Origin of the sequence: Actinoallomurus sp. NPDC050550, from assembly GCF_040655075.1 — a bacterium.
Lineage (GTDB): Bacteria > Actinomycetota > Actinomycetes > Streptosporangiales > Streptosporangiaceae > Actinoallomurus.
Genome location: NZ_JBFAJC010000035.1, coordinates 57073 through 113222 on the forward strand (window position 1 = coordinate 57073; position 56150 = coordinate 113222).

General features: G+C 71.2%; 55 protein-coding genes and 2 riboswitches (1 of these 57 running past the window's edge). Of the genes, 28 read left to right on the forward strand and 27 right to left on the reverse strand.

Going from position 1 to position 56150, the window contains the following annotated elements; all coding sequences use genetic code 11:
• Positions 1-230, forward strand: the final stretch of a protein-coding gene (locus AB0I04_RS36330) for a glycoside hydrolase family 28 protein (protein WP_360895188.1). It extends 1369 nt beyond the left edge of the window; only the last 230 of its 1599 coding nucleotides appear in the window; its start codon lies off the left edge, out of view; the stop codon is at positions 228-230.
• Between the two features lie 82 nt (positions 231-312).
• Here the strand turns inward: AB0I04_RS36330 and AB0I04_RS36335 are convergent, their stop codons facing one another.
• The gene (locus AB0I04_RS36335; protein ID WP_360895191.1) at positions 313-681 is read right to left on the reverse strand and encodes a DUF4180 domain-containing protein; all 369 of its coding nucleotides are present in this window, start codon (positions 679-681) and stop codon (positions 313-315) included.
• Positions 674-1135: a helix-turn-helix domain-containing protein gene (locus AB0I04_RS36340; protein WP_360895195.1), complete on the reverse strand. Its 462-nt coding sequence runs from the start codon at positions 1133-1135 to the stop codon at positions 674-676. The genes AB0I04_RS36335 and AB0I04_RS36340 overlap by 8 nt, the downstream gene beginning before the upstream one ends.
• A gap of 158 nt (positions 1136-1293) precedes the next feature.
• Between AB0I04_RS36340 and AB0I04_RS36345 the strand changes: the two genes are divergently transcribed.
• The 3 genes from AB0I04_RS36345 (at position 1294) to AB0I04_RS36355 (ending at position 3116) form a co-directional block, all read left to right on the forward strand.
• Positions 1294-1437: a hypothetical protein gene (locus AB0I04_RS36345; protein ID WP_360895198.1), complete on the forward strand. Its 144-nt coding sequence runs from the start codon at positions 1294-1296 to the stop codon at positions 1435-1437.
• Positions 1434-1970, forward strand: a complete 537-nt coding sequence (locus AB0I04_RS36350; protein ID WP_360895201.1) for a hypothetical protein — start codon at positions 1434-1436, stop codon at positions 1968-1970. Before AB0I04_RS36345 ends, AB0I04_RS36350 begins: the two co-directional genes overlap by 4 nt.
• A 177-nt stretch (positions 1971-2147) precedes the next feature.
• The gene (locus AB0I04_RS36355) at positions 2148-3116 is read left to right on the forward strand and encodes a winged helix-turn-helix domain-containing protein (protein ID WP_360895204.1); all 969 of its coding nucleotides are present in this window, start codon (positions 2148-2150) and stop codon (positions 3114-3116) included.
• A gap of 144 nt (positions 3117-3260) precedes the next feature.
• Here AB0I04_RS36355 and AB0I04_RS36360 read toward each other — a convergent pair whose 3' ends face one another.
• The 9 genes from AB0I04_RS36360 to AB0I04_RS36400 all read right to left on the reverse strand — a co-directional run bounded on the left by AB0I04_RS36360 (position 3261) and on the right by AB0I04_RS36400 (position 12549).
• On the reverse strand, positions 3261-4229 hold the full coding sequence (locus AB0I04_RS36360) for an ABC transporter substrate-binding protein (protein WP_360895207.1): 969 nt from the start codon (positions 4227-4229) through the stop codon (positions 3261-3263).
• Between the two features lie 14 nt (positions 4230-4243).
• Complete coding sequence (locus AB0I04_RS36365) at positions 4244-5263, reverse strand: ABC transporter permease (RefSeq protein WP_360895210.1); 1020 nt, start codon at positions 5261-5263, stop codon at positions 4244-4246.
• Between the two features lie 83 nt (positions 5264-5346).
• A complete protein-coding gene (locus tag AB0I04_RS36370; RefSeq protein ID WP_360895213.1) occupies positions 5347-6102 on the reverse strand; it encodes an ATP-binding cassette domain-containing protein in 756 nt (251 codons plus the stop codon).
• Positions 6103-6121: 19 nt separating this feature from the next.
• Positions 6122-7123, reverse strand: a complete 1002-nt coding sequence (locus AB0I04_RS36375) for a LacI family DNA-binding transcriptional regulator (protein ID WP_360895216.1) — start codon at positions 7121-7123, stop codon at positions 6122-6124.
• 192 nt (positions 7124-7315) lie between these two features.
• A complete protein-coding gene (locus AB0I04_RS36380; RefSeq protein WP_360895219.1) occupies positions 7316-8083 on the reverse strand; it encodes an SGNH/GDSL hydrolase family protein in 768 nt (255 codons plus the stop codon).
• A gap of 45 nt (positions 8084-8128) precedes the next feature.
• The gene (locus AB0I04_RS36385) at positions 8129-8689 is read right to left on the reverse strand and encodes an ATP/GTP-binding protein (protein WP_360895221.1); all 561 of its coding nucleotides are present in this window, start codon (positions 8687-8689) and stop codon (positions 8129-8131) included.
• 22 nt (positions 8690-8711) lie between these two features.
• Positions 8712-9161 carry a DUF742 domain-containing protein gene (locus AB0I04_RS36390; RefSeq protein WP_360895224.1) on the reverse strand — a complete coding sequence of 150 codons (450 nt, stop codon included), beginning with the start codon at positions 9159-9161 and terminating at the stop codon, positions 8712-8714.
• 2 nt (positions 9162-9163) lie between these two features.
• Positions 9164-9535: a roadblock/LC7 domain-containing protein gene (locus tag AB0I04_RS36395; protein WP_360895227.1), complete on the reverse strand. Its 372-nt coding sequence runs from the start codon at positions 9533-9535 to the stop codon at positions 9164-9166.
• Positions 9536-9561: 26 nt separating this feature from the next.
• Complete coding sequence (locus AB0I04_RS36400; RefSeq protein ID WP_360895347.1) at positions 9562-12549, reverse strand: nitrate- and nitrite sensing domain-containing protein; 2988 nt, start codon at positions 12547-12549, stop codon at positions 9562-9564.
• 681 nt (positions 12550-13230) lie between these two features.
• Here AB0I04_RS36400 and AB0I04_RS36405 point away from each other — a divergent pair.
• The 7 genes from AB0I04_RS36405 (at position 13231) to AB0I04_RS36435 (ending at position 21388) form a co-directional block, all read left to right on the forward strand.
• On the forward strand, positions 13231-14217 hold the full coding sequence (locus AB0I04_RS36405) for an ABC transporter substrate-binding protein (RefSeq protein ID WP_360895230.1): 987 nt from the start codon (positions 13231-13233) through the stop codon (positions 14215-14217).
• A gap of 10 nt (positions 14218-14227) precedes the next feature.
• On the forward strand, positions 14228-15037 hold the full coding sequence (locus AB0I04_RS36410; RefSeq protein ID WP_360895233.1) for an ABC transporter permease: 810 nt from the start codon (positions 14228-14230) through the stop codon (positions 15035-15037).
• On the forward strand, positions 15034-15891 hold the full coding sequence (locus AB0I04_RS36415) for an ABC transporter permease (RefSeq protein WP_360895236.1): 858 nt from the start codon (positions 15034-15036) through the stop codon (positions 15889-15891). The genes AB0I04_RS36410 and AB0I04_RS36415 overlap by 4 nt, the downstream gene beginning before the upstream one ends.
• The gene (gene mdlC / locus AB0I04_RS36420) at positions 15888-17519 is read left to right on the forward strand and encodes a benzoylformate decarboxylase (RefSeq protein ID WP_360895239.1); all 1632 of its coding nucleotides are present in this window, start codon (positions 15888-15890) and stop codon (positions 17517-17519) included. The genes AB0I04_RS36415 and mdlC overlap by 4 nt, the downstream gene beginning before the upstream one ends.
• Positions 17516-18265 (forward strand): ABC transporter ATP-binding protein, encoded by a 750-nt coding sequence (locus AB0I04_RS36425; protein WP_360895242.1) that lies wholly within the window; start codon positions 17516-17518, stop codon positions 18263-18265. The genes mdlC and AB0I04_RS36425 overlap by 4 nt, the downstream gene beginning before the upstream one ends.
• A gap of 47 nt (positions 18266-18312) precedes the next feature.
• Positions 18313-20007: a thiamine pyrophosphate-requiring protein gene (locus tag AB0I04_RS36430; protein ID WP_360895245.1), complete on the forward strand. Its 1695-nt coding sequence runs from the start codon at positions 18313-18315 to the stop codon at positions 20005-20007.
• Between the two features lie 97 nt (positions 20008-20104).
• Entirely contained in the window at positions 20105-21388 is a 1284-nt protein-coding gene (locus tag AB0I04_RS36435; protein WP_360895248.1) for a flavin-dependent oxidoreductase, read from the forward strand.
• A gap of 113 nt (positions 21389-21501) precedes the next feature.
• Here the strand turns inward: AB0I04_RS36435 and AB0I04_RS36440 are convergent, their stop codons facing one another.
• The 9 genes from AB0I04_RS36440 to AB0I04_RS36480 form a co-directional block, all read right to left on the reverse strand.
• On the reverse strand, positions 21502-22338 hold the full coding sequence (locus AB0I04_RS36440) for an alpha/beta hydrolase (protein WP_360895251.1): 837 nt from the start codon (positions 22336-22338) through the stop codon (positions 21502-21504).
• A gap of 150 nt (positions 22339-22488) precedes the next feature.
• Positions 22489-24216: a bifunctional 3'-5' exonuclease/DNA polymerase gene (locus AB0I04_RS36445; protein WP_360895254.1), complete on the reverse strand. Its 1728-nt coding sequence runs from the start codon at positions 24214-24216 to the stop codon at positions 22489-22491.
• Between the two features lie 108 nt (positions 24217-24324).
• The gene (locus tag AB0I04_RS36450; RefSeq protein WP_360895258.1) at positions 24325-24918 is read right to left on the reverse strand and encodes a DUF4234 domain-containing protein; all 594 of its coding nucleotides are present in this window, start codon (positions 24916-24918) and stop codon (positions 24325-24327) included.
• A 104-nt stretch (positions 24919-25022) separates the two neighbouring features.
• Positions 25023-26519, reverse strand: a complete 1497-nt coding sequence (locus AB0I04_RS36455; protein WP_360895261.1) for a metallophosphoesterase — start codon at positions 26517-26519, stop codon at positions 25023-25025.
• A gap of 88 nt (positions 26520-26607) precedes the next feature.
• The gene (locus AB0I04_RS36460; protein ID WP_360895263.1) at positions 26608-27147 is read right to left on the reverse strand and encodes a hypothetical protein; all 540 of its coding nucleotides are present in this window, start codon (positions 27145-27147) and stop codon (positions 26608-26610) included.
• Positions 27148-27260: 113 nt separating this feature from the next.
• Positions 27261-27659: a YccF domain-containing protein gene (locus AB0I04_RS36465; RefSeq protein ID WP_360895266.1), complete on the reverse strand. Its 399-nt coding sequence runs from the start codon at positions 27657-27659 to the stop codon at positions 27261-27263.
• A gap of 86 nt (positions 27660-27745) precedes the next feature.
• Positions 27746-28573, reverse strand: coding sequence for a hypothetical protein (locus AB0I04_RS36470; RefSeq protein WP_360895269.1), 828 nt, complete (start codon positions 28571-28573; stop codon positions 27746-27748).
• A 54-nt stretch (positions 28574-28627) separates the two neighbouring features.
• Positions 28628-29515 carry a YegS/Rv2252/BmrU family lipid kinase gene (locus AB0I04_RS36475; RefSeq protein WP_360895272.1) on the reverse strand — a complete coding sequence of 296 codons (888 nt, stop codon included), beginning with the start codon at positions 29513-29515 and terminating at the stop codon, positions 28628-28630.
• A 66-nt stretch (positions 29516-29581) separates the two neighbouring features.
• A complete protein-coding gene (locus AB0I04_RS36480) occupies positions 29582-31150 on the reverse strand; it encodes an FAD-binding oxidoreductase (RefSeq protein ID WP_360895350.1) in 1569 nt (522 codons plus the stop codon).
• A 58-nt stretch (positions 31151-31208) separates the two neighbouring features.
• Between AB0I04_RS36480 and AB0I04_RS36485 the strand changes: the two genes are divergently transcribed.
• Positions 31209-31793: a TetR/AcrR family transcriptional regulator gene (locus tag AB0I04_RS36485; protein ID WP_360895275.1), complete on the forward strand. Its 585-nt coding sequence runs from the start codon at positions 31209-31211 to the stop codon at positions 31791-31793.
• Positions 31790-33346, forward strand: coding sequence for a glycerol-3-phosphate dehydrogenase/oxidase (locus AB0I04_RS36490; protein WP_360895278.1), 1557 nt, complete (start codon positions 31790-31792; stop codon positions 33344-33346). Before AB0I04_RS36485 ends, AB0I04_RS36490 begins: the two co-directional genes overlap by 4 nt.
• A 159-nt stretch (positions 33347-33505) precedes the next feature.
• Here the strand turns inward: AB0I04_RS36490 and AB0I04_RS36495 are convergent, their stop codons facing one another.
• A complete protein-coding gene (locus AB0I04_RS36495; protein WP_360895281.1) occupies positions 33506-34207 on the reverse strand; it encodes a hypothetical protein in 702 nt (233 codons plus the stop codon).
• A 172-nt stretch (positions 34208-34379) separates the two neighbouring features.
• Here AB0I04_RS36495 and AB0I04_RS36500 point away from each other — a divergent pair, with 172 nt between their 5' ends.
• Both AB0I04_RS36500 and AB0I04_RS36505 read left to right on the forward strand, forming a co-directional pair.
• Positions 34380-35027 (forward strand): phosphoribosyltransferase family protein, encoded by a 648-nt coding sequence (locus AB0I04_RS36500; protein WP_360895284.1) that lies wholly within the window; start codon positions 34380-34382, stop codon positions 35025-35027.
• A 17-nt stretch (positions 35028-35044) separates the two neighbouring features.
• On the forward strand, positions 35045-35632 hold the full coding sequence (locus tag AB0I04_RS36505) for an alpha/beta family hydrolase (protein ID WP_360895287.1): 588 nt from the start codon (positions 35045-35047) through the stop codon (positions 35630-35632).
• Between the two features lie 80 nt (positions 35633-35712).
• Here AB0I04_RS36505 and AB0I04_RS36510 read toward each other — a convergent pair whose 3' ends face one another.
• A complete protein-coding gene (locus AB0I04_RS36510; RefSeq protein ID WP_360895290.1) occupies positions 35713-36063 on the reverse strand; it encodes a WhiB family transcriptional regulator in 351 nt (116 codons plus the stop codon).
• Between the two features lie 104 nt (positions 36064-36167).
• On the reverse strand, positions 36168-37079 hold the full coding sequence (locus AB0I04_RS36515; RefSeq protein ID WP_360895293.1) for a sucrase ferredoxin: 912 nt from the start codon (positions 37077-37079) through the stop codon (positions 36168-36170).
• A 310-nt stretch (positions 37080-37389) separates the two neighbouring features.
• Between AB0I04_RS36515 and AB0I04_RS36520 the strand changes: the two genes are divergently transcribed.
• The 4 genes from AB0I04_RS36520 (at position 37390) to AB0I04_RS36535 (ending at position 42297) form a co-directional block, all read left to right on the forward strand.
• Entirely contained in the window at positions 37390-38556 is a 1167-nt protein-coding gene (locus AB0I04_RS36520; protein WP_360895296.1) for an EfeM/EfeO family lipoprotein, read from the forward strand.
• Positions 38553-39788 carry an iron uptake transporter deferrochelatase/peroxidase subunit gene (gene efeB / locus AB0I04_RS36525; protein ID WP_360895299.1) on the forward strand — a complete coding sequence of 412 codons (1236 nt, stop codon included), beginning with the start codon at positions 38553-38555 and terminating at the stop codon, positions 39786-39788. The genes AB0I04_RS36520 and efeB overlap by 4 nt, the downstream gene beginning before the upstream one ends.
• 228 nt (positions 39789-40016) lie before the next feature.
• On the forward strand, positions 40017-41645 hold the full coding sequence (locus tag AB0I04_RS36530; protein ID WP_360895302.1) for an alkaline phosphatase family protein: 1629 nt from the start codon (positions 40017-40019) through the stop codon (positions 41643-41645).
• Between the two features lie 184 nt (positions 41646-41829).
• Entirely contained in the window at positions 41830-42297 is a 468-nt protein-coding gene (locus AB0I04_RS36535) for a hypothetical protein (RefSeq protein WP_360895305.1), read from the forward strand.
• On the opposite strand, the gene AB0I04_RS36540 is transcribed toward AB0I04_RS36535, so the two are convergent.
• From AB0I04_RS36540 to AB0I04_RS36550, 3 genes are all read right to left on the reverse strand, one after another.
• On the reverse strand, positions 42294-43136 hold the full coding sequence (locus AB0I04_RS36540) for a TauD/TfdA family dioxygenase (protein WP_360895308.1): 843 nt from the start codon (positions 43134-43136) through the stop codon (positions 42294-42296). The two genes, AB0I04_RS36535 and AB0I04_RS36540, sit on opposite strands and share 4 nt — an antisense overlap.
• Before the next feature lie 240 nt (positions 43137-43376).
• Positions 43377-44312: a YihY/virulence factor BrkB family protein gene (locus AB0I04_RS36545; protein ID WP_360895311.1), complete on the reverse strand. Its 936-nt coding sequence runs from the start codon at positions 44310-44312 to the stop codon at positions 43377-43379.
• A 190-nt stretch (positions 44313-44502) separates the two neighbouring features.
• Positions 44503-45285: a TIGR03084 family metal-binding protein gene (locus AB0I04_RS36550; protein WP_360895314.1), complete on the reverse strand. Its 783-nt coding sequence runs from the start codon at positions 45283-45285 to the stop codon at positions 44503-44505.
• Between the two features lie 67 nt (positions 45286-45352).
• Here AB0I04_RS36550 and AB0I04_RS36555 point away from each other — a divergent pair, with 67 nt between their 5' ends.
• The 9 genes from AB0I04_RS36555 to AB0I04_RS36595 all read left to right on the forward strand — a co-directional run bounded on the left by AB0I04_RS36555 (position 45353) and on the right by AB0I04_RS36595 (position 54175).
• A complete protein-coding gene (locus tag AB0I04_RS36555; protein ID WP_360895317.1) occupies positions 45353-45511 on the forward strand; it encodes a hypothetical protein in 159 nt (52 codons plus the stop codon).
• A gap of 336 nt (positions 45512-45847) precedes the next feature.
• Complete coding sequence (locus tag AB0I04_RS36560; RefSeq protein ID WP_360895320.1) at positions 45848-47503, forward strand: nitrite/sulfite reductase; 1656 nt, start codon at positions 45848-45850, stop codon at positions 47501-47503.
• The gene (locus AB0I04_RS36565; RefSeq protein WP_360895323.1) at positions 47500-47676 is read left to right on the forward strand and encodes an Insertion element protein; all 177 of its coding nucleotides are present in this window, start codon (positions 47500-47502) and stop codon (positions 47674-47676) included. The genes AB0I04_RS36560 and AB0I04_RS36565 overlap by 4 nt, the downstream gene beginning before the upstream one ends.
• A complete protein-coding gene (locus AB0I04_RS36570; RefSeq protein ID WP_360895326.1) occupies positions 47673-48386 on the forward strand; it encodes a phosphoadenylyl-sulfate reductase in 714 nt (237 codons plus the stop codon). Before AB0I04_RS36565 ends, AB0I04_RS36570 begins: the two co-directional genes overlap by 4 nt.
• Positions 48368-49129 carry a sirohydrochlorin chelatase gene (locus AB0I04_RS36575; protein WP_360895329.1) on the forward strand — a complete coding sequence of 254 codons (762 nt, stop codon included), beginning with the start codon at positions 48368-48370 and terminating at the stop codon, positions 49127-49129. The genes AB0I04_RS36570 and AB0I04_RS36575 overlap by 19 nt, the downstream gene beginning before the upstream one ends.
• Before the next feature lie 568 nt (positions 49130-49697).
• A riboswitch (cyclic di-AMP (ydaO/yuaA leader) is annotated at positions 49698-49841 on the forward strand.
• Between the two features lie 105 nt (positions 49842-49946).
• A riboswitch (cyclic di-AMP (ydaO/yuaA leader) is annotated at positions 49947-50088 on the forward strand.
• Positions 50089-50101: 13 nt separating this feature from the next.
• A complete protein-coding gene (locus AB0I04_RS36580) occupies positions 50102-50866 on the forward strand; it encodes a CHAP domain-containing protein (protein ID WP_360895332.1) in 765 nt (254 codons plus the stop codon).
• A 151-nt stretch (positions 50867-51017) separates the two neighbouring features.
• Positions 51018-51620, forward strand: a complete 603-nt coding sequence (locus tag AB0I04_RS36585) for a hypothetical protein (protein ID WP_360895335.1) — start codon at positions 51018-51020, stop codon at positions 51618-51620.
• A 193-nt stretch (positions 51621-51813) separates the two neighbouring features.
• Complete coding sequence (locus AB0I04_RS36590) at positions 51814-52581, forward strand: TetR/AcrR family transcriptional regulator (protein WP_360895338.1); 768 nt, start codon at positions 51814-51816, stop codon at positions 52579-52581.
• Positions 52568-54175, forward strand: coding sequence for an acyl-CoA dehydrogenase family protein (locus AB0I04_RS36595; protein ID WP_360895341.1), 1608 nt, complete (start codon positions 52568-52570; stop codon positions 54173-54175). The genes AB0I04_RS36590 and AB0I04_RS36595 overlap by 14 nt, the downstream gene beginning before the upstream one ends.
• A 43-nt stretch (positions 54176-54218) precedes the next feature.
• Here the strand turns inward: AB0I04_RS36595 and AB0I04_RS36600 are convergent, their stop codons facing one another.
• Positions 54219-56120 (reverse strand): AAA family ATPase, encoded by a 1902-nt coding sequence (locus tag AB0I04_RS36600; RefSeq protein ID WP_360895353.1) that lies wholly within the window; start codon positions 56118-56120, stop codon positions 54219-54221.
• Positions 56121-56150: the final 30 nt, after the last annotated feature.

Consider the following 56150-nt stretch of genomic DNA (forward strand, 5'->3'; position numbering starts at 1 on the left):
ACGCCGATCAGGTGAGCATCGAGAACGTCGACGTCGGGTATCAGCAGCAGGACACCCGGCCGGCGGTCGTACTACGGGACGTCAAGCGCGCCGACTTCCACCACGACAAGATCGACAAGGCGCCGGACACGCCGACCTTCGTGCTCGACTCCGTTGACGACTTCACCGTGACGACCAGCCGCCCGGTGGCCGATGTCCGCCTCGACCACGTCGACCACAAGGAGCTGTGACCTCGCGTCATACGGCCGGGCGGGGGCCGTCGTCGGCCCGCCCGGCCTGCGTCGTGCCGTACGGACCGGGCGCGGCGAGGGCTCAGGCGACGGCGCGGAGCCGGGCGTCGAGCGCGTCGAGGTCGGGGACGAACCAGATGTGGTCGGCCTGGTTCGACTCGTGGACCAGGGCGCGCAGGGCCGAACTCGCCGCCAGGTGCCGGGAGATGTCGCCGACGATGGCCAGGCGCAGCCGGTAGGTCACGAACTTCTGCATGACCTCGCCGGCGAAGCGGGTGCCCAAGGAGAAGAACTGCTCGTCCAGCCGGCTCGCCGGCACGGCCACCATCTGGGCGCCCAGAAACGCCGCGCCGATGAGGTCCAGCGCGTCCTCCATGGTGGCGATGGGCGGCCCTGCCGGGTCGCATATCAGCACCTGCACTCCGGCCCGCTCCTGAATCACGTCAGCCACCGTCGGCCTCCCCCGCGAACAGGCCGCTCTCGCCGTCGAGCACGGAATCGAGCAGGTGAAGCACGTCGGCGGTGACGGCTGCGCCTCCCAATATCACGATCTTCATACGGTTCCGCTCCTCGTCGTGGACGGTCTGGACGCGCAGTGGGTGCGCGGGGTCAGGGGCGGCGTTCGTCCCGGCCAGGACGAGCGTGCTCAGCCGGTCCGCCGTGGCCCGGTCGACGCCGTCGATCTGCACGATGCTCGACACCTCCACGTGGGGGACACCGGTGGGCCGGTCCGCCGCCGACTGCGGCCGCCCGACCAGCGCGTCGAGGTCGGCGCGGGCGATGCGGTACTGCTTACCGATACGCACGGCCTTGAGCCGTCCGGTGCGGATGTAGCCGCGCACGGTGCGCACATGCAGCCCCAGCCGGTCGGCCACCTGTTCAACCGAGTACATGTCTTCCGTCATCGTTCCCTATCTTAGGGGAACATAGGGAACGATGCGGTATGTCTTCCTCGTGTCACTACCCCCGGGGGAGGCCGATGGCTCGTACGGGGGAGGTGCCGGGAAGGGGGCGGGCGGGATCGTGGATCGCATGGCTCGACCCCGTGACGCAGGAGTGCGCGATGTCCCGACCGAACCGAAAATTGAAGATCAAGCTGGCGCTGGTCGCCGCGCTCACGGCTCTGATCGCCGGAGCGATGCTGGCCACTGGATCGGGCGAGCCCGGGCACGCCGCGACGGACCGGACGGTCGGGAGCGTGCGATGACCGCCGTCGAGGTGCCGGTCGACGCCGAGCCGCGGACCAGAGGCAGGGTGCCGCGGTGGGCCGACTGGGCCGCGCAGGCGACCATGTGGTGCGCGCTTCCGTCGGGGATCTGGCGGATCCTGTTCGGGCTCGGCCTTCCGGCGGGATTCACGGGCTCCATGGACCCGCGGCACGGCCCTTGGTACATGCTGCCGTACGTCCTCGCGTTGACCGCCGTGTCCGAGACGGTGGCGTTCCTCAGCATGGGCCTCGTCCGTCCATGGGGCGAGGTCTGGCCGCGGTGGGTGCCGTTCCTGCGGCGCAGGCGGGTCCGCCCGCTGGCGGCGATCATCCCGGCGTCGCTCGGGTCGATCGCGTTGATGCTGATCTGGACGCGGCTGGTCTTCGGCTTCTCGTCGAGCGGCGATCCGGAGATGCCACACGGCGCGAAGGCCGTGATCCTGGCCGCGTGCTACCTGCCGCTGGTCGCCTGGGGGCCGCTGCTGGCGGCCGTCACGGTGGCGTACGCCATCCGCCGCCGACGGTACGGCTGACCGCGCAGAAGCCGTCTCCTCACGGCTCCGCCGGAAGTGCCGTACGGAAGCCGTCCGCCGGGTCGGACGTTTCGAAGTTTTCTGAAGCGGTGGCCGGATCCGGACACGTCGGCACCGGGTGCGGAAGAGCGGGCGTCAAGATATCGCTCTACGACACAGCGGCCACACGGGGGTCTTATGCTGCGGATTCACTTCACTCTCGAAGATATCGGCCGGACCCGGCTCGCCACCGGGTCCGACCCGACATGGGACGTGCTTCTGAGCCTGCACAAGCTCGCCGACCAGGACGGATCCGTGGTGTTCGACCAGTGGCGGCAGCAGGCCCGAGCGCGGTTCCCGGCCTCCGCGCACTGGCTCCTGGAGCTGGCACCGCCGCGCGGCTACTCCCCCGACTTCCTGACTCCGGGCGGCAACGGTCTGGATGACGGAATGGAGCGGATCCTGTCAACCCCGGTGCCGCGGATCCGGGCCGACATCGCCAGGCTGGCCCCTGCGCGTCGCCTCTCGAGCCCCGTCCAGGCGTTGGCCGATGGATCACGGCGGGCCGTGCGGCGGCTCACCGAGGCGATCCGCGAGTACCACCGGGTCGCCGTGGCGCCGTTCGCCCGGCAGATCGACCGGCAGGTGCACGCGGATCTCGCCGCTCGGGGCCGGACGCTGCGGCACACGGGGGTCACCCGGCTGCTGACCGGACTGCATCCGCAGGCCCGCTGGCGACAGCCGGTCCTCGAACTGCCCTATCCGGTCGATCGCGACGTGCACCTAGAACGGCGCGGGCTGCTCCTCGTGCCGTCCTACTTCTGCTGGAGAGACCCGATCATGCTGGTGGACCCGGGCCCACATCCGGCCCTGGTGTTCCCGATCGCCCGGGAGCTCGCCCGGTCCGCGCTCGAGTCGGAGCACGCGGCGACCGGCTCCCTGGCCGCTCTGATCGGCCGTACCCGGGCCGTCATCCTGTCGACTCTCGCCGTCGAGGCGTGCACCACCACTCAGCTGGCGGCACGCGTCGGCGTGTCGAACGCCTCGGCGAGCCAGCACGCCACCGTGCTCCGCGAGGCCGGCCTCATCACGACGCAGCGGATGGGCTCGTTCGCGATGCACAGCCCCACACCGGCCGCCGTCGCCCTGCTCGACTCCGCGGGCTAGGGCCTGTCTCGAAGCCCCGCTGTCCTACTGCGCGGCGCCCAGGCGGCGCCTCTCGCGGCGGACGGGGCCTTCGAGACAGGCCCTGGGCCGCGCCGCCCGGTCCGTCCGGGGTGCGCCGGACGGACCGCAGCGGTCCGGAGGGTTTCAGCAGCTCTGCTTGTAGAGGTACTTGGCGATGTCGGGCTGGTCGACGTTGTCCTTGGTGACCGCCACGAGCTGGGTCTTGATCTGCTTGGTGACCGGCTTGCCGCCGAGGGCGGCGACGGCCTGGTCGATCCCCTGGCGGCCGATGTCCAGCGGCTCCTGGCTGATCAGCGCCTGGATCGTGCCGGCTTTCAGGTCCTCGACCTGGTTCGGGCTGGCGTCGAACTCGACCAGCTTCACGGCGCCGGTCTTCTTGACCTGCTTGAGCGCGGCCCCCGCGCCCTCCCCCGTCACGAGGTTCGCCGCGAAGATGCCCGACAGGTCGGGGCTCTTGGACAGCTCGCCGTTGACGATCTCGGTGGCCTTGCCCGCCTCGTCGCCGGGGTACTGCTCCGAGACGAGCTTGATGTTCGGATGCTTGGCGATCTCCTCTTTGAAGCCGGTGACCCGGTCGTCGGTGGTCGCGATGCCCTTCTTGGGAGCCAGTACGACCACCTTGCCCTTGTCGCCGATCTGCTTGGCCAGCGTCTGGGCGGCCAGCTGCCCGCCGAGCTTGTTGTCCGAGGAGATCCGGGACAGGCCGAGGGACTGGTCGGACAGGTCGGTGTCCACGAAGATCACCTTGCTGCCGTTGCCGTTGAGCTGCCGGACCGGTCCGGCCATGGCGTCCTTGTCGACCGGCGCGATCAGCACCGCCTTGGGCCGGGAGGCCGCGACCGAGGTGACGACCTGGGTCTGCTGGGCGACGTCCCACTGCGCGGGGGCCTGAACGCTGAGCTGGACGCCCTGCTTGGCCGCCTCCTCCTTCGCCCCGCAGTACATGGAGATGTAGAACGGTTCGTTCGCGATGCCCTGGATCAGGGTGATCTTCTTGGCGCCGCCCGACGTGCCGCCGGACGAGGAGTCCGAGCCGCAGGCTCCGGTCACGGCCAGCGCGAGCACCGATGCGACGACGACGTACCTGTTCACCGACGTTCCTCCCTCTATTCGCGTTCTCGCGCCCGACGGCGCAACTGGTCGAAGAAGACGGCGACGACCAGTACGGCTCCGACCGCCACGTCGAGCCAGAACCGCTGTGCCCCGAGGATGATGAGACCGTTGCGCAGGACACCGGGGATCAGTACGCCGATCACCGTCCCGCCGATCCCGCCGACGCCGCCGAACAGGCTCGCCCCGCCGATGACGACCGCGGCGATCGCGCCGAGGTTGTCGGAGGTGTGGCTGGCGATCGTCGTCGTGCTGTAGTGCGCCAGGGACAGCACCCCTGCCACCCCGGACAGGAGTCCCGACAGCGCGTACATCTTGATCAGGTGCCGGTCGACCTTGATGCCGACGCGCCGCGCCGCCTCGGCGTTGGAGCCGATCGCGTACGTGTGCCGGCCGAACCGGGAGAAGGCGAGCAGGAGGCCGAACAGGACCGCGATCAGGCCCGCGATGATCACCAGCCACGGCACGCCGGCGACGAGGCCGAAGCCGATCACGTTGGAGAGCTTGGACGGGATCCGGTTGACGTCGCTCCCGTTGGTGATGACCTGGGCGAGCCCGAGCGCGACGCCGAGCGTGCCGAGCGTCGCGATCAGAGGCGGGATCTTCGCCTTGGCCACGAGAAGGCCGTTGACGATCCCCCAGCCGAGGCCGCAGCCGATCCCCGCCAGCGCACCGAGGAGGATCCCGCCCCAGCCCGCCGTCGTGCCGCCGAGCGCGACCATGGTCTTGGCCGCCACGACGCCCGAGAACACCAGGATCGAGCCGACGGACAGGTCGATCCCCGCCGTCACGATGACGAACGTCATTCCGACCGCCAGCACCAGCAGGATCGCCGACTCGGTGAGGACGTTGCGGATGTTGAAGGTCGTGGCGAACTCGGCCGGCTTGAGCACGGCGAAGAACACGAACAGGGCGACCAGGACGGCGAGCGTCCACAGCGTGTTGCTGCGCAGGATCGCCGGCCCCCGCCGACGAGTCTCCTCGGCCGTGTCGTACGTCTCCGTCACTGTGCTCATGGCTCGCTCGCCCTCCTCACTCGCTCCGCGGGCGGCTCGTACCTCACCGCCCACTCCGCTCGCTGCGTCGGGGTCGCTCGCGGTCACGCCGCCTCCCCCTGGTCCAGACCTCCGGTCATCGCGGAGACGAGCTCCTCGACGGAGGTGTCGGCGGCGGTGAGGCGGGCGACGCGGCGGCCGAGCCGCAGCACCTCCACGCGATCGGCCACCGCGAGCACCTCCGGCATGTTGTGGCTGATCAGCACCACGGTGACGCCCCGGTCGCGGACCCGGCGGATCAGGTCGAGCACCTGTTTGCGCTGGACGACGCCGAGGGCCGCCGTCGGCTCGTCCATGAAGACCACCTTCGACGCCCAGGCCACGGCCCGTGCCACCGCGACGCACTGGCGCTGCCCGCCGGACAGCTGCCGTACGGGCGCGGACATGTCGGGCAGCCGGATGCCGAGCTCGTCGAACGCCTCCGCCGCCCGCCGGCGCATCGTGCCCCGGTCGAGGATGTTCAGCAGCGGGAAGCGGGTCAGCTCCCGCCCGAGGAACAGGTTGGCGCTCGCGTCGAGGTCGTGGGCGAGCGCGAGGTCCTGGTAGACCGTCTCGATGCCGTGCCGCTGCGCGTCGACCGGGCTCGCGAACTCCACGGGCCGGCCGTCGAGGAGGAGCTGCCCGGCGTCCGGCCGCAGCGCGCCGGACAGTGTCTTGACCAGGGTGCTCTTTCCGGCACCGTTGTCGCCGATCAGGGCGACGACCTCACCCGGATGGGCGGTGAAGGCGGCCCCGCGCAGGGCCTGGACATGGCCGAAGCGCTTGGTGACGCCTCGTGCCTCCAGCAGTGGTTCGGTCAACGGTGCACCTTCCCTAGGGTCAGAGCGGCGGCGACTCCCCCGAGCCACGGACGATCAGGCGGGTCGGCAGCAGCACGCGCTGGGGCGGCAGGTCCTCCCCGTCCATGCGCCGGCACAGCAGTTGGGCGGCGCGGCGGCCCATCTCGGCCGGGTAGTGCGCCACCACGGTCACGGGTGTGGCCAGCATGTCGGCGAGCTCGAAGTCGTCGAACCCGACGAGGGCCGTCCGCGAACCGGCCGCCTGGATGGCGCGCAGCGCCCCGATGGTCAGCCGGTTGTTGCCGGTGAACACGGCGGTCGGCGGGTCTCCGAGGGCCAGCAGCTCGGCCGTTGCGGCCTCCGCCCCGGCCACGTCGTGCGGGCCGAGGCGGACCAGTGACTCGTCGACCGGGATGCCGTGGGCCTGGAGTGCCTCGTCGTAGCCGCGGCGGCGTTCGCGGGCGGTGAAGATGCCGGGCAGGTCGGCGAGGCAGGCGATGCGGCGGTGCCCGTGCGCGATCAGGTGTTCGACGCCGGCCCGCGCTCCACCGACGTTGTCGATGAGGACGACGTCGGCCTGGATGGCCTCCTCGGGCGGACGGTCCATGAACACCGCCGCGGTGCCCATCTTCAGCTCCGGGATCAGGTAGCGGTGGTCGGCGGCGGACGGCACCACGAGCAGCCCGTCGACCCGGCGCTCACACAGCGAGCGGATGAGGTGCCGCTCGCGGGCGGGGTCCTCGTCGGAGCACCCGGAGATCACGAACAGGTCGTGGGCGCGGGCGACCTCCTCGACGCCTCGCGCGATCTGCGAGTAGAAGGGGTTGCCGACGTCCTTGATGACCAGCCCGAGGCTGCGGGTCCGCTTCCCGCCGCGCAGGGCCCGTGCGATGTCGTTACGGCGGAACCCCAGCGCGGCGATGGCGTCGTTCACCTTCTCCACGGTGTCCGGCCGGACGCCCACCTCGCCGTTGACGACGCGGGACACCGTCTTGAGACTGACCCCCGCCCGCCGGGCGACGTCCCTCATGGTCGGCCGCATGCGTCCCCTTCGGTCCAATAAGACGACAACGTTGTCATCTCATCATCGGACGCATGCGTCAAGACCGCCAGACCTTAAAAGATCACCATGATCGCGACGATCCGTACAGCGGCTCGGAACGCGCGGCCGGAACCGCGTCCGTCCGGGGCCCGGCTCAGCGCGGCTCGGGGGACCCCGGCCGTACGGCCCGGTTCAAAGCGGGAGCAGGTCCGGCCGCTTGGCGACGACCTCGTCGCCCGACGAGCGACCCTGCAGGCGCCGCTGGATCCACGGCAGGAGGTACGCGCGGGCCCACTGCAGGTCGTTCCGTCGGGAGGTGAGCCAGTCGACCGGCGGCGCCGACGGCCAGGGATCGCGCCAGTCGCCCGTCACGGGTACGTCCAGCGCCTGGCAGGCGGCGAGGGCGACCCGGCGGTGCCCCTCCGGGGAAAGGTGGATGCGGTCCTGCGCCCAGGCACGCGGGTCGAGCAGCAGCCGCATCGACCACAGGTCGACCAGGTGGCAGTCGCGGCGGTCGGCGATGGCGCGCAGGTGCAGGTTGAACATGGCCGCCTTGCCGCGGATGCGGCGCAGGACCGGCACGTCCCGGGGGTCGAAGCCGGTGAAGATCAGCACCTCGGCGCCGGTTTCACGCAGCCGCCGGACGGCGGCGTCGAACATCGCCGCGAGCGCGTCCGGGTCGGCGCCGGGCCGGAGCAGGTCGTTGCCTCCGCCGGCGAACGTGATCAGGTCGGGCCGCAGTTCCACCGCCCGGGGCACCTGCTCGTCGACGATCTGCCGCAGCAGCCGACCACGGACGGCGAGGTTGGCGTAGTGGAGTCCGGGACCTTCGGCGGCGAGGTGCTCGGCGAGCCGATCGGCCCAGCCGCGGTAGCCCGCGGCCGGGGCCGGGTCCTCCAGGCCCTCCGTGAAGCTGTCGCCGATGGCGACAAAGGAGGTGTACGTCGAAGCTTCAGTCACGTCGGACAATAATGCAACAGACCGGCATTAGGCGGCGAACCGGGCTCAGTGGTTGATCGGTACGCCCCTCGCCCGCATGGTCATGGCGTGCTCGACGAGCGTGATGAGTGTCATCTTGGTCGACTCGCGGTTCCGGGCGTCGCAGGTGACGATCGGGACGTGCGGCCCGATGGTCAGCGCCTCCCGTACGTCCTCGATGCCGTGGTTGTAGACGCCGTCGAAGCCGTTGACGCCGACGACGAACGGCATGCCGGACTCCTCGAAGTAGTCGACCGCCGGGAAGGCGTCGGCCAGCCGGCGGGTGTCGACGAGTACGACCGCGCCGATCGCGCCCTTCACCAGGTCGTCCCACATGAACCAGAACCGGTGCTGACCGGGGGTGCCGAACAGGTACAGGATGAGCTCCTGGTCGAGGCTCACCCGGCCGAAGTCCATGGCCACCGTGGTGGTCGTCTTGTCCGGCGTCGCGGAAAGGTCGTCGACCCCCGAGCTGGCCGACGTCATCACGGCCTCGGTCGTCAGCGGCATGATCTCCGAGACCGAGCCGACGAAGGTCGTCTTCCCGACGCCGAAGCCGCCTCCTACGATGATCTTTACGGAGGTCATGCCGGGCGAGGCGGCGCCCGGACTAGAGCTTGCGAAGTCCAACGAGAACCCTTTCCAGCAGCTGGAGGTCGGGCTGTCCCTCGGTGAAGGGGGACTGGTGCACCCGCACCAGTCCTTCGTGTGCCATGTCAGCGATGAGCACACGCGCGACGCCGAGCGGCAACCTCAGCAGCGCTGACACCTCCGCCACCGAACGCCAGTTCCGGCATAGATCGATGATGGCTTTGAATTCAGGAGTGAGAGTGGTGATGTCCCGGCGGGGGTACGGCGCCGCCGAGATCAACGCCTCGATGGGCAGGTCGTACCGTGGCTTGGTACGCCCACCGGTGACGGCGTACGGCCGTACCAGCGAGCTCGATTCTCCCGTCTCCGAGGGCGGCGAAGGCGGCCTCGGCGGCGGGTTGTGGTGCGGTCCGGACCCCGGCCCGCGATACGCGCCGAAGTCCCGGTTTCCGTACCGGCCGCCGTCCACCCTTAACCGATCCCTGGTTCCGCGCGCAACGCCGGGGTCAGCACCCGACCGACGCGCTCGACGAGCAGTGCCATTTCGTAGGCCACCAATCCCATGTCGCAGTCGGGCGCGGCGAGGACGCCGAGCACCGAGCCATCACTGATAGCCATCACGAAGAGGAGACCGCGTTCCATCTCAACGAGGGTCTGGGTGACCGCCCCGCCCTCGAAGATCCGCGCCGCACCCGCCGTGAGGCTGGTCAACCCGGAGGCGATCGCGGCGAGCTGGTCGACGCGGTCGGCCGGGAATCCTTCGGAGTACGCCATCGGCAGGCCGTCGGAGGACACCACTACCGCGTGCGCGACACGCGGTACGCGCTCGACGAATGTGGTCACCAGCCAACTGAGATCCTGGCGGCTGTTCACTGGTTCTCCCGTTCATCATCTTCGGGCCGGATCGCGGCGCGACCCCTGCGTACGCCCTGCTGGAAGCTGGAGAATCGGTTCCGTACCGTCTCGGCTTCCGGCGGCTGGAAGGCCGGCCGGGCCGGTTGGACCGGTTGCTGGACCGATTGCTGAGGCTGTGGTGGCGCCGGCCTCGCCGAGCCTACCGATCCGGGGATCCGGTTGTTTCCGGGAACCCGTTTCGGCAGGCCGGCCGCGGTCTTCCCACCCACCGCGGGGGCGCGCACCGTCTCCGCCGCGCGGAATCCCTCGTCTGCGGGCGAGGACCATTCCTGCGGAGGGGGCGACTCAGACTTGGCCATTGATCCTGTCTTGCGGCGTTGGAACCATTCCGACTGCATTGCCTCGAAGATAGGGGAACGTCCTCCGTTCTCGTCGCCCAAACGACTCGCGTCGTGTGTCGATCCCGTCACCGATGGCCGAGCCGGCTGCCGCGCCGGGGGGAACGGCGGGTTCTGCGGCCGCGCCGGACGCGCCGCGGGCGGAGCGCCCGCCGGGGGACCCGAGCGGCCCGGCGCCGACGGCGCGGCGCTCCGTCCGGGCGGCGAAGTGCTCGCGGGCTTGCGCTTGGGCAGCGGCGATCCCTGCGGCGGCTCGGCCTGGTTGCGCGCCGGCTCCGCCGGCGGCCCTGCGGCCTCCCGGGGGTTCCAGACCGGTTCCGACGGGTTCCGGGGCGGCTCGGCCGGGTTCCGCGGCGCCTCCCTCGGGGCGCGCGGCGACTGCCTTTCGAACGGCGCGGTGTCGGGCTCCGACTCGGTGAAGTTCCGCGCGGGCTCCCACGGTGTGTCCGGCACCGGTGCCGCGGCGACCGGCTCCGGGCCCCGGGACAGCTGCCCGCGCGCGGCGGGCGCCTCGGCCGCGAGCGGGCGCCGGACCGCCGCCTCCATGGGCGAGTCGAGGCGCCGGGGGCTCGGCTGATTCGCGTCCTGGCCGTGGATGGCGTTCGCAGGAAGGATCACGAACGCGGTGAGGCCGCCCGACAGGGCCGCGCGCAGCTCCACCCGGATACCGTGGCGCTGCGCCAGCCGGCCGACCACGAACAGGCCCATCCGCCGGGAGATCGAGACGTCGATGGTCGGCGGATTGGCCAGCTTCCAGTTGGCTTCCTCCAGCTCCTCCGGCGACATGCCGACGCCGTTGTCGGAGATCTGGAGCATCGCGCCGCCGCCGCTGAGCAGGTGGCCGGACACCGCGACCTTCGTGTGCTCCGGGGAGAACGCCGTCGAGTTCTCCACCAGCTCGGCCACCAGGTGCACGAGGTCGTTGACGACCCGGCCGACGACCGAGACGTCGTCCTGGATCCGCAGGGTGACCCGTTCGTACTGCTCCACCTCGGACAGCGAGGCCCGGACGATGTCGACCAGCGCGACCGGCTTGTTCCAGCGGCGCGTCTGCTCCTGGCCGCCGAGAACGAGGAGGTTCTCACCGTTGCGCCGCATACGGGTCGCGAGGTGGTCCAGCTTGAACAGGGCCTCCAGCCGGGCGGAGTCCTGCTCGCTCTGCTCCAGGTCCTCGATCAGCCGCAGCTGACGCTCGATCAGCGACTGGCTACGGCGGGAGAGGTTGACGAACATCGCGTTGACGTTGCCCCGCAGCAGCGCCTCGTTGGACGCCAGGCGTACGGCCTCGCGGCTGACCTCGTCGAAGGAGCGGGCAACCTCTCCGATCTCGTCGGTGCTCTGGACGGCGATCGGCTCGACCGTGATCGGTTCGTTGCCGGCCTCCGGGTCGCGCAGCCGGCGCACCAGCTCCGGCAGGCGGTGGCTCGCGACGTCCAGTGCGCCGGAGCGAAGCCGGCGGAGCGGGCTGACGAGGGACTGCGCCATCACGAGGGTGACGATCAGGACCAGGATGAGGACGATGACGATCGCGGCGGCGTTGAGGATCGCCGACTGCAGGGCGCTGTCCCGGCGGTCCTTGCTGCCCGCGATGACCTGATCGGAGAGCTTCTTCTCGACCTGGCGCATGAGGTCGATCTTCGCGGTCGACGCCGTGAGCCACTCTCCCGCGTCATCGGTCGTCTGGGGATCGAGGTCCAGGTGCTTGGCGGCCTTGCCGCCGAGCCCCAGGGAGATCGCCCGCTGCCGGAGCACGGCCGAGTTGTCGACCTGCGGGCCGATGACGGTGTCGTCGAACAGCTGGGCCTGCTCGAACGTCGCGGCTTCTCGGAAGGAGGCGATCTCGCTGTCCTCCCGGGCCACGGCCGCGGAGAGGGACGTCATGTCGCTGACGCCGATGGAGCCGCCCAGCGCGGCCGAGTACAGGACCGCGCGCTGCTCGGAGGCCTGCTCCTTGGCGCGCGAGAGGGCTACGAGGGCACGGACGGAGTTGGAGAGCTTCTCGTCCGCGACGCCCTGGGAGATGACGTCGTTGAAGGCCAGCAGGTCCTGGATCGACTCGGAGTAGACGAGGATCACGGACGCCGCCGGCATCTTGGTCTTGGCGGCGTTCTGGCGCAGGTTGCTGATGGCGTCCAGCCGGTTCCGCATGCGGGTGGTGTTCGCGACGACCTGCGCGCCGTACGACGCGTTGATGCCGTCGGCGAGCTTCCGCACTTGCACAGCGGCAGCGTCGGCCTTCGGGTACGCCTGCTCCACCTGCGAGAGCAACGCGGGATCACGGTTGGCCGAGATGTAGGCGGCCGTCAGGTCTCGTTCGCTGCTGAGAGCGTGAACGAGAGTGGTGATCTGGCTGCCCAGTTCCGCCAGCCGCTCGACCCGGCTGTACGACTGCTCCTGGCTGACAGAGGTGGCGATCCGCAGCCCACCGAAGGCGAGCGCGACGACCGTCGGGATCAGGATCAGGGCGATCAACCGCTGTCGCACGCGCCAGTTACGCAGCCGGAACCTGCTGCCGGGCCCCGCAGACCCGGAAGGCGAGGTGCCGCCATCCTCCACCGCCATCGGCAGCGGAGTGCGGTCACCAGGTTCGTCGTTTGGTTGCATCCGCACTTGGCGTTTACACCCTCTCACGGTAAGGATCCGTGCTGGTTAGAAAAGGAGGCGCTGACTAGGGGGTCCATCGCGTCTTCCGTCCAGCGTCCGACATTGCAGCACACAGCGGGGACCACTCGCAAAGAGATCCAAATACTGCAAGCCGGTTTGATGTAGGAGTAACCTCATCGCCGCTCAGTGTAACCGAAAGTCGCTCAACCGCCACTAACGGAACGTAATTCGCCATTCATGCTGCGTGATATTAGACGGCATGTTGACGAGAGTCATCGCACTCAGCAATGGACCACAGCGATTTCACGGTTCGCAAGGGACCGGCGACGGGCGGCCACGGATGCCTGGACACCGCCCCCGGCCGGGCGGCCGCAGGGGCCGCCAACCCCGGCCATGACGGCCCCAGATCCGCACGCACGGGCCCCCAGGTGGACACAGAGCGCGCTTCGAGGGTCGTAACACCGTGAGATCGGTACATATAGGACATATCGGGGCGAATCGATCTTGACGGAAGGTAAACAAGTGCGGTTCTGTCCACTGCGCATCAGGGGACTGGTGCTGTAACCTCCCCCCTGTTCGCGCCAAAAAGCGGTTTGTCGAGTTGACAGACGCTTGACCGCGCGCGCGACCCCCGTTACCCCGCTTGCTCCCTCTTCCCCTCTTCTCCTACAAAGGAGCGCCATGAGACGGTTTGGGTCTCGCCCCGCCCTCCTCACGAGTCTTCTTCTCACCGCCGCCCTTGCCGTGGGCTGCGGGGGCGGCTCAAAGTCCTCCTCCTCAGGAAGTGGCCTCGAGAAGAAGACCGTCACAGTCGCAGCCCTGCCCGTGGTCGACTCCGCGGGTCTGCATGTCGCCGTGAAGCAGAAGCTCTTCCAAGCCGAAGGGCTCAACGTAAAGCTGGTGCCGGTAGCGAAGAGCACCGACGCTGTGCCGGCTCTGAAGAACGGACAGGTCGACGTCATCGCCGGCGGTAACTACGTCTCGTTCATTGAGATGTATGCCACCCATGCGATGAACATCCGCATCGTCAGCGACGCCGCCGATTCCGCCCCCCGCTTCATGGCGGCGATGGTGGCGAAGGACTCGCCCATCAAGCAGCCGAAGGACCTTGAGGGCAAGAAGATCGCCGTCCACATTCCCAACAACATCCAGAGCCTGACCTTCAACGAGGTCCTCAAGGCGAACAACGTCGACCCCTCGAAGGTCCACTACGTCCAGGTCCTGTTCCCGCAGATGGGCGCCGCGCTGCAGAAGCACCAGATCGACGTCGCGCTGACCGCCGAGCCCTTCGGCACGGACATGCAGCGCAAGCTCGGCGCGCGGATGGTCCTCGACGCGGGTGGCGCCCCGGTCACCGACCTGCCGGTCAGCGGCTACTTCTCGACCCAGGACTGGGTGACGAAGTACCCGAAGACCGCGGCGGCGTTCCAGCGGGCGCTCGAGAAGGGGCAGCAGCTCGCGTCGAGCGACCGCAAGCAGGTCGAGTCGGTGCTCCCGGGGTACGCGCACGTCGACGCGCAGACGGCGTCCGTCCTGAGCCTGCCCGGCTACGCGTCGGACATCAACCCGGCGCGCATCCAGCGGCTGCTCGACCTCATGCAGACGAACGGCCTGCTCAAGAGCAAGATCGACGCCAAGAGCCTCATCTTCAGCCCCTCAGGCAAGTGATCACAAAGGTATGACCGAGCACAACCCGCGAACCCGGCGGCTCTCGCGCAGCGGAAGGTGGCTGCGCGGGGCCGTCGGGCTCGCGATTCTCGTGGCCGCGAGCGAGATCCTCGGCCGGGCGGGGATCGTCGACCGTTCCTATCTCCCGCCCGCCTCCGACATCCTGGTGCGGGCGGTCGGGCTGGCCGCCGACCCGGACTTCCAGACGAACCTCCTCAGCACCATCAAGGCGTGGGCCCTCGGGCTGGCGATCGCCGTCGCAGGCGGGGTGCCGCTCGGCCTGCTGATCGGTGGAGTTCCCGCCGTCGGCGTCGCGCTCCGGCCGATCCTGGAGTTCCTGCGGCCCATCCCCTCCGTCGCGCTCATCCCGCTCGTCGGCCTCATCCTCGGCGCGGGGATCAGGACGGAGAGCACGCTCATCGTGTACGCCTCGCTCTGGCCGGTGCTGTACAACACCATCTACGGTCTGCAGGACGTCGACCCGGTGGCCAAGGAGACCCTGCGCACGTTCGGCTTCGGCCGGCTGGCCGTCATGTGGCGGGTCTCGCTCCCGGCCGCGGCCCCGTTCATCGCGACGGGCATCCGGCTGGCCGCGGCCGTCGCCCTCATCCTCGCGGTCGGCACCGAGATCCTGTCGGGCTTCGGCCAGGGCATCGGGATCTTCATCGCCCAGGCGGAGAACGGGACGGACAGTGCGAAGGACGTGCTGGCCGGCACCGTATGGGCGGGTGCCCTCGGCCTGATCATCAACGCCCTGCTCGTCCAGGCCGAGCAGCGGCTGTTCCGCTGGCACGCCGCGCAGTCGGGAGGCCGGTCATGAGCAGTACCACCACGGCCACCACCGGCGCCGACACCCGGCCGGCCCGCTACGGCCTGGGCGTGCTCGCCGGGGCCCTGCACCGCTGGCTCGCGCTGATCGTCGTGGTCGTCCTCTGGGAGCTCGGCACGCGCGCGGCGAAGAGCGTGTTCTTCCCGCCGCCCTCGAAGATCGTCAAGCAGATGTACCACCTGTGGTTCTCCGGGCCGGTGTCGCACCTGTTCCTGACGTCCACGGCGACGGACAACATCCTGCCCAGTCTCGCCCGGATGGCCATCGGACTCGCCGCCGCGACCGTCGTCGGCGTGGCGCTGGGGCTGCTGCTCGGCCGCTCCGACCGGATGTTCGCCTACCTGGACCCGCTGTTCCAGTTCTTCCGCGTCATCCCGCCTCCGACGCTCGCGCCGGTCTTCGTCGTGCTGTTCACGTTCGGCACCCCGATGCAGCTCGCCTCGATCATCTTCAGCGCCATCTGGCCGATCCTGCTCAACACGGCGGACGGCGCGCGCTCGGTCGACCAGCTGCAGCTGGCCACCGCCCGGGTGTTCAGGCTGTCGGCGACCACCCGGCTTTTCAAGATCATCCTGCCGTCCACGATGCCCAAGGTCTTCGCCGGACTACGGCTCAGCCTGTCGCTCGCGCTGATCCTGATGGTGTTCTCCGAGCTGCTGCCCGGCACCACCAACGGCATCGGGTACATGATGAACGACGCCCAGAGCCGATCGGACCTGCCGACGGTGTGGGCGAGCATCGTCCTGCTCGGAATCCTCGGCTACGTGCTCAACATGATGCTCCTGGCGGTGGAACGCCGCTCGCTGGCATGGCATCGATCGGCCCGCAGAACGGAGAGCACATGAGCACGGCTCGGCATGGGACGGAATTCACGGTTCGCGACGCCGTCTTCGACTTCCTCCGGCGGACCGGCCTGACCACCCTGTTCGGCAACCCCGGCTCCACCGAGCTCCGCATGTTCCAGGACTGGCCCGAGGACTTCACCTACATCCTCGGGCTGCAGGAGTCCGTCGCGGTGGCGGCCGCGGCCGGGCACGCCATGGGCACCGGCCGCGCCTCCGTCGTCAGCCTGCACTCGGCGGGCGGCGTGGGACACGCGCTCGGCGCGGTCTTCAACGCCTACCGCGACCGGGTGCCGCTCCTCGTCATCGCGGGGCAGCAGTCGCGCGCGATGCTCCCGACCCGCCCCTTCCTGTCCGCGGACGAACCGGCGCTGTTCCCCCGCCCGTACGTCAAGTGGAGCCGCCAGCCTGAACGCGCCGAGGACGTCCCGGCGGCGTTCGCCGAGGCGTACCACGTGGCGATGACGCCGCCGCGCGGCCCGGTGTTCATCTCGGTCCCGGAGGATGACTGGGGTCGTCCCGCGCACCCGGTCGAACCGCGCGAGGTCCACGCCGGCTTCGTCGGCGACCCTCGGGCGCTGCGGGAGCTCGCGGACGCGCTGAACGCCGCCCGGAATCCGACGATCATCGTGGGCGCCGGCGTCGACGACGACGGCGCGTCGCCCGCCGTCATCGGGCTGGCCGAGCGCACCGGCGCGGCGGTGTGGATCAGCCCGCTGTCCAGCCGGTCGGGTTTCCCCGAGGACCACCGTCTCTTCCGCGGCTTCCTGCCTCCGGTGCGCGACCAGCTCGCCCGCGCCCTCGAACCGTACGACGTGATCGTCTCGATCGGCGCGCCGATCTTCACGTACCACGTGCACACCGAGGGCCCGTACCTGCCGGACGGCGCGCGGCTGTTCCACCTCGACTGCGATCCCGCGCAGACGGCCTGGGCGCCGGTGGGGACGAGCGTGCTCACGACGATCCGCGCCGGCGTCACCGCCCTGCTCGAACTCGTCGAAAAGGCGGACCGGCCGGCCCCGCCTCCCCGGCCCCGGCTCGCCGCTCCCCCGGTGACCGATCCGATCGAGCCGGCGCTGGTCGTCGAGACCCTGCGCGGGCTCATGCCCGACGACGCGGTCCTGGTGGAGGAGGCACCCAGCCACCGGGACGCGCTCCACGACCGGCTGCCCATCACCCGGCCCGGAGGATTCCTCACCACGGGCAGCGGGGCGCTCGGCTGGGGGCTCCCGGTCGCGGTCGGCCGGGCCCTCGCCGGAACCGGCGAGCGGGTCGTCTGCGTGGTCGGCGACGGCTCCAGCATGTACTCGATCCAGGCGCTGTGGACGGCGGCGCGGCACGGAGCGCCCGTCACCTTCATCGTGCTGAACAACCAGGCGTACGAGGCCGTGAAGGCGCTCGGCCGCCGCATCGACATCCCCGACGTGCCGGGAACCGACCTGCACGGCATCGACTTCGTGTCCGTCGCCGCGGGGCTGGGCTGCCCGGGACGCCGGGTGGACCGGGCCGCGGACCTCGCCGAGTCGCTGTCGCACGCGTTCGGGCAGGACGGCCCGTTCATCCTGGACGTGACCATGGCCGCCGGCACGTCCTCCGCCTACTCCTCCCCCAACGACTCCGGGACCAGGTGAACCTCTTGCTCGAGATCGAGAAGGTCGGTCACTACTACGCCGACCACACGGCCCTGGAAGATGTGAACCTCGAGATCGCCCAGGGCGAGCTGGTGAGCATCGTCGGACCGTCCGGCTGCGGCAAGTCCACGCTGCTGCGCTGCATCGCCGGGCTGATCAAGCCCTCGCAGGGCCGGATCGCGCTGAACGGCGTGCAGATCAACGACGTGCCCGACAATCTGGCCGTCGTCTTCCAGGACTACAGCCGCTCCCTGCTGCCCTGGCTGACCGTGCGCGACAACGTCGCGCTGCCCCTGCGCCGGCGCGGCAGGTCCAAGGCCGAGCGGCAGTCGACCGCGCTCCGGGTGCTCGAGGCGGTGGGCCTCGCGGGCGCGGCGCAGAAGTACCCCTGGCAGCTGTCGGGCGGGATGCAGCAGCGCGTGTCGATCGCCCGCGCCCTCGCGTACCGGCCCGCGCTGCTGCTGATGGACGAGCCGTTCGGCTCCGTCGACGCGCAGACCCGTGAGGACCTGGAGGACCTCGTCCTGCAGGTACGTAACGAGGGCATGACGATCCTGCTGGTCACGCACGACATCGACGAAAGCGTCTACGTCGGGGACCGGGTCGTCGTGCTCAGCCGGGCTCCGGGACGGGTCGTCGCCGACCTGGCGGTCGGGCTGCCGTCGAAACGCGACCAGATCACCACCCGGGAACTGCCGGAGTTCGTGCACATGCGCGCCGAGGTCGGCCGGCTCGTCCGCGCCTAGACCTGATCCCGTTCGCGCAGCCCCACATCCCCCAGCGGAGAGACCACGTGAGCGACGAATTCCGACCCACCACCACGGCCGAGCACCTGCTGTGGCTCCTCCACCAGCACGGCGTCGACCATCTGTTCCTGAATCCGGGCACCGACTCGGCTCCTCTGCAGGAGGCGGCGATCACCCTCGCCGAGGCGGGCGTCGGGATGCCGCGGATCATTCCCTGTACGTTCGAGTCGGTGGCCCTCGCCGCCGCGCACGGATACTGGCAGGTGACCCGGCGTCCCCAGGCCGTCTTCGTCCACGTCGACGTCGGCACGCAGAACCTCGGCGCCATGATGCACAACGCGCTGCGCGACCGGGCGGGCGTCATCGTCATCGCCGGCAAGACCCCGTACGGGGAGGAGGCGGACTCCCCCGGAGGGCGTGCGCACACCATCCACTGGCAACAGGACGTGCCCGACCAGGCGGGTGCCGTCCGCGGCTACGCCAAGTGGACGCTGGAGATCACCCGAGCGGACGTCCTGCCCCGGGCGATCGGCCGCGCCGTGCAGGTGGCCCGCGGAGGACTGCCGGGCCCCGCCTACCTCATGGTCTCCCGCGACGTCCTGATGGACCCGCCGGCCGCGGAGGCGGGGCGGACGACCGGCTACGCCGTCCCAGGGCCGCCCGCCGCCGACGCCGAGACCGTACGGCGGATCGCGGACCTGCTTACTGAGGCGGAGCGGCCGCTGCTCATCACGGCGCGGACCGCCCGGCGCCACGACGGGTTCGCCGTGGTCACGCGGCTGGCCGAGCGCACCGGCGCCCGCGTCGTCGACATGCCCGAGAGCGGCTGCGTCAACATCGACACCGCGCATCCGCTGCGGGTCCGCTCGATGGCGACCGCCCGGCGACTCGTCACCGAGGCCGACCTGATCGTTGTCGCCGACTGCGACGTGCCGTGGATCCCCAAATTCGTCCGCCCGGCCCCGGACGCGACGATCGTCCAGATCGCCGCCGATCCGCTGCGGGAGGACATGCCGCTCTGGTCCTTCCCCGCGGACCTGGCGGTCGCCGCGGAGGGCGCGACCGTGCTCGACCAGGTCGCGGAGGCACTGCGGGACGTCGACCCGGCGGCGAAGTGGAGCGGCGCGGATCTGGACGCCGACGCCACCACCGGTGCGGACAACGCGTTGGACGGCCCCATCCAGGCGCCGGAGGTCTTCGCGGCGCTGAACGCGGTCCTCCAGGCCGACGACATCGTCGTCGAGGAGGCGGTCACCAACGCGACGGCGCTCCGCGAGATCCTGCAGCGCAGCATGCCCGGCACCCTCGCCGGGACGGGCAGCCCGGGACTGGGCTGGGGACTCGCCGGCGCCGTCGGCGTCAAGCTCGCCTCACCCGAGCGGCGCGTCGTGGCCGTCGTCGGAGACGGCAGCTTCATGTTCGGCGTGCCGACGGCGGCGCTGTGCCTGGCCGCGGAGGCGGACGCGCCCACCCTCACCGTCGTGCTCAACAACGACGGCTACCGGGCGAGCCGGCTCCCGGTGTTCGAGCTGTTCCCCGAGGGGCGTTCGGCGGCGCGAGGCGACGCGGTCGGCACGCGGTTCCAGAGCCCGCCCGACTTCGCGGCGGTGGCCCGCGCCTGCCACGCGCACGGCGAGAGCGTCGACGACCGCGCGGAGCTGGTCCCCGCCCTGCGGCGGGCGCTGAAGGCCCTCGAGGCCGGGCGCGCCGCGGTGGTGGACGTCCGCATCGCGCGGGACTGACCGCTGCTCCCGGGGCCGGTCCGGCCGGCCCCGGTCGGGCGGGGCCTACGCGACCGCCCGCTCCTTCATGAGAACGCGCAACACGGGAGGAACTGTCGTGGACGTGCTGATCGTGGGCGCGGGCATCGCCGGTCTGACGACCGCACTCGCGCTGGACAAGGCCGGCGTCGGCGTACGCGTCGTCGAGGCGGCGCCGCGGCTGGGGCCGCTCGGCGTGGGCATCAACCTGCAGCCGCACGCCGTACGCGAGCTGACCGAGCTCGGGCTCGCCGAGTCCCTCGACGCCACCGGGATCCGGACCCGCGAGATGATCACGATGGACCGGTTCGGCAACCGGATCGCGGTTCACCCGCGCGGCCGCCACGCCGGGTACACCTGGCCGCAGTACTCCATCCACCGCGGCGAGCTGCAGATGCTGCTCCTCGACGCGGTACGCGAACGGCTCGGCCACGACGCCGTACGGACCGGGCTCTCCTTCGAGGCGTACGAGGAGGACCCCGAGGGGATCGACGCGCGGCTGCGCGACCGGGCCGACGGCGACATCGTCACCCTTCGCGCGGACGTGCTGGTCGGCGCGGACGGCATCTTCTCCGCCGTCCGGCGGCTGCTGCACCCGGACGAGGGCGCACCGCTGTGGAACGGCGTCCGCATGTGGCGCGGCGTCGCCGAGGTCGACGAGTTCCTCACTGGTGACACCATGCTGGTCGTCGGCACCCACAGCACCGGCCGCATGGTCCTGTACCCGATCTCCAAGGCGGCGGCCGAGCGTGGCCGCGCCCTCGTGAACTGGGTGGCCGAGGTCCGCGTCTCCTCGAGTCCGGAGACCGAGAGCACCATTGCGAACTGGACGACCGAGGGCCGGCTTGAGGACGTGCTCCCGTACTACGCCGGCTGGCGCATCGACGGCTTCGACGTGCCCGGCCTGCTGTCGAGGTCGGAGTGGATCCTCGACTACCCGATGGTCGACCGCGACCCGCTGCCGTTCTGGAGCCGGGGCCGGGTGACGCTGGCCGGCGACGCCGCCCACCCGATGTACCCGGTCGGTTCCAACGGCGGCTCGCAGGCGATCCTGGACGCCCGGATCCTCGCTCGTGAGCTGCTCTCCCTCGCCACCGACCCGGTCGCCGGGCTGCGCTCGTACGAGACCGTACGGCGGGCCGAGGCCAACGCGGTCGTGCTGGCCTGCCGGGACATGCCGCTGGACCGGATGCTCGAATTGATCGCCGAGCGCGCGCCCGAGGGGTTCACCCGGATCGAGGACGTTCTCGACGCCGAGGAGCTCGTCAGCGTGCGCGCGGCCTGGCAGAAGACGACCGACGTGGACGCCGAGGCCCTCAACCGCCGGGAGTCGTGGGACCCGGTCCGCCCGACCCACGGCTGACCACCGCACCCGGTCCGCGGCCGTCCACCCACGTACGGGCGAGAGCGGCCGGGCCAACAGGCGGACGAGCCGTCGCGGCCCGGTCGGCAGGCGGACGAGCCGTGGCGGCCGAGTCAGCCGGTGAGGTCGCGCAGGAATTCGGCGAGCACGGCGGTGAGCTCGGCGGGAGCGTCCTCCTGGATCAGGTGTCCGGCTCCGGAGACGAGGTGGAGCCGGGCTCCGGGGATCCGCGCGACCAGTTCGTGGGCCTTGTCGACCGGAATCCACGCGTCGTCGGTGCCCCAGCAGACCAGCACCGGGACGTCGATGGTGCCGTACCGGTCCTGCACCTCCGCGGTGTGACGCTGGTCGGCCTGCTCGATCTGGCGGTAGAACGCGGGCCGGCCGGGGTCGTCGAGCCAGGGCTCGACGAGGCGTTCCAGGACGTCCGGATGCAGGCCGCGTGCGCTCGCCGAGCCGAGGTACTCCTGTACGAGCGCGCCGTGCAGCGCGGGCGGGAGCTGCTCGAACACCTTGTGGTGCTCCCCCAGGAGCCGGAAGGACGGTGACCCCCAAGGCGTGAGGGTGACCGTGTCGACGAGCGCGAGCCCGCGGTAGCGCGCGCCGTGCAGAAGGTGCGCGCGCATCGCGACCGTACCTCCGAAGTCGTGCGCGACCACCAGCGGCTCGTCGAGGCCCCAGTGGGCCAGCAGTTCGGCGAACACCGCGCCCTGCGCGGCCAGCGAGACGTCCTGTCCCTCGAACTTCTCCGAGGCGCCGTAGCCGGGCATGTCCCAGACGAAGACCTCGTGGCGCCGGCCCAGCGCTCGCGCGATCCCGCGCCAGACGTACGAGGAGAAGGGCGTGCCGTGCAGCAGCACGACGGGCGGCCCTCCTCGATCGCCGAGCCGGTCCCAGCGGACCTCCCCCGAGCCGGCCTGGTACGTCCTGGTCAGCCGCCAATCACCCAATGATCCTCAACCTCCGGCGTGAGATGCACGAAACGGACAGACCAGTCACCTACCGTGCCGCCGACGTCCGCAAACGCGAGCTTCATCACCGCGGCGCGTGAGCGGTGGCGATGTGCCGTGGGAGTCCTCCGGAGGGCCGGTCCACCCGGGTCACTTGGCGTCCGCGTAGCACTCGACCGCGACGGCCTCCATCGGAAAGCGGACCGGTGTGTCGCCGAACACCAGACGACGTGCCTCCACCGCCGACTCCCGGACCGCGGCGATCACCGCCTCGGTGAGCTCCTGGGGGGCGTGCACGATCACCTCGTCATGCTGGAAGAAGACCAGCCGCGGCACACGGGAGGCGTCGCCGGTGCCGAGGGCGGTCAGCCTACGGCGCAGCGCCGCCAGCAGCACGAGCGCCCAGTCCGCGGCGCTCGCCTGGACCACGAAGTTGCGGGTGAACCGGCCGCGGCTGCGCACCGCCGAGCCGCCGCCGTCCTGGACGGCGAGGTCGCGCCACGCCTGCGACGGCGGCGGACTGGTGCGCCCGAGCCGGGACCGCACCACCCGGCCTGCCTCACCGGCGCGGGCCGCCGCCTCGACATAGTCGTACGCGGCGGGGAACCGGCGGCGCATCACCGCCAGCAGCTGTGGCGCCTCGCCGCTCGTGCCGCCGTACATCGCGGACAGCATCGCGATCTTGGCCTTGTCGCGGGCGCCGCCGAAGGCGCCCGCCAGCGCGGAGTACAGGTCGTTCTCGCCGGCGGCGGCGGCGAATGCCCGGTCACCGGCGAGCGCGGCGAGCACGCGCGGCTCCAGTTGGGCGGCGTCGGCGACCACGAGACTCCAGCCCGGATCGGCGACGACCGCGCGCCGCAGCACCTTCGGGATCTGCAGCGCTCCTCCGCCGTTGGTGGCCCAGCGGCCGGAGACGACGCCGCCGACGACGTACTCCGGGCGGAACCGGCCGTCGCGCACCCAGGTGTCGGCCCATGACCAGCCGTGCGCGACGTACAGGCGCGCCAGCTCCTTGTACTCCAGCAGCAACTGGGCGGCGGGATGCTCGACCTCCCGGAGCACGTGCGACCGTGTCGAGGGGATCCGCACGCCCGCCTGCGCGAAGGCCTTGACGATCTGCGACGGCGAGTCGGGGTTGATCCGCCGGCCGAACGCGTCGCCGATCCGATCGGCGAGGTGCTGGAGCACGCGCGGCCGCAGGCCCGGCGCCGGCCGGGGCCCCATGAGCTCGGTCAGCAGGGTGTCGTGGACGTCGGCGCGCCAGGGCAGACCGTCGTGGCCCATCTCCGCCGCGACGAGCGCGCCCGCCGACTCGGCCGCGACGAGCATCCGCAGCCCCGTCTCGGCGACCCGCCGCTGCTGCTCGGTATGGACGGCGACGATCGCGTCGATGTCATCGGAGGGGCCCTCGTCGAACAGCGTCGGCAGGTCGTCGCCGGCGACCGGATCGTCCGGGACCGGCAGGCCGCGCAGGCGGGCCAGGGCCGCCGCGAGCGAGCGCGGCTCTCCGAACCGGCCGGCGTGCCCCAGCAGGAGCGTCTCGGTGAGCTCGAGGTCGTGACAGCGCGCGACGCGGACTCCCGCCTTCAGCAGGCGCGGATAGACACCGGCGGTCGAGGGCCACACCCAGCGGACGCGACCAGACGGTGCCGCGCCACCCCGTGCGCTGCCGGACGGTGCAGCCGTCTCGCCCGGAGCTTCACCGGGCGATCCCGCCGGGTCATCTCGCGCTCCGCCGGACCGGGACGCGGCGGCCTCGCGCCGGGCGATCGCGGAGATGAGGTCGGCGACCTGCTCGGCCGGACCGGCCGGGGCGCCGTCCTCCGTGACGGGTTGCAGGACACCGCCCTCCCCCACCGCGCCGACTGCGATCCGCATGGGTCGATTCTGCCCGGACCCACCGACGATTTCGGATCGGTGGCGGCGCGCACGATGACGGCGGAAGGCATCCGGGGCCGGGTCCGGCCGGCCCCGGGACGTCTCGGGTCAGGCGGCGAGCGGAACCTGTGCGCCGGTGGGCGCACCGTTGTACCGGTCGATGACCTTGTTCAGCTGGATCTGGTAGTACAGCGTGCCGAAGCCGATGAGGCCCAGCAGGAAGCCCATACCACCACTGCAGGTGGGCTGTAGGCCGGCGGACCGCTGAGCCTCGCGGATGTGCCCGCCGAGGCTGATCCACGAGATGAGCGGCCAGATGTACAGCGTGATCCACCCGAACAGCAACGAGCAGATCGCCATCCCGGCGCTGATCTGACGGCGGCGGTCGAAGTTCGCCAGCTCGGCGTGGACCGAGTAGTACCAGACCAGGTTGTAGATGCCCAGGGTGATCAGCGGCAGGCCCAGCCAGACGCCGACCGGGTTGCGGCGCTTCATCTGGATGCCCATGAGGGCCTGCTGCCCGTGCTGCGCCGGCGCGCCGCCGTGCTGGGCGGGGACCATCTGCCCCTGGTACTGCGGCTGCTGGCCCTGGTACTGGGGCTGCCCCTGGTACTGCGGCTGCTGCCCCTGGTATTGCGGCTGGCCCTGATGCTGGGGTCCCCCTCCGGGGTACTGCTGTGGCTGGGGGTAGGGATTACTCATTAAGCGGTTTCTCCTGGGATAGGGGATCACGACCGTTCTCGGGGCGGTCGTAAGGGACATCTTTGATCGACGCGCCCGGAGGTGTCGAGGTTCCCGGTGATTCGTTATTGCGAGAAGTGAATCGTTATCTCGTCCTCGACGGGCGGGTCAAGCTCGTGCTCACGGCACCCGGTGGCGGCGAAACTGCGGATGCGCAGCCGTTCCGGCGTCACGTCGAGACGCAGGAAGCTCTTGAACAGTGGTGGGTGGTTCGAATCGGACATCGGCGAGAGGAACCGCTGGTAGATGCGCCGTACCGGAAGCCGCAGCCGGGACCGGCGGTGCGGGCGCGGCGGCACGCCGAGCAGCGACGCGACGATCCTGGCGCGCCAGGTCACCGCCGCCTCGGTCGCGCGGCGCGGTGACATGTCGAGCCGCTGGGCGATCACGGCCGCCGCCTGGTCCTCGGACAGTTCGAAGAACCGCCGCAGCCGCAGCCGTCTGCCGTACAGCCGGCTGTAGAAGGCGAGGCAGTCGCCGCGCAGCGGATAGCAGCGGAACTCGTCCTCGGTGACGCCGCCGATCCTCACCCGCGGGATGGTGTGGGTGGCGTGCATGAACGCGCCTCCGCCGCCCGAGACGATGTACTCGATGACGCGGTCGCCGACCCGCACCGGATAGTGCTGGTAGTTGTGGATGTCGCCGCCGATCGCGGCGACGTAGTTGTTGGCCGGGTCGCGGACGATGTCGTCCACGGTGCCGCCGCCCGCGATCGGGCATGGGTGGTGGGCGTCGTCCACGTACAGTGGCTTGCCGGTGACGAGGATCTTCGGTCTGGGTCCCTGCGACACTCTGCGCAGCCAGGCGCCCTGGTCGGCGTCGATCCCGCCGAGGATGCCGGTGTCGATGCCGACGATGCGCAGCGGCCCGGCGTCCATCGCCCAGTACGGGCCCGGCTGCACCACCTGCTGTTCCGGCGCCGACCGCATGCTCTGCCCCGCGGCGAGGAGCTTTTCGTCGGCGACGTCCGGCTCCTTCCAGAACAGCCGACGCCACCACGCGGCCGACAGCGCCTTCGGCCGTCCGTCCGGCGACAGCGGTGGCGCGCCGCAGAAGACGCGCATGAAGCCGCCCAGGCCGTCGTACCAGTCGTGGTTGCCCGGCACGGCGTAGATCGGCGCGTCGTAGCCCTGGTAGGGCCGGAAGAACTTCGCGGGGTACTCGTTCACGCTCCCCGTCGGATAGATCACGTCGCTGGCGATGATCGCGAAGCGGGTACCGGCGCCGATCTTCTCGAAGCCGGGAACCACCGCGTACTGCGAACCGTCGCCCTCGCCGGTGTCGCCGAGGATCATGAATGAGAAGGAGTCGGGGTCGTCGCGCGGGATCGCGAACTCCGGGTCGGCGCCGCGCGCGAGCTGCTCACCGACCCAGCGCGCCCGTTCGTCGCCGGTGGGGTCGCCGAACCAGCGCGCCAGCACGTCGTTGCGTGCCCGCCAGAGCGTCCCCGGCCGCGTCCAGGACAGGTCGCGGGTGTCCGGCGGCAGCAGGGAGGTGTACGTTCCCGGCTCCCGGCACGTCCACCCGGCATCGGCCGCGGAGTCGCGGGAAGAGGGAGGCACCGTGGCACCGTAACAGCGGTCGTCACTGTATGACCGGTGTTCGACACATTCCGGCCAGCTCGTCCGACCTGTCGAGAACGCTCGCGGGTCAGGGAATCGTCGGCGGCTCGTGCGAACCGGCGGGCGGCTGGCCGTACCCGTCCACCGACTCCGGTGCGCGACGGCCCGCGGGCTCCGGTTCGTACCGGCCCGCCGGCTGTGGTTCGTACGACGCGTACTGGACCCCGGGCCCGGGCTCGTAGCGGCCCTCGGGCTGCGGCTCGTACCCATCGGCGGCCGGCGGCTCGTACTGGCCGCCGGGCGCGGGCTCGTGCCGTTCGGCGGGCGGCGGTCCGTACTGCGGGTACGGGCCGCCGGGGCCGGGCTCGTGCTGCTCCGCGGGCGGCTCGTACTGACCGGTCTGCGGGAACCGCGGTCTGGCCTCGGGCGCCACGCTGAGCAGCGTCTCCGCGAACGCGGCGATCTGGTCGACCGGCATCCGGAAGGTGCCCTGACACACGCCGCCGTTCCAGAGACTCAGCACGACGACGCCGGCGTCGGGGTGGCGACTCAGCCGCAGCGCGCGGTCCGCTCCCCGGGAGTCGAAGAACACGTCGCCCTGCTTGGGCAACGGCGTGGCCGCTGACATGGGGCCAAGTGTGTCCCTGCGGGCCAGCGCCTGTCCAGAGCGCGGGAGGAGAGGATGATCTTTATCACCCGGCGGAGTCGGCCCCGGTGAGCGCCGGCCGATCCGGAGGCGCGTCAGCCCACCATGAAGGCCCGCGGGTCGTCGGTGGAGACGATCTCACGTCCCAGCGGCAGCAGCGACACCGGAATCAGCTTGAAGTTCGCCAGCCCGAGGGGGATGCCGATGATGGTGATGCACAGGGCGAGCCCGGTGAGGACGTGGCCGATGGCCAGCCAGAGCCCGGCGACGAAGAACCAGATCACGTTGCCGATCGCGGACATCACCCCCGCGTCGCCGCGCCGCACCACCGTCTTGCCGAACGGCCACAGCGCGAACACCCCGATCCGGAAGGCGGCAATTCCGAACGGAATGGTGATGATGAGGATGCAGCAGATGATCCCGGCGAGGAAGTAGCCGAGCGCCAGCCACAACCCGGCGAAGACCAGCCAGATGACGTTCAGGATCGTCCGCATGTCCCCTGCTCTCCTCCTGACCAGTGTCGGTCATCCGGTCAGACGCGCGATCACCGCCTCCGGTTCCCCGACCGCCGCTCGCCGGCTCAGTGGGTTCGCACGACGGTGGACACCTGCGCCGCGTCGTCGTCGGGGTCGCGGTCCGAGCCACCGCCGATCGCGGCGATCCGGCCCCGCGCGACGAGTTCGCCGCGGGTCGCCGGCAGCACCCTGACGTCGAACCGCGCGGCCAGCGACCTGCCGGGTTCGAGCCGGCGCACGATGAGGGCGGCCTCTCGCGTGCTGGTGTACCCGTCGACGCCGGTCGGCAGCCAGGCGCCGGTCCGTACGGTGCCGGCCGGCAGAGCGCTGCGCACCGTGATCGGCCCGGGTGTGCCGGGGCCGTGGTTGGTCAGGCGGATCGAGTACGAGAACCGGCCGCCGGGCCGGACCGTCGGCGGCGCGGCGATGGACAGCTCCAGGTCGACCGGGTGTTTCGGGCGTTCACCGGGCGGCGATCCGCTCGGCTCCGGCGTCCGGACGAGCCCCTCCACGGGCGTCCGGTCGGCGTCGCGCGGAGAGGCCTGGCTCGGGCCGCGGTCGTCGGTCGGGGCGCGGTACGGGCTCGGGCCGGGCCGGCGGTACGGAGTCGGGCCGCGGAGCGTCGTCCGGACCGAGGGGGCCGGCATCGCCCGCGCGGGCCCGTACCGGGTGGGTGTGCGGGCGGGCGGGTGTTCCGGCGCGCGCCGGTCCGGGAACGCCGTCGGGACGCGGTGCCCGACGCGGGCCCACGGAACGTACCGGGCCGGCAGCCCTCCGGCGGGCTGCCCGTCCTGTCTGGACGCCAGGGCCGCCAGGACCGGCAAACCCACCGCGATGCCCGCCAGCGCGGCCAGCGCGTGCTTCACAGTGATCGCCCCCGAATCACGGATCACACCGGGGAACGTACCGCCGTCCCCGTCTCGGAGCGGTAAACCCCACGTCAAGTGTCAGGCCGGATCGGCGATGACGTTGAGGGCGCCGGGCAGCACCCGGGCCGTCGCCGGGAGCACGCCGAGCAGCTCGCCGTCCGCTCCGTACGGAATCTCCCGGTCTGCCTCGATCACCACCTCGCGGCCTCGCAGGACCTCGATCTCCGGGCGGCGCACGTGCGTGCCCTGCGGCAGCTCCCGCATGACGGCGAAGAACAGCCGTTTGGGCGCGTGCCGGATGATCACGACGTCGAGCAGCCCGTCGTCGACCGCCGCGTCGGGCGCGATGTGCAGGCCGTAGCCGTAGTACCCGGAGTTCGCGACGACGACCGTGTAGCCGCGTTCCTCATGGAGCTCGCCGTCCACGGTGATCCGGTACGAGACCGGGCGCCAGGTGGCGATCGCGCGCAGCGGGCCGAGGTAGTACGCGAGCGGGCCGGGCAGCCGGGTCAGCCGGTTGATGTGGGCGTTGGCGACGGAGTCGACCCCGCCGTACACGCTGCCCGCGACGACCCGCTTCGCACCGTCCGGCGACGTCACCTCGATGGCGTCGATCCGCCGGGGCTCGGCCTCCAGCAGCAGCGCGGCGAGCCGGTCCGGTTCGTCGGGCAGGCCGAGCTGGCGCGCGAAGTCGTTACCGCGGCCCGCGGGCAGGATGCCGAGGAGGCCGTCGGTGCCCGCCAGCGCCCCGACCAGCCCGCCGACCATGCCGTCACCGCCCGCGGCGATGACCGCGTGGCCCTTGTCCGCCGCCGTGCGCGCGAGCTCGGCCGCGTGCTCGAGGCTGCGGCTGTACTCCACCGTCATCTCCGCGCCGGCCTCGCGCAGCAGCCGCGCGACGGGGATGAGCCGGGCGGCCGCGTCGCCGCCCGCCGCAGGGTTCACCACGGCGGTGAACGATCGCATCCTCAGCACCCTTCTCCCGATACCCGCAGGCCCGGCAGCGTGCGGGCCCTCCGCCGGATCGTACGGCTATCCCAGGGCGGGAGGGACCAGGACGCCCGGGTTGAGGATCCCCGCCGGGTCGATCCGGTCCTTGACCGCCCGGAGCATCTCGACGCCGAGCGGCCCGATCTCGTCGACGAGCCGGTCGCGGTGGTCGGTGCCGACGCCGTGGTGATGGCTGATCGTGCCGCCCGCCTCGATGATCGCGTCGTTGACGGCGGCCTTGGCGCGCCCCCACCGGGCGAGCGGCTCGTCGCCCTGGGCGGTGACCACGGTGAAGTACAGCGAGGCGCCGTCGCGGTAGACGTGCGAGATGTGGCACATCACCAGGGAGGACGGGAGTTCGCGGGCGAGCGTCAGCCGCACCGTCTCCTGGAGCCGGGGCAGATTCGACCAGAACCCGGCGGTCTCCAGGGTCTCGGCGAGGGCGCCCACGTCGAGCAGGGCGTCGCGGAGGTACGGCGCGGAGAATCGCCCGGCGGCCCAGCTCTCCCCCGGGCCCTCGCCCAGCGGCTCCCCGCCGTGCGCGCGCAGGACGGCGTGCGCGCCGGCGCGGCGCCCGGCCACCTCCTCCGTCGCGCCCTCGTACCCGCAGACGGCCAGGCAGCCGTCGCCGTTCGCCTCGCCGATCTCGTCGGGCCGGGCCAGGCCGATCATCGTCTCGGTCTCGTCGGACAGCCGGAGCACGGTCGGCTGCGGCCCGTCCTGGGCGAGGGCCCGTACGGCGGCGGCGCCCTCCGCGAACGACGCGAACCGCCAGCCTTCGTACCGGCGGGCCTCCGGCAGCGGGCGGACCCGCGCGGTCACGTCCGTGATGACGCCGAAGGCGCCCTCGGAGCCGAGCACGAGCTGGCGCAGGTCGGGGCCTGCGGCGGACTTGGGCGCCCGGCCGAGGGTCAGGGTGCCGCGCGGGGTCGCGACGGTGAGCCCGGCGACCATCTCGTCGAACCGGCCGTACCCCGCCGACGCCTGGCCGGACGACCGCGTCGCGGCGAACCCGCCGATGGTCGCCCACTCGTAGGACTGGGGGTAGTGGCCGAGCGTGTAACCCCGCTCGGCGAGCAGCGCCTCGGCGCGCGGGGCGCGCATGCCGGCCTGCAGCGTCGCCATGCGCGACACGTCGTCGAGGGCGGTGAGCCGGTCGAGGCGGCGCAGGTCGAGCGCGATGACCCCGGCGAACGACTCCCCCTCCGCCGTGAGCCCGCCGACGACCGACGTGCCGCCGCCGAAGGGGACGACCGCTATCCGCTCGCGCGAGCACCGCTCCAGCACCGCGAGGATCTCCTCGTGGTCGCCGGGGAGCACGACGGCGTCCGGGGCGTCGCGCGCATCGCCCGCGCGGATGCGCAGCAGGTCCGGGGTGGACTTGCCGCGGGTGTGCCGGATCCGCGCCTCGTCGTCGGTCCGCACGTGGCCGGGGCCCACGATCTCTTCCAGGGCCCGTGCGCAGGCGCGCGGCGCGGGCGGCGCCACGTCATTCAGGGGCACCGGCGGGACCGGGTCCGGCCGGACACCGAGCAGCTCGCGCAGCAGCCCGACGACGGAGTCGGGCAGTCGCGTGGCCCGTTCCGGATCGCCCCAGCCGTTCCACAGCATCGCCGGCACGGCCTCTTCCCCTTCCTTCCGGACGTTCCTCCGATTTACACTGTGACATATGACGTCCATTCGTCACAAGAAGGACGCGATGCTCGACGCCGCCCGCGACTGCGTCCTCGCGGTGGGGGTAACGCGCACGACGCTCACCGACGTGGCCCGCCGCGCCGGCGTGTCCCGCATGACGATCTACCGGCGCTGGCCGGACGTGCGCACCCTGGTCGCCGACCTCATGACCCGCGAATGGGCCGGCGTGGTCGCCCCCGTCGCCCCGCCCGCCGACGGCGGCCCGGTCCGCCCCCGCGCGGTGGATGCCCTCGTCGCCGGGGTCGCGGCGCTCCGCGAGCACCCGCTGTTCCTCAAGATCCTCGAGGTGGACCCCGAGATCCTGCTGCCCTATCTCCTCCAGCGGCGCGGCACCAGCCAGGACGCCATGCTGCGCGCCTTCGAGAAGACCCTGCGCGCCGGCCACCGTGACGGGACCATCCGCGCCGACGACCCCACGCGACAGGCCCGCGCCGTCCTGCTCATCGTGCAGTCCTTCGCCATGTCCGGGCACATCGTCACCGACGGCGGCCCGGACCTGTCACCGGAGGCGTTCGACGAGGAGCTGCGCCAGATCCTCGAGAGGTACCTCACCCCATGACACCCCCCGCCACGTCCTCCCTCAACACCGCCCGCCGCGCCTCCGACCTCGCGGCGCTCGCCGAGGGCGAGGTCGTCGACGTCCTGGTCGTCGGGCTCGGCGCGACCGGCGCCGGGGCCGCCCTCGACGCCGCGTCGCGCGGCCTGTCCGTGGCCGCGATCGACGCGCACGACCTGGCCTTCGGCACGTCGCGCTGGAGTTCGAAGCTCGTGCACGGCGGCCTCCGCTACCTGGCCTCCGGGCAGGTCGGCGTGGCGCACGAGAGCGCCGTCGAACGCGGCGTGCTGATGGAGCACACCGCGCCGCACCTCGTACGGGCGCTGCCGTTCGTGCTGCCGCTCACGCCCTTGGTCTCCGGTTCCTCGGCCGCGGCGGCGATGGCCGGGATACGGGCCGGCGACCTGCTCCGGCTGACCGCGCGCACGCCCCGGGCGGTCCTCCCCCGGCCGCGCCGCCTGTCCGCGGTCGAAACGCTGCGTCTCGCGCCGGCGCTGCGCTCGTACGGGCTGCGCGGCGGCATCCTGTCCTGGGACGGCCAGCTCACCGACGACGCACGCCTCGTCACCGCGATCGCGCGGACGGCCGCCGCGCACGGCGCGCGGATCGTCACCCGCTGCCGGGCCCTGGCCCTCACCGAAGACGGCGCGCACATCCGGGACGAGCAGACCGGGGAGGAGCTCGTCATCCGGGCCCGCGCGGTGATCAACGCGACCGGGGTGTGGGCGGGCGGACTCGCCGAGGGCGTACGGCTGCGGCCCTCCCGCGGCACCCACCTCGTGCTGCGGGCCGAGGCGCTCGGCGCGCCGCTGTCCGGACTCCACCTGCCGGTGCCCGGGGCGTCCGGGCGGTTCGCGCTCGTCCTGCCGCAGGAGGACGGCCGGGTGTACGTCGGCCTCACTGACGAGCCCGCGGACGGCCCGATCCCGGACGTGCCGCAGCCGACCGAGGCCGAGATCGGGTTCCTGCTCGACCTCGTCGACTCGGCGCTGGAGGTGCCGGTGCGCCGCTCCGACGTCGCGGGCGCGTACGCCGGGCTGCGTCCGCTGCTCGACGGCCCCGGCGGCCGGACCGCCGACCTGTCGCGGCGGCACGCCGTACTGAGGGGCGCGAACGGCGTCGTCACGATCGTCGGGGGCAAACTCACCACCTACCGCCGGATGGCCGAGGACGCGCTGGACGCGGCGATCGAGGAGCGCGGCCTCACGGCCGGGCCCTGCCGTACGGCCCGCCTGCCGCTCATCGGCGCCGCGACCGGTCCGGAGCTCGGCCGGCTGACCGCGCCGGCGCACCTGGTGCGGCGCTACGGCGCGGAGGCTCCCGACGTCGCCGCGCTCGCGGCGGCGGACCCGTCGCTGCTGGAGCCCGTCGCGCCGGGCTCGGCCACCATCGGCGCCGAACTGGTCTGGGCGGTCCTGCACGAAGGCGCCCTCGATGAGTCGGACCTCCTCGACCGCCGCACCCGTATCGGCCTCATCGCCGAGGACCGGGAGGCCGCCCTCCCCGCCGCCCGCCGCGCCCTCGCGCACACCCCGGCCGGCACCGGCTCCCGCTAGGGGCCTGTCTCAAAGCCCGCTGTCCCACTGCGCCGCACCCAGGCGACGCTCGCTGCGGACGGGGACCTTGAGGCAAGCCCTAGCCGCGTACGGCGGCCGTTCAGGGGCCGTCCGTGGAGGGTCGTCGGTGGTGGACCCCTGCCGGGTCGCCCGCCGAATTCATTGCGCCGGAGCGAGGTATTCGAGGTGGATGTACGACCGTGACGCCGGCGCCGTCACGGCCTCGCTGGAGACGGTGACGCGCGGCTCGTAGGCGGTGCCGAGACGGGCGGCGACGTCGCCCAGGTCCGCGCCCGGAACGTCGATGTGCACGGTGAGCCGGCCGGGTGGGCAGGGGTCGGAGGCCATCTCCACCCGCGCGCTCCCCAGCCGGTCGGCGGGAATCAGGTCGAAGATCTCCTGGAGGACCGCGCCGACCTGGTGCGCGATCCGTCCATCCGGGAAGTCCGTCCCGCCACTCAAGATGATCATGGGATACGCGGCGCCCGGACCGTTGGCGCGTTCGACCGCTCGTACGATGATCGAGCGGATGCCGCCGGGAGCGGCCCGGACCGGCGGCCAGAGGTCGAGCACCGCGCTCCGGAAGTCCTTGATCGCCTCGTCCAGGCCGGTGATCGCCTGGTGGATCATCCGGACGGCCCCCTCCTCGTCAACGTGCTGCTGGATATGACCCAGTGCGCCGTTCAGCCCGAGGCCGACCGCGAACAGGCGGCGGATGAGCGTGTCCACCCGCTCATGCGAGGGCTCGACGAGATCGTCGCCGGAGAGCGTCCGGTCCGCGCGCAGGCGGTCGACGAAGCGGAGGCCCCATTGGTCGGATACGGGAGCGTTGCCGCCGTACGGTCCCTCGGCGCGGCTCACACGCCTCCCCCCTTCGCGCGATCCGCTCCGGGGGCAGCGCCGCGCGGATCTGTCCGATTAGTGGGGGATTGTGCTTTAAGTACTCCTACCCGGCGGACGGCCGGATGCACCTCTCCACCGTGGGGTAGGGCTTGAAGGAGAAAGGCCGCTGACGAGCGCGGGGTGGTTCATCGTGGGTTGGAGCCGTCAGGGAGTACGGCTGCCCTTCACCGACCGGGCGGAGGCCGGACGGTTGCTCGCGGAGCAGATCATGCCTCTACGCCTGGCCGATCCGCTCGTCCTCGCGTTGCCGCGCGGCGGCGTTCCGGTGGCCCGCGAGATCGCGCGCCGCCTGGACGCGCCACTCGAGGTCCTGGTGACACGCAAGATCGGCTGTCCGAGCCAGCCGGAGCTGGGCGTCGGAGCGATCGCCGAGGGCGGGGATCCGGTCTTCGACGCCGACCTCATGCGCCGCGTCGGCCTGACCGAGCGGGACCTGGAGGAGACGGTACGGCGCGAGCGGGCCGAGCTGCGGCGCCGGATCGCGGCGTACCGGGGAGACCAGGCGCTGCCGCCCGTCAAGGGACGGGACGTCGTGGTCGTCGACGACGGGCTGGCCACCGGCGGGACGGCGCGTGCCGCGCTCGCGGCGGTCCGGGCGGGAGATCCGGCACGGCTCGTGCTCGCGGTGCCGGTCGGAGCGGCCCAGACGGTCAAGGCGCTGGCCGGCGACGCGGACGAGATCGTGGTGCTGGCCGCCCCCTGGACGTTCCGCGCGGTGGGCCAGTGGTACGTCCACTTCGACCAGCTGTCCGACGAAGACGTGCAGAGGCTGCTTTGAGGATCCCGGCGGCGGGCGTGTCGCTCGAAGCGGACCTGACCGACGGCGAACGCGGTCTGGTGGTCTTCGCGCACGGCAGCGGCAGCAGCCGCCGCAGCCCGCGCAACCGGCAGGTCGCCGCCGCACTGAACACGGCGGGGTTCGGCACTCTTCTGTTCGATCTGCTCACGCCGGACGAGGAGCTCGAAGACACCCGGACGGCCCGCTTGCGCTTCGACATTCCGCTGCTCGCACGACGACTTTCCGCCGTCGTGGGCTGGGCCGCGACCCGGCCGGTGGGGTTGTTCGGGGCGAGTACGGGAGCGGCTGCGGCCCTGGTCACAGCGGCCGAACGCCCGGACGACGTCGCGGCCGTGGTGTCCCGGGGCGGCCGCCCCGACCTCGCCGGCGAGGCTCTAGCGGTCGTACGTGCGCCTACACTGTTGATCGTGGGCGGACGCGACCTGGAAGTGCTCTCGCTGAACGAGCGGGCGGCCGCGCGGATGCCGGCCGAAAAGGCGATCGTCGTGGTACCCGGTGCGGGCCACCTGTTCGCCGAGCCGGGCGCTCTCGAGGAGGTCGCCCGGCTCGCGGAAAACTGGTTCGCCCGCCATATGAGGGGGTGAAAATTCTGGATTGCCCGGCACTCTGGCCGGTCGGCCCGCGTTCGGGGCCCGGTCGCGAAACCGCAGGTAGCGGGGGGACGCTACGCGGCGTTGGCGCGACGCATGCGACGGCGGCGCTCGGAAGCGCGCTCGTCTTCGTTCAGACCGCCCCAAGTGCCGTACTTCTCGGGCCGGGAGACGGCGTAGTCAAGACAATCGGTGCGCACGGGGCAGCGCATGCACACGGCCTTGGCCTTACGCTCGCGGATCTCACGCTCCGGCTGACGCTCGCCGTCAGGGCCGAAGAACAGGATGAGGTCCTCCCCCCGGCACTCGGCAGCGTCCTGCCAGCCCCAGCTGGGACGGGGGAGGTTTGCCTGCCGACGTACCTGAGCCATAGAACTACCACCTCGTAGCTTGCTGGGTGAGCAAATTTCGGTCACGGGCGCCATATCAGTAAGAACGCGCGCAAAACCTTGCAACGTCTTGAAGGGCCGTGATGTTCCCTGAGAGCCGCCGTGTCCGTGTAGGAACGACGAATAGGGCCTCAGCGAGGCTACACGAGGGCCGCCCCGTTGAGAAGGGCCACCTCCCTTTTAACATACGTGGCGAGGTTCTCCGAACATCCCGGACCGCACGCGCCGGGGTCCACGCGCTCGACCCGGACGCGGTATCGCTCCAGGCCGGCGCGCACGACGGCGGTGTCGGCGATCATGGACTCCACTGCCACGTCCGCCACCGCGACGATCCCGGTGTGCGCGCGAACGAAGTGCTCGGCGGCCTGCACGGGCTCGGGCAGGCCCGCCCGGCCGCGGTAGCGGTCGAGCGTCACCTCGCCGCGATGGTACGCCCGCGCGGCGGCCACGGCGCGCTGTTCGTCCAGGTCCCCGTAGTACAGGCCGTGCGGGAGACAGACGAGATTGGCGGCGTAGCGGTCGCCTCCGACGTGTGTGGTTTCCCACACCTGATCGCCGAAGCGCTCGCCGAGGGCGCGGGCCAGCGGCGCGCCGGTGCGCGCGCAGCAGGCGTTCCGCCGCCCGTGGGCGCAGACCAGCAGCAGCGGATCGGCGACCGGTGAGCCGAACCCGGGGGCGCGCCCCGCGGCCACGGACGCCAGGTCCAGGCTTTCCAGCTCCGCCGGATCGGCCAGCTCCCGCCCCTCCAGCCACGGCGTCACGGGTCGGCCGTCCGGGGCGGTGTCGCCGGAGAACCCGGTGTACACCCACAGCGGAGGCGTCGCGCGACGCCGGCCCGGAACCCGGATGAACTGGGCGCGCACGCCATGCCGCGCGGCCCGCGCCAGCGCCTCGGCGACCGGATCGGGCAGGTCGGTGTCCTCGATCCGTTCGGCCCAGGGGCCCGGGTGCTCGACGAGCAGCCACGAGCGCGCCTTCGTCGTGGCGCTGGCCAGGCACGGGCGCTCCCCGGTGTGGCTTCCGGGGCAATGGGCGCAGCGGCGGTCCGCCAAGGAGTCCCCCGTCGATCGGATGACGTCGGGGATCGGCCGACGCCGATCCGATTAGGTAACCCTAACCTAACCCTTCCTCGCCGGATCTAACGTCCCCGAAAACCCAAGAGCCATGGTGACGCGACGGTGACGGGGTGGTGAACCGACGACGCACACCCGGCCGGGCCCAGGGATACCCGCGAGAACGCGATCCCGGGCGTCGTACAGTGGCCTCCCGCGCAGCCGGACGGAGATCCACCGGACACGCCCTAGGCCGCCGGCCGACGCGGACGGAGCACGTTCCCGCGTGGTAAGGCCCTTGTTGAGGACGATGGTGACGAAAGTCTCGATGCACGCTCCCGCGCTCGTCGCTGGAGCGGCGCTGCTGCTCGTCGCGGCCGGTGACCTGGCGCGTCCTGCGGCGCAGGCGCGGTCTACGCCCGCGATCGAGGCGGGGATGACGGGCTGCGGTACGGGCCGCCCCGCGCTGCGGGAAGGCCCGCAGGCACTGCCGCTGCGCAACGACGACGCCACCACGGCCGGCGTCACCCTCATCGACCCCGCGACGGGCGCCGTCTACGCCGAGGTCGAGGGCCTGGGGCCGAGGACCACCCGCACGCTGCGGATCACGCTCGGCCCGGGCGCGTACGCCTTCCGCTGCGTCGAGGACGGGCCCGCCGGCCCCGTCACGGGCCCCGTGACCCGGATCACCGGCTCCGGACGCGGCACCCCCGGGATCATCCCCGTCTCCGAGAACGACCTCTACGCGCCCACGCGCTCGTACCAGGCGTACGTCACCGCGGGCCTCGACCGCCTGGTGGAGCGCACCGACGCTCTCCGCTCGGCCGTCGACGACGGCGACCTCGACGCGGCGCGCGCCGCCTGGATCCCCGCGCACATGGCCTACGAACGCCTCGGGGCGGCGTACGGCACCTTCGGCGACTTCGACGGCCAGATCAACGGCCGCCCCGAGGGACTGCCCGGAGGAGTACACGATCCCGGCTTCACCGGATTCCACCGCGTGGAGTACGGCCTGTGGCACGGCGAGCCCGCCTCCTCGCTGGCCCGCGTCACCGACCGTCTCGCCCGGGACGTCCGCGCCCTGCGGTCCGACTTCCCGAACCAGCGCATCGACCCGGGCGACCTGCCTCTACGAGCGCACGAGATCCTGGAGAACACCCTGCAGTTCCAGCTCACCGGCGAGGCCGACCAGGGCAGCGGCACCACGCTGCGCACGGCCGAGGCCGATCTTGAAGGCACCCGGGAGCTGGTGAACGTGCTCCGCCCGCTGCTGCGCCCCCGTTACCCGGGCCTGACCGAGGTCGATGCCTGGATGGACCGGATGGCCGCGCTGCTGAAGGGACGGTCGTCCGTCGACCGGCTCTCGCCGGCCGACCGCGAGCGCCTGAACGGCACGGCGGGCGAGCTCCTCGAACGGCTCGCCTCGATCGCCACGATCTGCGCCCCACGGCGGAGCTCCCAGGGAAGCGGGGGATGATGACCGACCGTCGATCCTTCCTGCGCGGTGCTCTGGCCGCCGGTGTGGCCGGGGCCGTGGCCGGTCCGTCCGCCGCCGGCGCGGCGCTGCCCGATGGAGCCGCCGAGACGGCGACGCGGCCGTTCCACGGGGCGCACCAGGCGGGCATCGTCGAGCGGCCGCGGCGGCGGACCATCGTCGTGTCCTTCGACGTCATCGCCTCCGGCCGCAGCGAGCTGACCGAGCTGTTCCGGACGCTGACCGACCGCGCCCGCGCGCTGACCGGCGGAGGAGCGCCGGGCGACACCGGCATCTCCGCGCCGCCCGCCGACTCCGGCGTGCTCGGGCCCGACGTGCCCGGGGCCGGGCTGCTGGTGACGGCCGGCGTCGGCGCGTCGCTGTTCGACGACCGGTACGGCCTGGCGGGCCGCAGGCCGCCCGGGCTGACGGCGATGCCCACGTTCCCCAATGACGCGCTCGAGTCGGCGTGGTGCCACGGCGACCTCAGCCTGCAGCTGTCCGCCGACGACGAGGACACGGTCGTGCACGCGCTGCGCGACGTCGCCCGGCACACGCGCGGCGCCATGCAGGTGCGGTGGCGGATGAACGGCTTCGCCAGCCCGCCCCGGCCCAGCGGCACCCCGCGCAACCTCATGGGGTTCAAGGACGGCATCGCCAATCCCGACGCCACGGACGCGCGCGAGATGAGCAGCCTGGTCTGGGCGGCCCCGGGCACCACCGGGAAGGGCCGGAGCGCGCCGGAACCGGCCTGGACGGCCGGCGGCTCGTACCTCGTGATCCGGCTCATTCGAATGCTCGTGGAGTTCTGGGATCGCGTCGGGCTCGCCGAGCAGGAGCAGATGTTCGGCCGTAGCCGGGACACCGGAGCGCCCCTCGACGGGAACCACGAGCTGGACGAGCCTCACTACACCGACGACCCGATCGGCAAGGTCATCCCGCTGACGAGTCACATCAGGCTGGCGAACCCCCGGACGCCGCAGAGCGCCGACAGCCGGATCCTGCGCCGCGGCTTCAACTACGACCGGGGCGTGGACGCGGTCGGCGACCTCGACATGGGGCTGATCTTCACCAGTTACCAGCAGGACATCGCCCGGCAGTTCGCGGCGGTCCAGGGGAGGCTCAAGGACGAGCCGCTCACCGACTACATCCGGCCGTTCGGCGGCGGCTACTTCTTCGCGCTGCCCGGCGTCCGGGACTCCACGGACTTCTTCGCCCGCACCCTCCTGGGCTGACCCGGTGCGGGGCATGAAGTCCCGAAGAGGGCGAATGACTCCGTTTCAGGGACAAAGGCGCTCGAGATCGGATAAAGATCAGCTAAAGACTTTTGACGGAGCCATGGTGACCTGTTCACATTCTCGTCACCAAACGTCAGCGTGATCGTCGACGCGACTCGATGGGATCCCGGCTGGACCGGGACTCCGTTGGAGGACCGGCGTTTCACAACTTCAGGAGGCAACACGATGGGTCCCGGAAAGTGGAAGGGCCGCCGGACGGCGTTGATCGCCGGCTCGGTGGCCGCGGCCGGAGCGCTCGCGCTCGCCACGGCACCGAGCTGGGCGAGTGGGGAGAAGCACCAGGGCGCCTCGCTGACCGCGGCCGAGGCGTCCACCGTCCGCACGGCCACGCCGATCAAGCACGTCGTCGTGCTGTTCGACGAGAACAACTCGTTCGACCACTACTTCGGCACCTACCCGAAGGCCGCCAACACCGACGGTACGAAGTTCACCGCCGCGCGGAACACGCCTCGGGTCAACGGGCTGACGAAGAAGCTGCTCACGCATAACCCGAACCAGTACAACCCGAAGCGCCTCACGCCTCAGCAGGCGATGACCTGCGACCAGGACCACGGGTACGGGGCCGAGCAGAAGGCCGTCAACGGCGGCGCGATGGACAAGTTCGTCCAGAACACCGAGACGGACAAGTGCACCGGCCAGCCGGTGCTGTTCGGTGAGCCCGGCCTGGTCATGGACTACTACGACGGCAACACCGTCACCGGGCTGTGGAACTACGCGCAGCACTACGCGATGAGCGACAACTCCTGGGACACGGTCTTCGGGCCCTCCACCCCGGGTGCGCTCAACCTCATCTCCGGCCAGACCCACGGCGGCTACGCCGTCGACCCGGTCAAGCACGAGAAGGTCAGCGACTCCTACGTCGTGCAGTCCCCCGACAAGAACGGCGTCGGCACGGTCATCAACGACCCTGACCCGGCGTACGACGACTGCTCCGACAAGAACCACACGTCCAAGAACAACCTGGCCGTGATGAACGGAAGCAACATCGGCGACCTGCTCAACAAGAAGAAGGTCAGCTGGGGTTGGTTCCAGGGCGGCTTCCGGCCCACCGGTAACGCCAACGGATACGCCGTCTGCGGCGCGTCGCACCAGAACGTCGGCGGCATCGCGGCCACCGACTACAGCCCGCACCACGAGCCGTTCCAGTACTACAAGTCGACGGCGAACGAGAAGCACCTGCCGCCGTCCTCGGTCTCGGCGATCGGCCGGACCGACCAGGCCAACCACCAGTACGACCTGAGCGACTTCGACTCGGCGCTCGCGGCGCACAACCTGCCCGCGGTCAGCTTCCTGAAGGCGGCCGAGTACCAGGACGGCCACGCCGGCTACTCCGACCCGCTCGACGAGCAGCAGTTCATCGCGGGCACGATCAACAAGCTGCAGAAGTCGCCGGAGTGGAAGTCCACTGCGGTCGTCATCGCCTACGACGACTCCGACGGCTGGTACGACCACAAGGCTCCGAAGATCCGGGGCGGGTCGACCGACTCCACGGCGGACACGGCGCTGTGCGGCAAGGCCAAGGTGGCCGGTGGCTACCAGGACCGCTGCGGTCCCAGCCAGCGTCTCCCGCTCCTCGTCGTCTCGCCGTACTCGAAGGTCAACCACGTCGACCACAGCTACACCGAGCAGACGTCGGTGCTGAAGTTCATCGAGGACAACTGGGGCACCGGCCGGATCGGCGACTCGTCGTTCGACCAGCGGGCCGGCGGCCTGTGGGGCATGTTCAACTTCTGGCACCCGCGTGCCGGCAAGCTGATCCTCGACCCGAAGACCGGCGCTCCGGTCTCCGGCTGATCCGCATTCACCACCTTTTCCCGGAAGCCCCCGCCTCGGCGGGGGCTTCCCCCGTACGGGCGCCGGTTCGGCTCCTCCCGGGACGCACCATCCGCCCGTCCTGCGACGCGGCTGGAGCGTCCCACCCCGGGGCTCATGGCGTGGCGTCCTCGCGAGCGCTCCGGCGGCGTCCTAACGTGACGCTGTGATCGCGATGGAGCCTGTCCCCGCATGGTGCCTGGTCAACGGCGAGTGGACGGAGCGCGAGGATCCGGTGATGGCGGCGTGCGACCCCCAGGGCGGCGACGTGTACGCCGCGATGGCCGCGCTCGGCTTCGAAGCGTGGTGCCGGATCGGCGACGAGGAGTTCGCCACGACCCCGGTCACGCTGGCGGTCTACTCCCGCGAGAAGCCTCCGCTGCAGTTCCTGCTGCAGCTCGAGGGCAACGCCGGGAACGTCGTCGAGCACGTCTTCGCCGAGAGCCTGCCCGACGCCATGAACCTCCTGGCCGCCTGGGCGCCGGTGGCGCAGGCCGGCGCCCTCGTCGAACTCGCCCGGCGACTGGCCGTGGACGACGGCGAGGCGTCCGCCGCGCTGCGGCGTACGGCCCCGCCCCAGCCGTTCCCGACCGGGACGACGCCCTCGACCGCGATGGACCGCATCGGCTCTTAGCGCGACCGAGGCCCCTTGGGGACGCCATCGTCGATCTCGGCGGGCGCGTTGATCGTGACGCGGTGCATCTTGCGGCGCTGGGTGTAGTCGGCGACCGCGTAGTGCTGAGTGGGCCGGTTGTCCCAGAACGCCAGCGTGCCGACCCGCCACTTGAGCCGGACCTGGAACTCCGGCGAGCGGACGGCGTCCTGGAGGAGTGGGAGCAGTGCCTCGTTCTCCCGGTCGTCGAGGCCGACCAGGCGGGTCGTCGAGCTGCGGTTGACGAACAGCGCCTTGCGCCCGGTCTCCGGGTGGACGCGCACGACCGGGTGCCGTACGGGCGGCCACTTGCGCTGCATCTCGGCCAGGTCCAGCTGGTGGCCCTTGTTGATGGCCTTGGACACCGACATCGTGAGGTCGTGCTCGGCCTCGAGTTCGTCGCACAGTCGCTGGATCGACGTGGGCAGTGACTCGTAGGCGAGGTACATGTTGGCCCAGTTGGTGTCGCCGCCGACGTCCGGCAGGATCACCGCGCGCAGCAACGACCCCATCGGGGGCACCTTCATGAAGGTGTTGTCGCTGTGCCAGGAGTCCCCGCCCTCACCCTTGGGATCCTTCTGGTCGAGGATGTGGATCGCGCTCGCCGACGTCTTCATCGGCGGCTCGTTGAGCGTGCCGAACCGCTCGGCGAACGCCAGGTGCTGCTCGTCGGTGATCTCCTGATCGCGGAAGAACAGGACCAGGTACTCGAGCAGGCCCCGGCGGATCTCCGCGGCCTCCTCGTCCGACGGTGGTTTGCGCAGGTCCAGCCCTGTCACCTCGGCGCCGATGTGCCGTGTTACGGGATGAAATTCGATCATGTCGGGAGCCTCCGTCGGTGAACCCCGCCCTAAACAAGCAATCGCTAGGTTGCCACTTTTCCGCACGTCTGACCACCCCTCGGCGCGATGGCGTGCCCGACGTCACGTCGGAGACAGGTGGAGCGGCCGCGGACGGCGGCGTGGATCGGCTCCCGGAGGCGGCCTGGGATCGGCGCCCCGTAGGCGGCATGGATCAGCCCTCGGAGGCGGCGTGGGATCAGGGCCCGTAGGCGGCGCGGATCAGCCCTCGGAGGCGTCGTCCTCCAGGCGGGCGCGAGAGGTGAACTCCCCCGGCCAGAGCTTGTCGATCTCGGCGTTCAGCGCGGCGCCGATCAGGACGGCGAGCGCGGTGACGTACAGCCAGGCGAGCACGGCGATGGCCGCCCCCAGTGACCCGTACACCGACACCGCCGACGTGGAGCCGTCCAGGTAGAGCCGGAGGATCAGGCTGCCGAGCGCCCAGATGGCCAGGGCGGTGACCCCGCCCGGGACCTCGCGCCACCACGCCGTCCGTACCGGAACGCTGAGGTGGTAGAGCAACGCGAGGAAGATGATGGCGACGATGATGAGAATCGGCCAGTAGAGAACGCGCACGACCGCGGCGCCGGCCGGGACCCAGTGCAGCACCAGCGTCGGCCCGGCGACCAGGACGGGAATGATGACGAGGCCGACGCCGAGCCCGGCGAGGTAGAGGAAGAACGCGCGCAGGCGGGTCCGGATCACGCCGCGGACGCCCGACAGGCCGTGCGCGATGGTGATCGTGTCGACGTAGACGTTGAGCGCCCGGGATCCGGCCCAGAGGGAGATCAGGAAGCTCAGCGAGACGATCCCGACCTTGCCGCCGCGCAGGACCTCGTCGAGAAGGGGTTCGACCACGGACTTCACGGTCTTCGCGGTGAGCACCGTCTCCGCACGGTCCAGCACCCACTTACGGGTCTCGGCGATCGTCGCGGCGCCCAGGACGTTCCGGAAGTGGCCGATCATGCCGATCAGCCCCAGAGCCAGGGGCGGCAGCGACAGGAGCGTGAAGAACGCCGCCTCCGCGGCCAGGCCGGTCACCCGGTAGCGGAACGCCGACACGGCGGTGCCCCGGAGGATCTGCCAGAGGGCCGCGCGCACACGGGAGACGACGGACGCCTCGGCAACGCCGGTCCGAGCGTCGGAGGCGGTGGTCATGACGATCTACAGTAGGGGCTTACGCACCCAGAGTGGTGCATGAGGCTCATCTCGCCGATCACCTTCGGCCGGCCGCCCGGCCCCGGAGGGAACCGGAATCCCCGTCCCTGACGGGGAAGCGAAGGCTCTTCGATCAGATGACCCCGTTCGCGCGACGGACGCATCGGCAAGCTGTGACGATCGTCACATGTCAGGCGAACTGCCCTGGCAGCCGCCCGTTTCCGGGCGGTCCGGCGAACGCCTGCGCGACGTCCAGCCATTCTTCGGCGACCGGGCCGGCGACCGTGAGGTCCACGTCGTCCCGGTGCCGTCGCTGCGTGACGACCAGACAGAAGTCCAACGCCGGCCCCTGGACGAGGTCGGCGGCGTCCTCCGGGCCCGCGGCCCAGCGGGCGCCGCTCGGGAGGGTGAGTTCCACGCGCACCGGTGCCTCCGGGACCGGCCTGCCGTGGACGGCGAAGCTCCACGGCAGCGTTCGCACGCCGATCTGGACGATATGGCGGAGCCGGTCGGTGGGCGCGCGGCCGGCGCCGACGGCGTCGGCCACGTCCTGTCCGTGCGCCCAGGTCTCCATCAGGCGGGCGGTGGCGAACGAGGCCGCCCCCATGTCAGGTCCGTACCAGGGGATCCGCGCCTTCGGCTCCAGGCCGGCCAGGGCCTCGACCATCCGGCCGCGGGCCGTCCGGAACCAGTCCAGGACCTCTTCGCCGGGCATGGAGCGCCGCTCGGTGATGATCCGGTCCGTGTCGAAGCCCTCCGCGACCAGCGTGCGGACCTCCTCGCGGAACGCGTCGGGGTCGGTCACGGCGCGTACGGCCGCCTCGTCGAACCACGCCAGGTGGATGACCTGGTCGCGTACGGTCCATCCCTCGGCGGGGGTGGGCAGGTCCCACGCCTCGGGCTTCAGGAGTCGCTCGAGGTCGCCCGTCTCCTCGCGCAGATCGGTGAGCAGTTCGTCCATCGCAACGGCCACGGGCCACAGCGTACAGAATCGGGTTCGGTCATCGCCGTACGCGGGTGACGGCGGGCACAATGAAGGGGTGATCTGCCAAGCGTGTCGCGAGCGGCGGCACGACGAGTGCCGGGGCGGCTCGTGGTGCGAGTGCCAGCACCTGCCGCCCGAACCCGCCCCTGCCGAGGAGCGGTCCGCGTCCGGCGACGGCACCGAACCGGACGTCAACTGGCTGCGACAGGGCTGAGACCGGCCGCGACGGGTCCGCGCCGCGGCGGATCGGCACGCCCAGAGCGGGCCGTGGCGCGCCAATGTGACGTTCGTCCGCATTCCGGACAGAGTTGGACAGTCATCGAACCACATGTCATCATCGGTGTATGGCTGCTGCGAATCCGTTGCTGGTGATGCGCCGGCACGTTGACTACCTCCGTGTGGGCAGCGCCATCTGTCGTTGACGCCTGATCACCGCCACTGCCTCATGGGCGCGCGGTATGCCGGTGTCACCCCTTTAGCTCAGCGTTGAGCCAGCAGTGCGACCTGCCGGCGTGCTACGTGTCCCCCACCACCACGGAGGACGCGCACGATGCCACCCCGTCTGCAGCGGAAACGAGGCGAGGGCCAATGGGCCCTGGGCTATCGCGAACCGCTCAACAAGAACGAAGAGAACAAGAAGAACGACGACGGACTGAACGTCCGTCGTCGCATCATCGACATCTACGCCAAGGCCGGCTTCGACTCGATCGACCCCGCGGATCTGCGGGGCCGGTTCCGCTGGTTCGGCCTGTACACGCAGCGCCGGCCCGGCATCGACGGCGGCAAGACGGCGGTCCTCGAGCCCGAAGAGCTCGACGACCGCTACTTCATGCTGCGCGTCCGGATCGACGGCGGCCAGCTGAACCTCGACCAGCTGCGCACGATCGCCGACGTCTCCTCGAAGTACGCCCGCGGCACGGCGGACATCACCGACCGGCAGAACATCCAGCTGCACTGGATCGAGATCGAGAGCGTCCCGGCCATCTGGGAGGCCCTGGAGTCGGTCGGGCTGGACACCACCGAGGCCTGCGGCGACACGCCCCGGGTCATCCTCGGCTGCCCGCTCGCCGGGATCGACGCCGACGAGGTCATCGACGCGACGCCGCAGATCCGCGAGATCAACGACCGGTACATCGGCAGCCCCGACTTCTCCAACCTGCCGCGGAAGTTCAAGTCGGCCCTGTCCGGCTGCACGGCGCAGTGCACGGTCCACGAGATCAACGACATCGCGTTCGTCGGCGTGGTGAACGACAAGGGCGAGGTCGGCTACGACGTCTGGGCGGGCGGCGGCCTGTCCACCAACCCGATGTTCGCCAAGCGGCTGGGAGCGTTCATCCGGCCGGAGCAGGCCCACGAGGTCTGGGCGGGCATCGCCGGCATCTTCCGCGACTACGGCTACCGCCGGCTCCGGCACCGCGCGCGGCTGAAGTTCCTGATGAACGACTGGGGCCCGGAGCGGTTCCGTGAGGTCCTGGAGAAGGAGTACCTCGGGTACGCGCTGGCGGACGGACCGGCGCCCGGAGGGCCCCGGGACGACCGCCGCGACCACGTCGGCATCCACCGGCAGCGCGACGGCCGCTACTACGTCGGCTTCGCGCCGAAGGTCGGCCGCGTCGACGGCGACCTGCTGCACGTCATCGCGGACCTGGCCGAGGAGTACGGCTCCGGCCGGGTGCGCACGACCACCGAGCAGAAGATGGTCATCCTGGACGTCCCGGAGGACCGGACCGAGGCGCTGGCCGCCGAGCTGGAGGCGCACGACCTGCGGGTCCACCCGTCGACGTTCCGCCGTCAGACGATGGCCTGCACCGGCATCGAGTTCTGCAAGCTCGCCATCGTCGAGACCAAGCAGCGCGGCATGGACCTGATCGAGGAGCTGGAGCAGCGCCTGCCGGACTTCGACGAGCCGCTGACGATCAACATCAACGGCTGCCCGAACTCCTGCGCGCGCATCCAGACCGCCGACATCGGCCTGAAGGGCCAGCTGGTCACCGACGCGAACGGCGCCCAGGTCGAGGGCTACCAGGTGCACCTGGGCGGCTCGATCGGCGGGGAGTTCGGCAAGAAGATCCGTGGACTGAAGACCACCGCGGAGGAGTTGCCCGACTACGTGGAGAGGGTGCTGCGCAGGTTCCAGGAGGGTAGGCACGACGGCGAGTCCTTCGCCGCGTGGGTGCAGCGTGCGGAGGAAGGTGACCTGAAGTGACCGAGCGAGCCGTCCCCTTCTACTGCCCCTACTGCGGAGACGAGGACCTGGAGCCGTACGAGAGCGACGGCGGCTGGCACTGCCGGGCCTGCACCCGGGCGTTCCGGCTGCGGTTCGTCGGCCTCGGTGCGCTCAGCACCACGGGTGCTCCCAGACGGGAGGGTTCGGAATGACGCTCCTGTACGAGCGCGCTCCTGCGGCGCTCGACCTGACCGACATCGTCGAATCGGCCGCCGACGCGCTGGAGGAGGCCTCCGCCGAAGAGATCATCCGCTGGGCGATCGCGACCTTCGGTGACCGGATCTGCGTCACGTCGTCCATGAAGGACGCGGTGCTGGTCGACATCGCCTCGAAGGTCCGCCCCGGCATCGACGTGCTGTTCGTCGACACCGGCTACCACTTCGCCGAGACGATCGGCACGCGGGACGCCGTCGAGGCCGTCTACCCGGTCAACGTGGTCAACGTCACCCCCTCCCGGACCGTCGCCGAGCAGGAGCGCGACCTCGGGCCCCGGCTGTACGGCCGGAACCCGGATCTGTGCTGCCACCTGCGCAAGGTCGAGCCGCTGAACCGCGCGCTCGAGCCGTACCTCGCGTGGATCACGGGCATCCGGCGCGAGGAGACCTCACACCGGCGCGGCTCGCGCGTGGTCGAGTGGAACGCCGCGCGCGGGAAGGTCAAGGTCAACCCCCTCGCCCGCTGGACCCAGGCCCAGCTCCACGACTACATCGAGGAGCACGGCATCCTGGTGAACCCGCTGCAGTACGACGGGTACCCGTCGATCGGTTGCGAGCCCTGCACCAAGCAGGTCGCGCCGGGCGAGGACCCACGCAGCGGACGCTGGGCCGGCACCGGAAAGACCGAATGCGGCATCAACCTCTGAGCACTCCGGCGATCCCCCTGGTCGCGGTCGCCCACGGGAGCCGGGATCCGCGTGCGGCGGCGACGATCGAGGAACTTCTCGATCTTGTTCGTCGTTCATCGGGGGTGCGGGTCGTGACCTCGTATCTCGACCACGCTCCCCCGGCCCCGGGGCAGGCGCTCGGTGGTCTCGTCGGCGAGGGGGCCGACGAGGCCGTCGTGCTCCCTCTGCTGCTCACCGCGGCGTATCACAGCAAGACCGATATCCCGGGGGCGCTTCGCGACGTCCGAAGCGCCCACCCCCGGCTGACTTTGCACTACGGGACGACGCTGGGCCCGCATCCGCTGATGACGAAGGCCCTGGAGCGGCGGCTCGCCGAGGTCGGCGTCCGCCCCGACCCGGACACCGCTCTGGTGCTCGCCGCCGCCGGTTCCAGCGATCCGGCGGCGAACGCGACGATCGGCCGGATGGCGCGAGCCTGGCGCGGCTGGCACTCCGTCGTCCCCGCGTACGCCTCCGCGGCCCGTCCCACCCCTGCCGAGGCCGTACGCATGCTGTACGACGCGGGCGCGCCGCGAGTCGCGATGGCGTCCTACTTCCTGGCCCCGGGCTACTTCGCGGACAAGGTCCGTGAGGAGTCCCTGGAGGCCGGGGCGGTGGCGGTCTCGCCCGTGCTGGGCGCCGCGCCGGAGGTGGCGGAGATCACGTCGCAGCGCTATCGCGAGATCCTGACGCGCGGCGAGCGCGTCGCGGCGGCCGGCTGACGCCTTCCCTGTGCTCCGGCGCGTCGCGGCGGCCGGCTGACGCCTTCCCTGTGCTCCGGCGCGTCGTGGCGGCCGGCTGACGCCTTCCCTGTGCTCCGGCGCGTCGTGGCGGCGGGCTGACGTCTTCTCGGTGCTCCGGCGCGTACGGCGAGCCTCCTGCCGAGGCTGTGGTCACCCATCGTGACGGGGTGCGGAATACTCTTCGCCGCCCGGCTGTTGCGACACCTGGACGATTCAGCACCTTTGCGGTCATTCATGATTGCTTAGACCGGAAACCAAAAGTGGATCATAAGGCGCGCCAGATCGATCTTTATGACGATCTTTGTGGTGTCGATCACGTGAGTAATATCCGACGGCCATGTTTGGCACGTCGGTATTTGTCTGATATGTTCCTCTAAGTCCGGCGACGCTCCCCATGCGCCGCCCGAACATCCGCCGGCACGGCCGGCCCACCAGCGCAGATGGCGCGGCGCGAAGACGCGTGCGAGGGCCTCCGTACAGAGCCGAGACGGTTCATATCCCAAAATCGCGCCACTCCCGCGAAGTACCCGTTGATCCATTTTCAGCGGGAGCGGCAACGTCGAGTCCGTGAAGATCACGGAGCCGGGGACCCATCAGAAGTCCCGGGGTGAATCGGCACATCCCCTGTGCCGTAGGGCGACTTCCACGTCCGAACCCGTCAGCTAACCCGGTAGGCGTACTGGAAGTAAGGAGCAGAACCTTGTCCGCGAGTCCGCCCTGATCTGAATACCGGCCGTCACCGCTACCCCTAGCCGATGACGGCAGACGTATCTCTTTGTTCGAGCCGCCCGCATGAGCGGGCGACCCGCTGAATCCGCACCTAGCGGAGCCGGGGACCCACCAGAAGTCCCGGGGTGAATCGGCACATCCCCTGTGCCGTAGGGCAGCTTCCACGCCCGAACCCGTCAGCTAACCCGGTAAGCGGCATGGAAGCCGAAGGAGTACCCCCCTGTGTCCCCTCGACACGCCAAACCCCGCTTTACCCTTGATCGTAAGACCGTCGCCGGCGTCATCGCCGGCACCGCCGCCGCCGGCGCGGCCGCGTTCACCGTGGCCTCCGCAGGACCGGCGCTGTCCGCACAGATCCCCGGTGCGTCCCGCCTCGCGGCCCACCATGTCGCCCAGATACCTAATCCCAGTATGGGTAAGGCGATCGCGGCCGGTTCCCTGGGCGACGCCCCGCACGTCAAGGTGCGCGCCCTCGCCGAGCCGAAGGCGCAGGTGCAGAAGAAGCTGCCCTCGGCCACGGACGTCCTGAAGCTCGCCGTCTCCCAGGTCGGCACGACCGAGAACGCAGCCGGCGGCACCAAGTTCAACCAGTGGTTCATGTCCTCGCCGTACGCCAAGGCAGGCGTCGCGCGCGACGGCGGGTCCATCAGCGACTACGCCAACGCCAACTGGTGCGACATGTTCGTCTCCTGGGCCGGCGCCGAAGCCGGCGTCAAGGGGATCGGTGGCGACGCGTTCACCCCGACCCACGCCAAGTGGTTCCAGCAGCAGGGCCGCTGGGGCAACGTTCCCAAGCCCGGGGCCGTCGTCTTCTTCTCCTGGAACGGCAGCGGTGTCGACGCCATCGACCACGTCGGCCTGGTCATCAAGGACAACCACGACGGCACCATCCAGACCGTCGAGGGCAACACGGACAACGCCGTGAAGGTCCGGACCCGGAACACCTCCGCTGTCGTGGGTTACGGCTACCCGGAGTACGCCCAGTAATCGCCCGTGCCGGCGCGTGCCGCGTCGCCGCCGAGCAACGCGGCACGCGCCGGTCTTCCCTTCCCGGGCGGTCCCACGAATCCCCCTGTCATCGCCCCGGGATGCCCCCATCCCTCATGCCCCCGTTCCCCATGCCCCCGAAAGGAATTCCATGATCAGGTTCTCGACGAAGGCCATTGCCACCGCGGCCGCCGGCGTCACCCTGGCCGGCGCCGGCGTGACCACCGCCCTCGCCTACGGAACCGCCTCGGAGTCGGCATCCTCGGCGCAGAGCGCCCCCGCGCCGTCCGCCGCGCAGGCGCCCAAGCAGGCGCCGCAGACCGAGCAGCGCGTCGCCACGGAGAACAAGGACCGGCTGTTCGTGAGCCTCAAGAAGGACGCCAAGAAGGAAAAGGCCGCCCTGCCCGGCGGCGTCTCGACCGCGACGTCCTTCTGGGACCCGTCGACGGCCTCCGGCAAGCCGATGTCGTTCCACACGCTCGCCAGCCCGTACTGGCCGCTCGGCACCAAGGTGAAGGTCACCTACAACGGTAAGAGCGAGATCGGCATCGTGGAGGACTTCGGCCCGGCCGAGTGGGCCGTCGCGCAGCACAACCCGCCGGCGCTCATCGACCTGTCGGAGAAGATGATGCAGCAGCTCACCGGCACCGCGTCGAACTCGATCACGATCAAGTTCCAGGTGCTGGAACTGGGCAACGGCGGCGTGTACCGCCACTCGGGCACCGGCTACGCCACGGCCACCGGCAAGGCGTAACCCACCCCCTCGACACCGGCACGGCGTCACCCGCTCCCCCCCTCGCCTGCCGGTCCCGGACGGCGTGGGATCCCCTCACCTGAGGTGATCCCGCGCCGTTCCGTCGTTCCCGACGGCCCTGCCCTACCGACGGCTCCGTCTTTCCCGACGGCCACCCTTGCAGGGAAGGAATGAACTGAGGTTCAATTCTTGCGTGCCTTACCGCCGTACGCCCCGTGTCGAGGCCCGGCTCAGCGCCTCTCGGGACCGCATCCGCGCCGCCGCGCTGGCGGTCGTCGCCGAGCGCGGCTACGCCGGCTGCTCGATCGCGGCCGTCGCCCGGCGAGCGGGGGTCGCGACCGGCAGCGTCTACCGCCACTTCCCGGCAAAGGCCGACCTGGTCGCGGAGGTCTTCCGGGTGGCCTCCCAGCGCGAGGTCGACGCGTTCGCGCGCGCCGCGTCGCTGGAGGGCTCGGCGGCGGAGGGCATCGCGGCGGTGATCGAGACGTTCGCGGGCCGGGCCCTGCGGGCCCCGCGGATGGCGTACGCGCTCCTCGCCGAGCCGGCGGATCCCGCCGTCGACGCCGAGCGCCTGGTCTTCCGCCGGGCGTACGCCGCCGTCCTCGCCGGGCTCATCGGCCGCGGCATCGCCGCCGGCGAGCTCCCCGAGCAGAACGTCGAGGTCAGCGCCGCGGCGCTCGTCGGGGCCATCGGCGAGGCTCTCGTCGGCCCCCTCGCGGTCGGCGCCGGCCGCTCCGCCGAGCCGCCTGCGGTCGGCGACGCGGACGCACGGACGCATGCCGCCCGCCGCGCGGACGCGCAGACGCATGCCGACGGCCGCACCGACGCGCAGGCGCGTGCCGACGGCCTCGCCAAGGCGCAGGCACGTGCGGTCGGCGACGCGGACGCGCAGGCCGGCTTGATGGCTCATCTCATCACCTTCGCCCAGCGCAGCATCGGAGCGGTCGATGACGACACATGAGGTCTTCAACCAGGTCCCCCCGCTCGTCGGCCATGATGTGGCCGACGACCCCGCCCTCCTGGACGGGCTCTTCCGCGAAGGCGGCGGCTGGGCGGCCGAGGCCGTCCACGAGCTCGGCCGACTGGGAGGCACGGAGCAGGCGCGCGAGTGGGGCCGGCTCGCCAACGAGCACCCGCCGGTGCTGCGTACCCACGACCGGTACGGCCATCGCGTCGACGAGGTCGAGTTCCACCCCGCCTGGCACGAGCTCATGCGCGTCGCGGTGGGCCACGGCCTGCACGCCCGGGCGTGGACCGAACGATCCGGGGCGCACGTCGCCCGCGCCGCGAAGTTCTACGTCTGGCGAGTGGACGCGGGGCACGGCTGCCCCATCTCGATGACCTACGCCGCCGTACCGGCGCTGCGCCACGCGCCCGAGCTGGCCCGGCAGTACGAACCGCTGCTGACGTCCGGCACGTACGACTTCGGCCTGCGGCCGCCGCTGGAGAAGCAGGGCATCCTCGCCGGCATGTCGATGACGGAGAAGCAGGGCGGCTCCGATGTGAGGGCCAACACGACGCGTGCCGTGCCCCGGCCCGACGGCACGTACCTGCTGACCGGCCACAAGTGGTTCACCAGCGCGCCGATGTGCGACGTGTTCCTCGTCCTCGCGCAGGCGCCGGAGGGCCTCACCTGCTTCCTGCTGCCCCGGGTGCTGCCCGACGGCACGCGCAACGGTCTTCGCCTGCAACGGCTCAAGGACAAACTGGGCAACCGGTCGAACGCATCCGCCGAGGTGGAGTACGAGGACGCGGTCGCCTGGCGCGTCGGCGACGAGGGGCGCGGCGTCCGCACGATCATCGAGATGGTCAACATGACCCGGCTCGACTGCGTCATCAGCGCGGCCGCCGGAATGCGCGAGGAACTCATCCAGGCGACCCACCACGCCGCGCACCGTCAGGTGTTCGGCCGGTACCTCATCGACCAGCCGCTGATGCGCAACGTCCTCACGGACCTCGCGGTCGAGTCGGAGGCCGCGACCGTCCTCATGCTCCGCCTGGCCGGGGCCACCGACCGCGGCGAGACCGCGTTCAAGCGGCTCGGCCTCGCCGTCGGCAAATACTGGGTCTGCAAGCGGTGGCCCGCCCACGCCGCTGAGGCGCTCGAGTGCCTCGGTGGCAACGGCTACGTCGAGGAGTCCGGCATGCCGCGGCTGTTCCGCGAGTCGCCGCTCAACTCGATCTGGGAGGGTTCCGGGAACGTCGCGACCCTCGACGTGCTGCGGGCGATGGTCAAGGAGCCGGAGACGGTGGAGGCGTTCTTCACCGAGATCGGCCTGGCCTCGGGCGCCGACGCGCGGCTGGACGCCGCCGTCGCCGAGGTCAAGGACTCGCTCACCGACGTGGCGACGATCGAGCTGCGCGCCCGGCGGGTCGTCGAGCGCCTCGCCCTGGTGCTGCAGGGCTCCCTGCTGGTCCGGCACGGCCACCCGGCCGTCGCCGACGCCTTCTGCGCCTCCCGCCTCAGCGGCGACTGGGGCCGCGCCTTCGGCACCCTCCCGCCCGGATCCGACTTCACCGCCATCATCGAACGAGCCGTTCCGAAACTGGGATAGCCCTGCCGCGGGTCAAAGCCAAAACCCCGCCGACGACCTTCTTTCAGACGGTCCCGCTGAGGGATTCGGCGGCGGCGAGTGCTTGTGCGGCGCTGTGGTGGTCGCCGTGCGCCCGGAAGCCTTCTACCGCGATGGCGAGCGCTTTGTCGGCTTCGTCGAGCCTTCCGGCAGCCTGGAGGGTTCGGCCGAGGTGGAGGCGGGCGATCGCTTCGCTGTGGGCCGAGCCGCGTGCCTGGGCGAGTTGGAGGGCGTCATGGTGGTGGATGAGGGCGGTGTCGTGGTCGCCGAGGCGGCTGTGGGCGGCGCCGAGGAGGTAAAGCGCCATGGCCGTGAGGTCCTCGTCGTTGTTGTCGCGGGCCAGGCTGAGCCCGGCCCGGAGGTGGTAGAGCGCGGTATCGGGCCGGTTGAGGTGGAGGTACTGTTCGCCGGCGTAGTTGTGGGCCATGGTCATCTGGACTGGCATGTTGGCGGTCAGCCCGGCCGTAATGGCCTGTTCGAGGGTGGCTGCCGCCGCGTCGTGGTCGCCGGAGCGGCCATGCAGGGTGCCGAGCAGGATGAGGCTGCTGACTTCACCGAGGCGATCACCGGTCGCCCGGGCCTGCTCGAGGGTGATTGACAGGAGCCGACGTGCGGTGGCCCGCTCGTCGCGGTGGATCGCGATACGAGCCTGCACGCGCTGGGCCGTCGCCTGGGCCCGGCCTTCGGTGACGTGCTCGACGGCGGCCGCGCAGCGGGACAGGTCGTCCCAGCGGCCGGAAAGGATGAGCGGACGCTGAAGGAGTTCCAAGAGCTTTGCGGCGAGGACGGCGTCCAGTTCGGGCGTGGAGGTCACGAGCATGATCGCGGCAACCAGGTTGTCCTGCTCGACGTCGGATACCGCCTCGCGCATCTGCTTGGCGCGGGACGCTGTACGGCCGGTTCCCTGGGGCACTGCGTCGGGCCGAGGGTGCGGGATTTGCCCGGCGAGGTCGGTGAGGGAGGCGCGGACGGCGCGGGTGAGGGATCGGCGACGCACCTCGGCGGAGTCTTCGCGGAGCGCCTGCTCTTTGGCGAAGCTGCGGAGTAGGTCGTGGAAGCTGTAGCGGTCTGGTGCCGGGTTGGTCACCAGGTGGGCATCGAGCAGTTGGTCCAAGAGGTGTTCGGCGTCCGAGACGGGCACGTCGAGCAGGGCGGCCGCCGTACGGAGTGAGGAGGCCGGATAGTCGAGCAGTGCGAGCAGCCGGAACGCTTGTGCGGCCGCGGGTCCGAGCCCGCGATAGCTGAGCATGAGGCTGGCGCGCACATCGAGGTCTTCGATGTGGAGCTCGTCCATCCGGCGGTGCCTGTCGGCCAGCCGGTCGGCGAGGTGCCGCACCGACCATGCCGGTCGGGAGGCGAGCTTGGCACCGGCGATCCGCACCGCAAGAGGTAGCCGACCGCAGCTGGTGATCACGTCCGCGACGGCAGTGTCGTCATCCGCCACCCGCCCGTGGCCTGCTGTGGCCGCGAACAGGGCGGTGGCTTCCAGCTCGCTCATAGGCGGCAAGTCGAGCCTGGTCGCGCCGACCAGGCCGGTCAGCTGAGCGCGGCTGGTGACCAGCACGGCGCTCGGACCTCCGCCGGGTAGCAGCGACCGTACCTGGGCGCTGGTGGCCGCATTGTCCAGCAAAAGGAGGACCGCGCGATCGGCGAGTATCGACCGGTACAGCGCCGACCGATCAGCCAGGCCGGCAGGAATGGTTCGGCCTGGCACGCCCAGTGATCTGAGCAGGGAGTTGAGGACGTCCCCGGGGTCCCGGGGGGCTGTGCCGGCCCCACGCAGGTCGGTGAACAGGGTGCCGTCGGTGAAGATGTGGCGCAGCCGGTGGGCGGCGTGTAATGCCAGGGTCGTCTTCCCCACCCCTGGCGAACCCGTGACAACGGTCACTCTCGCGGATGCCGCACCACTGTCCAGACTTCTGGTCACTGCCCGCAGTTCCGCGGCGCGTCCGGTGAA

Excerpts from the sequence above, each read along its gene's own strand:
- AB0I04_RS36340 (WP_360895195.1), bottom strand. The coding sequence starts at position 1,135 with ATGACGGAAGACATGTACTCGGTTGAACAGGTGGCCGACCGGCTGGGG.
- AB0I04_RS36345 (WP_360895198.1), top strand. The coding sequence starts at position 1,294 with ATGTCCCGACCGAACCGAAAATTGAAGATCAAGCTGGCGCTGGTCGCC.
- AB0I04_RS36350 (WP_360895201.1), top strand. The coding sequence starts at position 1,434 with ATGACCGCCGTCGAGGTGCCGGTCGACGCCGAGCCGCGGACCAGAGGC.
- AB0I04_RS36355 (WP_360895204.1), top strand. The coding sequence starts at position 2,148 with ATGCTGCGGATTCACTTCACTCTCGAAGATATCGGCCGGACCCGGCTC.
- AB0I04_RS36365 (WP_360895210.1), bottom strand. The coding sequence starts at position 5,263 with ATGAGCACAGTGACGGAGACGTACGACACGGCCGAGGAGACTCGTCGG.
- AB0I04_RS36375 (WP_360895216.1), bottom strand. The coding sequence starts at position 7,123 with ATGCGGCCGACCATGAGGGACGTCGCCCGGCGGGCGGGGGTCAGTCTC.
- AB0I04_RS36385 (WP_360895221.1), bottom strand. The coding sequence starts at position 8,689 with ATGACCTCCGTAAAGATCATCGTAGGAGGCGGCTTCGGCGTCGGGAAG.
- AB0I04_RS36400 (WP_360895347.1), bottom strand. The coding sequence starts at position 12,549 with ATGCAACCAAACGACGAACCTGGTGACCGCACTCCGCTGCCGATGGCG.
- AB0I04_RS36405 (WP_360895230.1), top strand. The coding sequence starts at position 13,231 with ATGAGACGGTTTGGGTCTCGCCCCGCCCTCCTCACGAGTCTTCTTCTC.
- AB0I04_RS36410 (WP_360895233.1), top strand. The coding sequence starts at position 14,228 with ATGACCGAGCACAACCCGCGAACCCGGCGGCTCTCGCGCAGCGGAAGG.
- AB0I04_RS36415 (WP_360895236.1), top strand. The coding sequence starts at position 15,034 with ATGAGCAGTACCACCACGGCCACCACCGGCGCCGACACCCGGCCGGCC.
- mdlC (WP_360895239.1), top strand. The coding sequence starts at position 15,888 with ATGAGCACGGCTCGGCATGGGACGGAATTCACGGTTCGCGACGCCGTC.
- AB0I04_RS36445 (WP_360895254.1), bottom strand. The coding sequence starts at position 24,216 with ATGCGGATCGCAGTCGGCGCGGTGGGGGAGGGCGGTGTCCTGCAACCC.
- AB0I04_RS36450 (WP_360895258.1), bottom strand. The coding sequence starts at position 24,918 with ATGAGTAATCCCTACCCCCAGCCACAGCAGTACCCCGGAGGGGGACCC.
- AB0I04_RS36460 (WP_360895263.1), bottom strand. The coding sequence starts at position 27,147 with ATGTCAGCGGCCACGCCGTTGCCCAAGCAGGGCGACGTGTTCTTCGAC.
- AB0I04_RS36465 (WP_360895266.1), bottom strand. The coding sequence starts at position 27,659 with ATGCGGACGATCCTGAACGTCATCTGGCTGGTCTTCGCCGGGTTGTGG.
- AB0I04_RS36475 (WP_360895272.1), bottom strand. The coding sequence starts at position 29,515 with ATGCGATCGTTCACCGCCGTGGTGAACCCTGCGGCGGGCGGCGACGCG.
- AB0I04_RS36480 (WP_360895350.1), bottom strand. The coding sequence starts at position 31,150 with ATGCTGTGGAACGGCTGGGGCGATCCGGAACGGGCCACGCGACTGCCC.
- AB0I04_RS36485 (WP_360895275.1), top strand. The coding sequence starts at position 31,209 with ATGACGTCCATTCGTCACAAGAAGGACGCGATGCTCGACGCCGCCCGC.
- AB0I04_RS36490 (WP_360895278.1), top strand. The coding sequence starts at position 31,790 with ATGACACCCCCCGCCACGTCCTCCCTCAACACCGCCCGCCGCGCCTCC.
- AB0I04_RS36510 (WP_360895290.1), bottom strand. The coding sequence starts at position 36,063 with ATGGCGCCCGTGACCGAAATTTGCTCACCCAGCAAGCTACGAGGTGGT.
- AB0I04_RS36520 (WP_360895296.1), top strand. The coding sequence starts at position 37,390 with ATGGTGACGAAAGTCTCGATGCACGCTCCCGCGCTCGTCGCTGGAGCG.
- efeB (WP_360895299.1), top strand. The coding sequence starts at position 38,553 with ATGATGACCGACCGTCGATCCTTCCTGCGCGGTGCTCTGGCCGCCGGT.
- AB0I04_RS36530 (WP_360895302.1), top strand. The coding sequence starts at position 40,017 with ATGGGTCCCGGAAAGTGGAAGGGCCGCCGGACGGCGTTGATCGCCGGC.
- AB0I04_RS36540 (WP_360895308.1), bottom strand. The coding sequence starts at position 43,136 with ATGATCGAATTTCATCCCGTAACACGGCACATCGGCGCCGAGGTGACA.
- AB0I04_RS36545 (WP_360895311.1), bottom strand. The coding sequence starts at position 44,312 with ATGACCACCGCCTCCGACGCTCGGACCGGCGTTGCCGAGGCGTCCGTC.
- AB0I04_RS36560 (WP_360895320.1), top strand. The coding sequence starts at position 45,848 with ATGCCACCCCGTCTGCAGCGGAAACGAGGCGAGGGCCAATGGGCCCTG.
- AB0I04_RS36570 (WP_360895326.1), top strand. The coding sequence starts at position 47,673 with ATGACGCTCCTGTACGAGCGCGCTCCTGCGGCGCTCGACCTGACCGAC.
- AB0I04_RS36575 (WP_360895329.1), top strand. The coding sequence starts at position 48,368 with ATGCGGCATCAACCTCTGAGCACTCCGGCGATCCCCCTGGTCGCGGTC.
- AB0I04_RS36585 (WP_360895335.1), top strand. The coding sequence starts at position 51,018 with ATGATCAGGTTCTCGACGAAGGCCATTGCCACCGCGGCCGCCGGCGTC.
- AB0I04_RS36595 (WP_360895341.1), top strand. The coding sequence starts at position 52,568 with ATGACGACACATGAGGTCTTCAACCAGGTCCCCCCGCTCGTCGGCCAT.